We start from the raw sequence: 57,513 nt of genomic DNA, 5'->3' as shown, positions 1-57,513 counted from the left end.
GAAGCTGCGCATCCAGGACCTCCCGGCGCTGCCGAGGCGCACCATCTCGACCAAGACCGGGCCGCTGCCGATCATCGAACGCAATCGACTCGAGGGCATTGACTGACGCTGTGACTTCTCTTCACCACACGACGGAACCCATGCGCGGACGCAAGACGTGGATGGACCTCCTGCGGGGGTCTGCGATCCTGCTCGTGATCCTGTTCCACGCCTCGGCGCTGCCGGTGATCCTGATCTTCGTGCCGCCCACTGAGTTCGTCGCCGACCTCAACACGTTCTTCGGCCCGTACCGCATGAGCATGCTGCTCGTGCTCTCCGGCATGCTGCTCGGGCGGTCGCTCTCGAAGCCGGCAGGCGTCTACTACGTCAGCAAGGTGCGGACCATCGTGTGGCCGTACCTCGTGTGGGCCGTGATCTACTGGCTTGTCTCCGGGCAGGAAGAGTGGATGGATCCGAGCGCCTGGATCGCGACGAGCTGGCTCTGGTTCCTGTTCTTCCTTGCGATCTACTACGCGGCAGCTCCCCTCCTCGCACGCGTCCGCGGACCCCTGTTCGCGATCGTCCCGGTCGTGCTGTGGAGCTTGAGCGTGCTGCTCCCCGACGGGGACCTGACGAACCTCGCCTACTACGGCGGGTTCTTCTTCGCGGGGCACTTCGTCGCGACGTGGCGGGCGACCTTCACGCGATTCGAGACGATTCCGTGGATGCTCGGCCTCCTCGCCATCGCCGTGACCTTCAGCCTGCTGCTCGTGGCTCAGGACCACGCCTACTACTTCGGCCTCGGCGGCCACCTCGGCGTCTCCCCTGGGGGCCCTGGCGAGCTCGTCGATGCGCTCGACGGCCCCACCATAGACAACCCGACCGGCGAGGTCGCAGGTGCCGACAACGGCACCGTGATCGATCGGCTGTCCGTGCTGTGGATCCCGGTCGTCCTTGCGGGCATCGCTGGCATCATCATGTGGGTTCGCCGCGTCACGGGTGCTCTCGAGGGGCGCGGCGCTGACGCCGCCAAGTGGCTGCAGTACATCGGCCGCAACTCCGTGGTGTTCTACGTCGTCCACTACCCGACGCAGATCTGGATCACCTTCCGAATGGGTGAGGCCGGCGTCGTCGACTCGAACACGACCTTCTGGGCGTGCACGCTCGGCGCGCTCGGGATGAGCTACCTCGCCTGCTGGCTGCGCCGCTTCCGACTCTTCGATGCGTTCTTCGTCTTCCCGAAGCTTCGCAGCACCACACCTGCTCAGCAGGCCAGGGTGACCAGCAGCCCCTAGGTGCCTGGCTGCTGCAGAACGTCGGAGCAGCGGATATCGAATTTGCGGAACTCGGGCGCCGTCTCGAACTGGTAGATCGCGGCCGGGTTCGCCTCGCAGACGGTGAGCGCCTGGCGCCATTGCGGGGTCCACGCCGCGCCTTCGTCGCGAGCGTTGTCGACCTCCGGCCACTGCATGGCGATGTAGGCGAAGAACAGCAGGGTGACCCCGAGGGTTGCGACGCGACTGAAGACGGGCAGCTTCGGACTCACTCTCGAGACGAACGCCGAGGCTGCGAAGGGAAGGCACGCAAGCGCGAACATGCCGGCTGACGCGCCGTAGCGGAGGTTGAGCAGCACCAGGAGCCAGACCTCCCCTTCGATGTCCGCGAACCTGAAGAACCAGAACGGGTTGACGATCAGGGACCCGCCGAACGTCGCGCCGGAGACCAGCAGGAGCGTGACCAGCGCGAAGCGCTCCGGATTCTTGCCGCACACCAGGGCGATGACAGCTGCGAGCGCGAAGGGGATGAGCCCGAGCCACAGGAACCAGGTGCCGTTCTCTGCGAGGTACACCGCGTTGGCCTCGACGTCCCCGTTCCAGATGGGGAGAATCGCGTTGGCGAGCCAGCCGATGATGACGTCCGCGATCTCCACGACCTCGTCGGACTCTGTCCCTCTCGGGTAGTTCAGCCAAGTGAAGACCTGCGCGCCGGCGCCCACGAGGGCGCCCACGGAGACGATGACGTGGGAGAACGTCCTGTTCCAGATGAGCCTCAGCAGCATGAAGGGCACCACGACGACCGCCTGGAACTCCGACAGCGCGCACGCCAGCGCGATGACGGCCCAGAAGATGCCCTCGCGCCTCGAGTTGATCTGGGCTACCGCGATCCACGCGACGAGCCAGAGGCAGTAGGTGTGGATGTTCGCGAGATCGCCGATGATCTCGCGGCTCAGGAGCGGGACCATCACCGGGACGATCGCCATGAGGAATCTCGCCGGCAGCCAGCGCAGGATCCCCCGCGTGAGCCGGAAGGTGGCGGCGCCCACGAAGCCGGCGAACAGCACGCAGAGGATGAAGACGCCCCTGTCGAAGTGCTCGATCGGCACGAATTCGACGAGGCCCGCCGCGAAGAGGCGCGGCAGGAAGTGCTGGTAGCCGGCGTAGGGCTGCAGGAGGGACGCGAACGTGCCGTTCTCGAGCTGCTGCCGCAGGAAGACCGGTCCGTCCTCGGCCCACAGCGCCTGCTGCTCGGCCGGGGCGATGCGAAGCCAGGTCGTGATGGTGACGACGACGAAGACCACGGCGGTCCAGAGCAGCTCGTTCCTGGTCCAGCTCGGTAGGCGACTCAGCCCCTGCTCGACCCTGCTCAGCTTCACAGCCTCTACTGCCTCTACAGCCAACGGACCCCCCAATTATCGCGCGCACCCGTCCGACGGCAGGCCCGTTCGAGCACCGAGCCTACTGGTGCGCGTGGCCGCACTCACGAGGACGTGCCGGGGCACGTGCGCACTCCGCTCTGGACGAATGGAGCGCGTGCGCACGCAGCGCATGCGTCCCCGCCGCGCGCGGCAGGATCACGTCAGTGCGGGCAGCGGGTTCGAGCCCCGTCAGCCCGGAGAGCCCGTCAGGGCCCGGAGAGCCCGTCAGCGCTGATCTGTGCCCTGGACTCCGGCAGCGTCCTTGGCCATGAGCTCCCGAATCACCGTGGCGTCACCGTAGATCTCGCGAGAGTCGTACGGTCGGTCGGGGAAAGCGCCGTACTGCAGTGCGATGCCGAGATCATTGTCTCGGATGAACTGCTCGACCTGCTCGCCAAGCGACACGGACGTTCCAGAGCCCACGTTGATGATCCCCGTGACCTCTTCCTGCGAGGCGACGGCTGCGATCTGGCGCCCGAGTTCGGCGACATGGATGAAGTCGAAGCGCGCTGCCCCCGAGGTGAAGGGGAACTCTCTCTTGCCATCTGCGGCGGCTTCGAGAAGCTTCGTGAAGATCGACTTGTTGTTGCGGTCGTCTCCGAAGATGTAGTACGCACGCAGCCACTGCAGGGCCACCCGGTCGCCGAAAGCGAGGGTCGAGGACTTCCGGAGCGCGTCCTTCGCGATGCCGTACAGCGAGAGCGGGTTCGTGGGCGTCTCAGCCGAGACCATGCCCTCGTAGAAGCCGATCTCGTGCATGGACCCGAGGACCGCAAGCCGCTGCACGCCAGCCTCGGTCGCCGCCTCCAGGAACCTGAAGTGGTCGGAGAGCTTCTGCATGTGGACCGGGGCGTTGTGCGCGAATCCCGCTTCCCAGGCAAGGTGCACGACGGCCGTCGGAGCTGGCTCGAGCAGGACGGAGAAATCTGCGGATGGTGCCAGCAGATCGAACTCGACGACTCGAGCCTCGCTGTTGATCGTGGCGGCGCTCCCTGGACGGACAACGGCGGTCACCTCTTGGCCCCGTGCAACCAGTGCGTCGACCACGTGCCTGCCGATGTAACCACCGGCCCCGGTCACGAGAACCCGTTCGCTTTGCGTCATCTTCGTCCCTTCACAAGAACGGCCAGTCTAGCCGAGGCCTCAGCTCGTCCTCGTCTGACTCGGCGCTCGGGGGAAAGGCGAAGAGCCCGCCCCCTCACCCGGTTGGGGTGGAGGAGCGGGCTCTCGGACGCGCGCGCCCTGGGCTACTCGGCGACTGGTGCTCCGAGGCCCATGATCGAGAACAACTCGACCGAGAGGCGGAACGTCGTCGGCGGTGTGGCCTCCGGCATGCCCTCCGTGGTCGGCGCCTCGTCGACGGTCGGAGCGGGCGACTCAGCGGCCGGCCCCTCCGAAGCCGTCTCGGTCGGCGCTGCAGACTCGGTCGGGGCAGCCGTCGCCGTCTCCGTCGGTGTTGCGTCCGGGTCCGTGGTCGCGGTCTCGGTTGCCTCGGCCGGGGTGGTCTCGGCTGGCGCCGTCTCGGACGGCGTAGCCGTCGGCTCCGCGAGACTCGGGTCGATGAGCGAGAGCTTGCCGTCGATCACGCGGTAGAAGCTGTCGTCAGGACCCTGCACCACCGAGCCGATGGGCTCAGCGTCGGTTGCCACGCTCAGCTTCACCCCGACTTCCGGCGCGAGGGGTGTGAACACGAGGCCGAAGGCCTCCGCATCGGCAGGGCTCGCGAACGGCACGAGCTGTCCGTCGACGCCGATGTAGGGAACGTCTCCGAGCAGAACCGCAGACGTGTACAGCGGAGCTGTGGCGCCGGTGAACGCATCGAAGTTCGCGGCCGGGACGACCTGTGCGTTCTCGATGTCGAGGCCGATCTGAGCTGCGACATCGCGTGAGCCGAGCTGCAGCAGCTTCTCGCCGTTGACGATCCACACGCCGGTACCCGCCTTGTTGGTGATGACATCACCGGACTCGAGTGGAACCGCAGGCTCTGCGGTCTCCGTGGGCGTCGGAGTCGCGGTCTCGCTCGGCGTCGCCGTGGCCGTCGCTGACGGCGTCTCGGTCGGCGCGGAGGTCGATGTCGCGGTCGGCTCAGGTGTGGCGGTCCCGCTCGGCTGAGGCGTGACCGTCGCCGTGGGCTCCGGCGTCGCCGACTCGGTCGGCTCGGGCGTTGCGGTCGGCTCGGGTGTCGCCGTGGGCTCGGGCGTCGCGGTGTCGTCGGGCAGAGGCCAGCCGGCCGGAGCCCCGAGCAGGGTCGATCCCGTCGGGAACGAGTCCGCGACGCTGTCGACGACCTGAAGCGAGCCGCGCTCGGGCATGCCCATGGCCACGCCGATCTCAGGCCAGCCGATGAGGCGCTTCTCGCCGTTGATGATGGCGTACCAGGCACCCTTGGCCGTCGTGATGAACTCGGTTGCAGGCTGCTGCGAGACCGGGATGACACCGCACAGCTGCGGGCTCAAGGTCTCGCTCTCGAGACCATAGGCGGCCTGGAGCTCAGCGCTGCGGTAGGGGTGCGCCTGTCCCTCGGCGGCGAGCAGCGTCTGATCGTTGCAGACGAACTGGGCGCTGTCGATGGTGTAGTCGCGCTTGGGGATGCCGTCGAACGACGCCTGCGTCATGACCTGCGCGGTGCCACCGAAGCCATAGGCCTCAGCGAGCTGCGCATTCGCGATCTTGACCAGGTGAGCGCCGTCGAGCACGTAGAGGTCGTCACTGCTCGGCGTCTTGAGCAGTGCGCCGTTGGTGATGCCGTTCCCGGTCGGGATGTCCGAGAGGGTCCCGTTCGCGACGGTGTAGACGACCTCGTCGCTTCCACGCCTCGCGGCTTCCTTCTTCGCGTCGTCCTCGCTGCCGAACTCGACACGCTCGCCGCCGACGACCAGGTTGACCTTGGATCCGTCGACTTCCTTGACCAGGTGCGCCCCCGGCGTCGAGCCGAGCTTGCTGAGACCGGAGAGGGCATCCGCTGGGACCGGCGTGAATCGACCGACGCCGTAGGCCGACGTCGCGACCTGCAAGAGGCCAGCGTCCGTGATCAGGTAGGACTTGCTGCCGTCCGAGACGAGCGACGAGTCGAGGGAACCCGAGTTCGTCACCTGCGCGAAGGCGTCGCCGAGCTTGCCCGTCACGTTGAATTCGCTGAGCTTGCGGAGCTCAGACGACACCGCGTAGCCGCGGCCCTCGTCGCCGAGGAGCATGGTCTGCGACCCGTCAAGCGGCGTCACGACGGCGCCACGGGAGAGGACCGGCTCACCGGTGGGGAGGAAGTCGAGCGCGCCGTCCTTGAGGTTGGTCACGGCGGTGTACAGACCGAAGTCGCGCAGCGCTGTGAGGCTCGAGACCTCGCGCTTGGTCTGGTTCTGCACGAGGAACACCTGGCCGTTGTCGGTCTTCACGAACGACTCGAGCGTCCAGCCGCCCTCGAACTTCTCGAGCTGCTCCTTGGTGATCTTGGCAACCTGGCCCTGCTGGAAGCCGTAGCTGGCAGCGGTCGCCCAGCCGCGGAGCTTCCACCACTTGCCGTCACTGATGTAGACCGGGCCGTCTGGGCCCTCGAGGATCTCGCCGACCCAGGTTCCCCACGGGATCCAGGACATCTCCTGGGCAGGAATCGTCTCGACTGCGCCGAGCGCCTCGGTGAAGCCCGCCACACGATCGGCCGTCAGGTGGTACCGGGTTCCGTCGGAGAGGAAGTAGACGTCGCTCGTCCCCTCAGCCTGGATCAGCGATGGCCGCTCTGCGGTGCCCTGGGCGTCTCCGAACCAGTCGGTGTACATGCGCCAGAAGTTGCGGTTGCCGTACGCGGAGCATCCATCGCCCTCGCCGTACATGTTCGAGAGCGCTGCCTGGTTCGGCTGGTACGGCGTGTAGTTGTAGAGGCCGGCCGTCGCGTAGTTGGAGATGTAGACGGCGGACGAGCCACACGCGAAGTTGGGGTTGTAGAGCACATTGTTCGTTGCGAACGGGATGTGGTTGAAGCTGTACGGGTTCGCCTTGTAGTACTGGAACTGTCGTGCCGCGTTGTAGACCTGGTAGAAGAATCCGCCGTAGCTCGCGTCACACGGCGCCGTGTCCGGGCAGCCGAAGCCGGTGGCCGCCGCGAGGCGCCCCAGCGTCGGGCTCGACATCGAGACCAGGCTCTGCTCCTTCTCCAGGAGGACGAGCATGGCCTTGGCGCTGAAGTTGCACGCCTGGCCGACCTTGGCGATGATGTTCGCCGCCGACTCTCCCCCGGGGGCACCCGGGTACGCGCTGCAGTAGGAGGTGGCTGGCATCGACGGCGTCGACTGCGTGTAGTTGCGCAGGGCGGTCGAGGAACTCGAGCCGTTCTTCGAGACGAGGAACTGCTGCACCTCGGCTGCGGTCATCGCGGAACCGTCGTAGAAGTTCTCATCGCTGATGATGTTGCCGGGGTCGAACGACGACCCAGCGGCGGACGCCGTCTCAGCGCCGAACTCCTGAGGTGCTACCGCTTGGAAGGCAAGCAGGCCCGCAGCGGCTGCTGCCGCCGTGGCCACAATGGCAATTGTTCTGCGAAACATGAGTTCCCTACGCGTCGAAAACCGAGGAGCCGGTCGGGTCGTAGTGAGACGACACGCTCAGCAGTTTCCAAGTATGCACACATGGGCCACAAAAGACCACAGCCGTCGCTCCTTTCACATGAGTCACATATGTCACACCTGACCCAGGAAAACAGGACGCGAAGCCCGGCAATCCGCGGAACTCGCCGCGCACGAGGTCGCCACGCCCGCGGCGACACGCCGAGCAAGAAATCCGGGCAATTTCTGCAACATGCACTATGGCGGCCTTCCGCGAAGGCCGACAGGACCGAACAGCGAGACGCGGCCCCGCTCCCCCGGATGAATCCGAGCAAGCGGGGCCGCGTCCGAGCACCCGGGCTTCGACCTACGTCCGGTCGTCCGTCACACGATGCGCGGCGAGCGTTTCGGGGGGTCCGGAGACCTCGCCGGAGTCGACCACATGCGCGCCGAACTTCGAGTCGAGCGTCATCAGCCCACCGGATTCGAACGGAGTCCCGGGCCCGACGTTGAACGTGACCGCACGCTGCCACGCGTCGAAGGTCTGCACGCAGTCGTAGTCCTGAATGGATGCACTCAGCTGAAAGGCGCCAGGCCTCATCGTGATGCGTGGGATTTCGATATCGATCGACCCGGTGCCAGGCCCGATCGAGTCAGGCACGAAGCCGCCGTCGAGACCGTGGTTGCCCCAGACGAAGACGCCCTCGACGTGGTCGATGGAAGCTCCGAACACTGGCCGGGGGATGCGCTCCTCGGCCTTGTAGTGGAGGCGGATCACCGCCCGGTCACCCGTGCGGAAGCTCCGAGTGTCACCCCGATCGTCCGACAGCATCTCCATCTTCGTGATCTGCGCCTCACCCGTCCCGAAGCGAGTGCCGCCCTGCTCGACGTCGACGGCCCCGTGCTCGCGGTTCGAGTACTCGTCGATGATGTCGCGCGCGACCCCGACCGCCTGCAACTCGCCATGGCTCAGCCAGGCGGCCTCGTCACAGAACGTGCGCATCTGCTCGAGCCCGTGCGAGACGACGACAACCGTGCGTCCCTCGCGCTTGAGCTCCGCGAACTTCTCCATGCACTTCTCCTGGAACTGCATGTCGCCGACGGCGAGCACCTCGTCCACGAGCAGCACATCCGGCTCGACGTGGATCGAGACGGCGAAGCCGAGACGCACGTACATGCCGGAGGAGTAGTTCTTCACCGGCTGATCGATGAACTGCTCGACCCCGGAGAAGTCGACGATGGAATCGAACTTCCGATCGATCTCCTGCTTGTTCATGCCGAGGATCGATCCGTTGAGATACACGTTCTCGCGTCCGGAGAGCTCCGGGTGGAATCCAGACCCCACCTCGAGCATCGCAGCGAGACGCCCGCGCGTCTCGATCTTGCCCTGGTTCGGCGCGAGGATCTTGGCGATGCACTTCAGCAGCGTCGACTTGCCTGAGCCGTTGTTCCCGAGCAGCCCGAAGGTCTTGCCTTCGGGAATCTCGAGTGAGACATCGCGCAGAGCCCAGAAGTCCTCGTACTTGGAACGGTAGCCCTGCAGCACGGTGGCCTTGAGCGACTGGTTGCGGTCGTGATGCACGCGGAACGTCTTCGAGACGTTGTCGACGCGCACTGCCGGAAGTCCGGTCATCAGAGCTCCTCCACGATTCGGTTCTGCTTCGCTCGGAAGACGAAGATGCCCGCGAGCAGCATGATCGCCGCCCATGCGGTGATGGTCAGCCATGTGCCGACAGACGGCACCGCGAAGTCGTACAGCACGGAGCGATACGCCTCGAGGAACTGGTGGGCCGGGTTGAGCTCGAAGACCGCCATGAGCGGGACCGGCTGCCCGAAGATGTTCCAGCCATCTGTCGTGAGCTTGTCCTGCGCCTGCTGGACCAGCGACGCCGGGAAGACGACACCGCTTGCGTAGAACCACACCTGGTTGAAGATCGTCCAGAGGTACTGCACGTCGCGGAAGTAGACGACCGCGACGGACAGCATCAGGCCGATGCCCAGCACGAACATGGCCGTGAGCGCCACGATGGGGATGAGCAGGAGCACGACGATGAGCAGCTTCGGGCCACCCGCGATGCCCATCAGCAGTGCAAGCACCAGGAGTTCGATCGCGAACGTCGTCGTGAGCGAGAGCACGCTCGAGGTGACGAGCACGTGCCGCGGGAAGTAGACCTTGGTGAGCAGCCCGATGTTGGCCATGAGCGCGCTCATCGCGCCCATGATGCCGCCCGAGATGAAGGTCCACGGGATGATGCCGCAGGCCACCCAGAGCGCGTAGTTCTGCAGGCCGGAGTTGGTCCCGACGTGCGGCTCGGCGACGAAGAGCAACCCGAACACGACAGAGAAGATCGCGATCTGCGCGAGCGGGTTCACCAGCGACCAGATGCGCCCGAGCGCCGTCCGGTTGTACTGCGAGCGGATCTCGCGCAGGGTGAGGTTCAGCAGCAGCCCCATAGTGGGGTACCTTGCGCCGAAGCGAGCGACCAGGTTCGGTCGCTCTCTGAGCTGGGTCTCTGCTATTTCTGCACCTCTTGATCGATCCACTGACATAACTCGACAACTCCAGCATCCACCATGGTCGACGGCGCCCAGTCGAGGGCGGCCTTCGCCGAGTCGATCTCGCACGACGCGTGCCGCACGTCCCCGTTCCGGTACCTGCCGTTGATGACAGGAGAGGGGGCTCCGTAGTGCGCTGCGATGAGCTCGGCGAGGCGCAGGATCGACGTGCCCTCCCCCGACCCGATGTCGTACGGCGCCGAAGCCGAGGCGCTCGCCTGCTCGGCGGGCACGAGGACGCCACGCACGAGCGCGCTCGCCACGTCGTCGATGAACACGAAGTCCCTGACGATCTCACCGTCCTCATACACGGGGATCACCTCGTGCGCCTTCGCGCGCTGCGCGAAGAACGAGACGATACCGGTGTACGGGTTGATGAGCGACTGCCCCGGACCGTAGACGTTCTGCAGGCGGAAGAGCACCGGAGCGACCCCCATGGCAAGGCACCACGAGGTCAGGATGTGCTCCTGCGCCAGCTTTGTCGCCCCATAGACGCTGGTCGGGTTCGGCGTCACCCGAGACGAGACGAACGGAAGCGGCGTGAGCCCCGGGAAGTCCCACTGACCGGCGGCGAGCATCGCGTCGCTGCGCTGCCCGGGGTAGGAGATCTCACCTGCCGCGTCGCTCCACGCGCCTTCTCCGTATACGGCGCGACTGGAGGTGAGGACGATTCGCTCGGGGAGCTTGTCGGCGCGAACGAACGCGTCGAGCATCTCCGTGGTGCCGACGACGTTGGTCGCCGCGTGCCTTGTCGCCTCGGTGAGGGACTGGCCCGTGCCGGTCTCGGCGGCGAGGTGGATGACCACGTCGGGTGCCGCGTCTGCGAGGAGCGCATCCCACATCGCGGCGTCCGTGACATCCCCGTGCACGAACTCGACCCGTTCGTCGAGTGCGGCGGGACGAGTCGGGTGCGGATGCACCTGCGGGTGGAGGCTGTCGACCGCGATCACGCGCTCGAAGTGCGCCGGCAGGAGCGCCGAGAGCGCCGTGCCGATGAAGCCTGCACCTCCCGTGACCAGGCAAGTGCCCATTTTCACGTCTCTTTCTGTCGCTGAAGCGCCAGCCTAGCTGGCCGCAGTCCGGGACCAAGGATAACGACAGGGCCGCGCCCCGCCCTGAGCGGACCGCCTACTCGGGAAGCACGGGAACGAAGTTCAGGTGCCGCTCCGTGATCTCGTAGATGACCACGTCGGGTTGGAACTCAGCCGCCTCGCCGAGCACGTCGACTCTCGCGTTCGGGTCGTCGAAGGAATGGCGGATCTGCTTCGTGCTCGCGAACCCCGCCTGCCAGCCGGCAGCGATGTTGCTCCCCTGACTGTCCCTGAGCACGAGGGCCTTCAGATCGCTCTGCGGACTCTCCGTCACCGTGGTGGCCGGAAGCAGGAGCATGTCGAGCCCCACATTCGTCGTCATCTCCTCGGTCGAGCCATCGGCGAACGACACGCTCATGGGAGAGGCAGAGGCCTCGAGCGACGGGATCATCGTCGGCACGTCGAGCGAGGGAAGACCGAACGCCTCGAATTCGCTCGAGACGACCACTGGCTCGACCTCGGAGAAGTCGAGAGGCGCAAGCGGCTCGTACTTGGCGTCCACGGAGCCGAGGCAGTCGGCGAGCGTCGCCCACCCGACGGCGCCGCCGAACGGGGTCCAGTGGCTGTTGCGCTTCGCGTAGACGTCTCCATCGACGGCCGCGTCTCGCAGCGGCTGACGCGTGTCCATGATCGGCAGATCGGGATAGGCGTCATGCAGGTGGTCGAGGTTCGTCGGGCCGCGCAGCTCCTGCGCCCAGCCCGGCAGCTCCTCCGGCAGGACGGCCCAGTCAGCTGGCACGACCTGGATGATGAGGTCCGTTCCCTGCTGGGCCAGCTGAGCCTGCACGGTCCGGAAGTAGCTCGCCCACTCCTCGGCCTCCTCCTGACCCAGGTAGCTGCGCCCGAGAGCCTGGGAGAAGTTGTTGGCCTGCTCGTCTCCCCAGAACACCCAATCGTCGTTGCCCTCGACATAGGAGTGACCGCCGGCCGGCAGGGCGCCCATGTTCTCTTCGAATGCCGCCTCGCTCGCATCCGCGTTCTCCGCAGACCATGGATCCCCCGTGACGGGGTTCGCCAGGGTGGGCGCGCAGGTCTCCTGGGGCAGCGCGAACGCGGCCGACGCCGGCCCCTGCTCGGGCGGCAGGGCATCCGCCGCAGCAAGCGTCTGCTGGGTGATGCGTCCGCTGATGACGGCGATCAACGCGCAGACGAGGAGGAGGATGAAGGGGATCAGCCGAACCCTGTGCCACCGCTGGGCCCAGGTGACGCGCCCCTGCTTCGACGGCGGCTCCTCGAAGCCGCTCTCCGGCCTCAGACTCCCAGGCCCCGTGCTCGTCATGCTTCGCTCCTGATCTGCTCTGCGCGCTCAGCGCGCACGCGCTTGGCGAAGTTGCTCGACGAGTAGTCGACGTTCACGAGTCGCGCCTTGACCCGGTCGAGCGGGGGCCTGCAACGATCCATGACCCACGTGAGCCAGCGAGGAGTCCAGTTCTTGAGGCTCATCGCCGGGCTCTCGATGACGTGCCAGGAGATGTAGGCGCAGACGTGGGCGCCGATCGCGATGACGAGGTGATAGACGAGCCAGCCCGCATTCTGCAGGCCGAAGTAGGCGCCGAACTGCATGAGCGGCCAGGCGAAGATGTAGATCCCGTACGAGAAGTCGCCGTGCTTCTCCCAGTTGTTGAGCTTCGGGGTGCGGATCGCGAACCACATGAGGAAGTACATGAGGAAGTACTGCCCCCACATGTTCCACCCGCCGTAGTTGTAGGCGAAGAACGCGACTCCGATCGCGAAGACCGCGAGCCGATCGTCGATCACGATCTTGTCGCCGAAGAAGGCGAACAGCATCCCGAAGGCGAACGGCGCGAAGAACATCGCGTTGAAGGGGTTCGTCATGAACGGGCTGATCGACAGCATGTCGACCCACCCGCTCCAGGTCAGCGCGTTCACGAGGATGAGGGCCAGGGCGATCAGCCCGCCGACGATGCGGTTCGACAGGACCCCGAACAGGCCGAGGAAGCCGATCATGATGTACGCCCGGAATTCGTACATGAGGGTCCACGCCGACCCGTTCCAGTCGTAGCCCCCGAGCGTCGCGAACGGCAGGCTTCCACCCATTTCCGCGATGTTGCGCTGACCGAGGTTCAACCACATGTTGTTGATGAAGTACGTGAACGGCGACTCCGTCGATGCGTCCCAGAAGCCGGCCATGCTCCCGGTCTCCCGGTGCCACGCGATCGGGGCGAGAATGAACGCCGTCGTCAGCAGTGCGAGCCAGAAGGCGGGGAAGATGCGCAGGACGCGGCGCCAGAAGAAGCGGAAGATCGTCGACTTGCCCTGACGGCTCTTCGTGATCAGGAACCCGGAGAAGAAGAAGAAACCCGCGACAGCCACGCCACCCAGCGACTGCTCTGTGGAGAGCTGGGACCCGAGGTCGTGACCACCGTAGAAGCCCCCCAGGGGACCAGCGTGAGCGAAGATGACGGCGAAGGCCAGGAACCAACGGAGGAAGCCGATGCTGTTCGCGCGCGGGTCGAACGCCTGTTGAAGCGTGAGCGGCATAAGTGCTTTCGAGGTCAGATCCCAGGACGGGTGCTACGGATGATGACATTGATAGTAGCTGGCCCGCATTCTGGACGGCACCAACCAGCACCGCATCAGGAGGGGCGTCCACCGCCCGCCGAGCGCACCTGCGCGTACACCTTCCGGGCCACAGCGTACGCAGGGCGCAGCGCTCGCGCCGAAGCCGGGTTCTGCTCAGCCACGTATCGCTTCAACGCGCCGAGCGGAGAAGGCGCGACACCTGGACCGCCACCGAGCACGTCGGAAAGATACGGGACCTGCTCGATCGCGTGACCGTACGGCACGAACGACGCGAGCTCCTGCAGCTTGTACTCGAGGAACGTGTGGCTGATGGCCGCCATCCTGGTGTTCATGACGGTCCGGGTGTGGAAGCCCTCACCGTGCGCGGCGTAGCTCACGATGCGCTCGAGCACATGCGCGAGGGTGCCGTCCTGGTACCCGCTCTCACCGGGGAAGTCATCCCAGGTGAAGCCCGCGTCCACGATGGGCCGCAGTGCTTCTCGGCGAGCGATGAACATCGAGCCGTACGGCGAGACGGGGGTGGAGTCGTCGAGCGGCGTCGAGACGCCCAACTGCCTGAGCAGCTTCCCGGCGGGGCCCTTGTTGAGGAACCAGGCATGTCCGAGCGTCGGATAGCCCATGTGGATGACCGGGGGGAAGACCATTCCGAGCGTGCCGTGCTTCTGGAACAGCGCGAAGAGGTTCGCAGCGTACCCCTCGCTCGGAAGGAGGTTCTCCAGCAGGTGGCGCTTGAACCACTGCCCGGCATTCCATCCGTCCTGGACGCTCTTCTTGCCGTGGATCTTGACGATGAACTCGTACCGCTCGTCGCGCAGCACATCCGCGCAGCCGACGAAGAACGCCGAGATGTCGCGGCCCCGGTTCGACTCGACGAGGCGGACGTCGCTCCGGTCCCCCCAGCCGCGACGCGCGACGGCCTCGCGGATGGCGGCCCGCTTCGTCTCGTCCGTGGTCGTCACGTACAGATCGACCTCCCCGGGCACACGAGCGGCGTGATCGACGATCTCGTCGATGAGCTCGTCGTAGTAGAGGTGCGCGACCACGGCGGTCCGCCCGAGCTGCGTGCGCTCGAGGAGCTCCCGCCCCGTGGCGTCGCGCTCCTCCAGATCGGGGAGGATCTCAAGCAGGGAGAAGTTCGTGTGCAGCACGCGCGGCTTCGCGCTGCGCACCACGTTCGACCAGATGAGGTCCATCGGGAAGCCCGCGCGCTCCAGACGATCCGTGACGTCGCGACCGATGATCGCCTGCCTGTCCAGGTAGTCCGGGTCGTGGAAGAAGATGCGTCGCTTCAGGATCGGCAGACGGTCGTCGAGCATGAGCGAGATGTTGTCGAAGATCGGGTGCTGAGACGGGTAGTCCTCCGAGGGGAAGGCCAGCTCGTAGACGAAGCCCAGGCTCGCGAAATAGCTCGTGAACCGGCCCTCGTGACGGTCGATGGAGTCGAAGTACGACGTGATCATCGGCATGTCCGCCCAGTACTCGCGGTACTCGTCCGACAGGAACATGTCTCGTCGCACGGCGATCCAGTGCGACTGGATGTGCCCGGCCATGCTGCCGACGCCGTGGTGCGGGTGGGGGGTCACGGCCTCGTGGCTCGTGATACCCCAGAAGTCGACGTCCTGGGCATCCATTCGGTCGAACATCTCACCGAACGGGAAGATGGGCCCGAAGAACGTGTAGTTGAGGAGGATGAGCTCGTCGTACTCCGCGAGTCGATCCCATCCGAAGTGCTCCTGCGCCTCCTTGTACCCCCACACGTCGAAGCCCTTGTTCTCACGCTCGAGAACCGTGTCCGCGACCGTGGCGAGCCGCGCCTTGCCCTCATCCGAGATGGGCGAGTTCGAGACGACGAAGATGTGCTCGACGTGCTCACGAAGCGCCGTCAGCTTGTGGAGGACGTAGTCATCGACCTGCCCCTCCGGGTCGAAGAAGAGGTAGAACGCCACGCGCCTCGGCGTCTTGCCCTTCAGCCGCGCATCTTCGCGAGGCCGACCGGCGGCGACGAGCGGCATGGGCGTGTTCACGATCTCCGGACGAATGCTGACAACCCCAGCCTCGTGCACGGCTGCCCCGTCCCCGGCGCCTGCGCCTGCGCCCCGACGGCTCTTGAGCGCGACCCTTGCGCCGGCCCTCACGAGGGAGCCGATGCTCGAGGCGACCTTCTTCCCGGCGCGGACGGTCTTGGCGACTGGGCGCGCTGCTCGCCGCGCACCATTGACGACGGGCAGCGCGACCTCGGCGACCGTGTGCAGCACGTCGAGCGACTGGAGCACGTCCCGCTGCTGCTGCTCGAGCTTCGCGATCTCGAGGAGGAGAGCGACCTTCGTCACCTCCAGTGCCTCGGCCTGCTTGAGTTGAGAGACCTGCGAGAACTCGCTCGCCTGTCGCCTCGACTCCGCAGACGAGCGCTCCATGTCCTCGAAGAGGCTCGTCACGAGCAGCGAAGGGCCGATCCCCCCGCCCCCGTCGAGCGCCTTGCGCAGGTAGCGGTCTCGGATGATCGTGCCGTAGTCGGAGTGCTCGTCGGCAGCGATGACGACGCTGTTCCCGTCAGGGCCGAGCGACGCGAGCCGCTGATGCCAGAACGCGAGCGGCTCGCCGCTGATGAAGCCGACGGTGTGCCTGGTCAGAAGCCTGAGCAGGAAATCCCAGTCCGCGAGCACGGGCAGCGAACCGTCGAACTCGCCGACCTCGAGGTAGGCGCTCCTCCGGAACAGGAACGAGATCGGCGGCACCGTGCTGCGTCGCATGGTGCCGATGAGCGTGACCGCGTGAGCGTCGTCGGCGAGCACCTCGCGCGACTCCTCGATGACCGTGTCGCCCTCGACGCGCTCGAAGACGACCTCAGTGCGCGTCGCGACTCCGGCGTCCTCGGCGTGCGCGTCGAGGTAGTCCACCGTCTTCTGCAGGAAGTCGGGAGCCCAGCTGTCGTCGTCGTCGTGCAGCACCAGGTAGTCGGCATCCGAGTCCCGGAATCCGTCGTTCATGGCCGCCTCGCGACCGTTCGAGACGACGTTGGTGACCACGCGAAGACGTCCCGCCGCGCGCTCCAGGAACGGCTCGAGCAGCGCATCGAGCGCCTCGGCATCGCCAGCATCGTTGACGATGACGAGCTCGAAGTCAGCGAACGTCTGCGAGAGCACGCTGTCGAGGGCCCGACGCAGCAGGAGCGGACGGTTCTTCGTGCGGGTGGCGACGGTGACGCGAGCTGTCATGAGCATTCCCCTTTGGTAGCGGCCACCGATCAGATTAGCTGCAGCTCGCCGATCCGATGGCCGACCGGGAGCCCGCCGCACCACGAGCTCGGGGTCAGGTGACGGTGACCGTCATCGGAGCGCTCACGCCACTCCCAGCTGGACCCTCGTACTGCATGACCGCTTCCCAATCACCGGGGGTGATCGACTCGTCGCGGAGGTTCACGATGCAGCTCGAGGCATCGGTGCCGGCCGAGGTCGGAGCGGCCGCCGACGCCGTCGCGACGAACGTCACCGGCCCGTTCTTCAAGACGAGCGTGCAGGTCCCGCCCGGTTCCGTGGCGGACACGAGCGCTGCAGCTGAGATCACGCGCTGGTCCGGGACCCAGTAGGCACGACTCAGCGACACCTGAACCGCGGACGCCTCGGCGTCCGGGTCTGGGGCCGCGGTCTCGGTCACCGTGACCGTCGGGCCAGGGGTGGCCGTGACGATGAGCGTCTCCGGGACCGCCACCTCGGTCGCCTGGGGCAACGTCGTGACGGGGGCCGTGTTGTCTGGTGGGGCCTGCTGCCCGAGCGGGTTCATGAGCACGAACACGATCGCGGCGATCGCCACGGCCGCCGCGATGAGGAGGCCGATGATCAGCCCTCGCCCGGTGCCACGGCGCTCGGCCTGGCTCTCCAGCTCTTCGAGCTCGTCAGGGTCGTACTGCCCGCCGAGCGGCGTCTCGCCGTTGCTCATCTGCCACCTCCAGTCGCAGACACGGTACCCCGCCGGAGGCCGGGGCCTCCTGATGCCGCGCCGCGGGGCGCGGTCAGCGCAGGCGCGCCAGCAGACCCTTGGCGTCAGCGGCGAGGCGCCGGAGCGGCTCCTCGAGCGCGGGCAAACGACGGAACACGGCTGCGGCGACCCGCGTGAGGCCGCTGCCGCCGGGCCGGCGAGCGCGCGCAAGACGGTGCGGTGCTCGCACGTCCGAGCCGAATTCGGCCACGAGATCCTCGTACTTCGCGGCGAGCAGCGCGTAGTCGCTCGCGAGGCCATCGGCGGTCTCCGCCTCGGAGACCGCGAACCCGGCGTCGAGCACGAGGCGGCTCGCGACCAGGTCGAGGAGCGTCGCGAGCTCCCCCTCCGGGAAGCGCGCCTCGAGCGGCGCGTAGCCGAGCGAGCCGAGGGCTCCCGCGAGCGGTCGGAGCGCATCCACCCGATACGCCGCGAACCCCGCGTACGGAGCGATCGGAGCGTTCGGATCGAGCGGTGCATCCGCACCGAGCGTCGCGGCGAGCAGAGCGGCCCTCGTGCGGGTGCCGCGCCAGCCGTCACCGAGCAGTCCGGTCCCGATGGGCGGCGCCACCGGCACCACCATCCCCAGGCTGGCATGGTCGGCGAACTCCCACGCGAGCGGTTCCGCTCGCTCTAAGATGACCCTCCTGCCCCGCTGGCGGGCCAGCATCGAGGCGCTCGCCGGAGCGGAGCGCACCGAGTCCGCTGCCGCCGACTCCACCAGCAGCAGGTCGGCGTCCAGCAGCCGCTCGTCGCCGCCGGCGAGCCTGCGCCAGAAGTCGCCGCGGACGATGCGCACGTGCAGACCCGAGATCGTCGCCGACTCGTCGCCGCTCGCCGCGTCTCGAAGCCACTCGTGCGTGAGCGCGGTCGATGCGCGCCGCAGCACCCGAGGGCCAGCCCCGACGCCGCCGGCGAGCACCCGACTCGGCGCGAACCGCGCCGTCCCCTCGACGAGCACGTCGACGGGGAAGCCCCGTCGCTCGAGATCGAGGGCGACGTCCCGAGCCGAGACCCCGCGGTGGTCGAGCTCGACGGGGTCGTGGAAGAACACGCGGCGCTTCACGAGGGGCGCCCCCGCCTCGAGCAGCAGCAGCGGGGTCTCGAGGCTGGCGTTGGCGACGGGTGTCCCGTCCACCCGGAAGTTGCCTGCCGGGAACTGCGCGCCGACCGAGAAGCCGCGCTCCGCGAAGAACGGGGAGAAGCGCGCCTCGTGGTGCCGCACCGAGTCGTCGTACGACCGGATCTCGGGCATCGACGCCCAGTACTCGGCCCACGCGTCGCTCACCACGACATCCCTCCGCACGGCGATCCAATGGGACTGCAGGTGCGATGGCAGGGTGCCGCGTCGCGTGTACGGGTCCGGGGTGAGCTCCCCATGCTCCGTCACACCCCACACGTCGTGCCCCGCGGCATCCGCCCACGCGAACGTCTCGGCGAAGTCGACGACGGGCCCGAAGAAGGTGTAGTTCGCGAGCACGACCTCGTCGAACGCCGCGAGCCGCTCCGGACCGATCTCCTCGAGCGCAGCGCGATAGCCGCCGACATCGAAGCCCTCGTTCGGCCGCTCGAAGACCCTGTCGGCGACGGAGGCCAGCGACTCGCGCGAAGCGTCGGTCACCGAGCCGTTCACGACGACGAAGAGCTCGCTGGCGTGCCCGCGCAGGCCCTGCAGCGCCCGGAGCACACCGGCGTCGGCGAGACCAGCCCGGTCGAAGAGCAGGTAGATGACAAGTCGATTCATAGTCTCGGGCGGCCGCTGCGGCCGACTCCTCCCCTGAGCGCGTGCAGACTCGTGCCAAGCTAGCACCACAGCGCACCGAGACAGAGGAGAGCAGATGCCAGCTTCGCGACTCGTCGCCGAACGCCGCCAGGAGGATGCCCGCGAGCAGCGACTCGGAGACGCCCCTGTCACCGCGGTCGTGTGCACCCACAACGGCGAGCAGTTCCTCGAGCAGCAGCTGCAGAGCATCCTCTCGCAGAGCCACCCCGTCGTCGAGGTCATCGTCTCCGACGACGCCTCGAGCGACGGAACGCTCGAGCTCGCGCGCCGCGTGCTGGAAGCCTCCGACCGCGCATTCCGCATCTACACCCGCGACGAGCCGCTGCGGGTGAGTGCGAACTTCGCATTCGCGCTCGGCGAGGCCCGCACCGAGTACCTCGCCACCAGCGACCAGGACGACGTGTGGCACCCCAAGAAGGTCGAGCACCTCCTCGCCGCCCTCGTCGGCGACGACCAGGCCCTGCTCGCGCACTCCGACGCACTCCTCGTCGACGAGGACGGCGAGCCCATCGGCGGCACTCTCCTCGAATCGCTGGAGATCACCGACGCCGAATGGCGCGACTACGAGAACGGGCGGCAGCTCGAGGCGGTCACCGCCCGCAACTTCGTGACCGGCGCGACCATGATGCTGCGCGCATCCCTCGTCTTCCGAGCCGGCAACGCGCCAGAGCCGTGGATCCACGACGAGTGGCTCGCGACGACGGCGGCCCTCGTGAACGGACTCCGCGTCGTGCGAGAGCCCCTCATCGACTACCGGCAGCACACCGGCAACCAGATCGGGCAGACCGCACCCACCCTGCGGGTGAAGATCTCGCAGGCCACCAAGGACGGCTCCGCCGACCAGCTGCGCCGCTACCGCCGCGCCGTGGCGCTCCTGCGTCGCGTCAGCGAGCTCGGCGGCACCCCGGAGCAGGAGGCGCACGTGCGGCGCAAGGTCGCGCACGAACGACAGCGGCTCGAGCTGCCGGCTTCGCGCATCCGTCGACTCCCCCGCGTCCTCAGGTGGACTCTGCGGGGTCGCTACGCGAACTACTCGCGCGGGAGCTACGACATCGCCCGCGACCTCTTCCAGTCGCTGCGGGAGCGCGACGAGCGCTGACCGCGAGCGTCGCGCGAATGCCGAGCGTGGCGCCAACGACGAAGGCCGTGACCCCGAGGGGCCACGGCCTTCACCGCCAAGCGGGGCTCGCTACGCGAGGAGCCCCTGCATGTAGCGTCCGTATCCGCTCTTCTGCAGCGGCTTCGCGAGCTCCGCGAACTCCGCGTCGTCGATCCACCCGGCGCGCCACGCGATCTCCTCGATGCAGCCGATCTTGAAGCCCTGACGGTCCTCGATCACGCGAACGTACTCGCTCGCCTGCATCATCGACTCGAACGTGCCGGTGTCCAGCCACGCCGTGCCACGGTCGAGCACCTGCACCTGCAGCTTGCCCGCATCCAGGTACGCCGAGTTGACGCTCGAGATCTCGAGCTCGCCCCGCGCGGAAGGCTCCACGTTCTTCGCGATCTCGACCACGTCGTTGTCGTAGAAGTAGAGGCCGGGCACCGCGTAGTTCGACTTCGGTACCTCCGGCTTCTCCTCGATCGACACGGCCTTGTTGTGCTCATCGAACTCGACGACGCCATACGCGACCGGGTTCGACACGTGATAGGCGAAGATCAGGCCGCCGTCGAGCACGTTGTTGCCGCGCAGCGACGAGCCGAGTCCAGAGCCGTGGAAGATGTTGTCGCCGAGCACCAGCGCGACCGAGTCGTCGCCGATGAACTCCTCGCCGATGATGAACGCCTGCGCGAGCCCATCCGGCGACGGCTGCACGGCGTACTCGATGCGCATCCCGAGCTGGGAGCCGTCACCCAGCAGGGCGCGGAACTGCTCGTTGTACTCGGGCGTCGTGATGATCAGCACCTCGCGGATGTCCGCCATCATGAGCGTCGACAGCGGGTAGTAGATCATCGGCTTGTCGTAGATGGGCATGAGCTGCTTCGAGATGCCCTTGGTGATCGGCCACAGACGCGTGCCGGAGCCGCCGGCCAGGATGATTCCCTTCATGGCTACGCACCCGCCTTCGCGCTGAGCTCCGCGTAGTAGGCGCGGGCCTCTTCCCAGCTGGGGAGGAGACCGGACGCGGCCGCCTCGGCAAGCGAAGGGGCATCCGTGTCCTTCGGGGAGAGCAGCAGCTCGCCGGCCTCCTCCGGGAAGCGGAGGTCGACGTCCTTGTCGAGCGGGTTGATGCCGTGCTCGCGCTCCGCGTGGTAGGTGTCGGTGACGAGGTAGCTGACCGTCGCGTCATCCGTGAGTGCCACGAACGCGTGGCCGAGACCCTCGGACAGGTAGATGGCCTTGCGGTCGACGTCGTCGAGACGCACCGAGTCCCACTCGCCGAACTTCGGCGAGCCCGTGCGGATGTCGATGACGAAGTCGAGCACGGCTCCGCGCGTGCACGTCACGTACTTGGACTGGCTCGGCGGAATGTCCGCGAAGTGGATGCCACGGACCACACCCCGCGTCGACACCGAGGTGTTCGCCTGCTTGAGGTCGATCGAGTGCCCGACAGCTTCTGCGAGCTTGTCGAAGCGGTACCACTCCAGGAACACGCCGCGGTCGTCGCCGAACTGCTTCGGCGTGATCTCGTAGCTGTCTGGGATGCTGAGTTCGCGAATCTCCATGCCGAGGAGTCTAGTGCGGCACGGAATGCGAATGCTCGCCGACCCACTCGGCCATACTTGAACGCTGGAGAACCGCCGCGGTAGAACGCGTATAGAGAAGAGGAATACGGGATGCACACCAACGCCGAGCCGCGCACGCCGCCGCGCGTCGCCGTCCTCCTCGCGACGCACATGGGAAAGCCCTACCTCGACGAGCAGCTCGACTCGATCCTCGACCAGGCCGGCGCCGACCTCCACGTGTACGTGTCCGACGACGGATCGACCGACGGCACCCTCGAGCTCCTCGCCGAGCGCGCCGCCGCCGACCCCCGCATCACGATCCTCTCCCCCGAGACCTTCGGCGCCCCCGCACCCAACTTCTTCCGCCTGCTCACCACGATCCCCATCGAGGAGTACGACTACGTCGGCTTCGCGGACCAGGACGACGTGTGGATGCCCGCAAAGCTCGAGCGGCACATCCGGCTCCTCGGCGAGGGCCGCGCGGACGGCATCTCCTCCAACGTCACCGCGTTCACCGAAGACGGCACGCGCATCCTCATCAAGAAGGACTACCCGCAGCGCCTCGCGGACCACCTCTTCGAGACGCCCGGCCCCGGATCGACGTTCCTCCTCACCGAGCGATTCGCGCGGCTCGTCGCAGACCAGCTCGACAACGCGGACTCCCCAGCACGCACGGCCTTCGCCCACGACTGGCTCATCTACGCGCTCGCCCGATCGGCCGGGCTCCGCTGGATCATCGACGGCGAGTCGACCGTCGACTACCGCCAGCACGTCGCCAACGCGGTCGGCGCCAACACCGGCCTCTCGCAGGCGTGGAAGCGCCTCAGACTCACCTCGAACCGCTGGCACCGCGGGCAGGTGCAGCTGACCGTCGAGGCGTGCATCCACGTCGCCTCCCCCGAGGAGCTGCCGAGACTGCAGTGGCTGCACGAGATCCTCGCCGAGTTCACGTATCGGGACGCGCTGCGGCTCGTGCGACGCTGGCGGCAGCTGCGACGCCGGCCACGGGACCGCGCGGCACTCGCCACCCTCATCACGACGGGACTGTGGTAGCTCGACGAAGGGCCGCGCTAGAGTAGCTCCGACTGCGCGCGGGTCGCACTGCGCCAGTCGAACCGCACAACCATCGGCAAATTTCCATCGGCACAGCCCGGCCGACGATTGAACAGGACAGGTATGAAACTTCTCGTGACCGGCGGGGCCGGCTTCATCGGCTCGAACTTCGTGCGCCGCGCGCTGCAGGACCAGTACGAGGGTCTGGAGGGTGTCGAGGTCGTCGTGCTGGACAAGCTGACCTACTCCGGCAACCTCGAGAATCTCGCACCCGTCTCCGACTCCGAGCGGTTCACGTTCGTCGAGGGCGACATCACCGACGACGTCGTGCTCGACGAGTGGATCCCGAAGGTGGATGCGGTTGTCCACTTCGCCGCAGAGTCGCACGTCGACCGCTCCGTGCGCGACGCCTCCGTGTTCATCGAGACCAACGTCGTCGGCACGCAGAAGCTGCTCGACGCGGCCCTGCGCCACGAGCTGCCCCGCTTCGTGCACGTCTCCACCGACGAGGTCTACGGCTCCATCGAAGAGGGAAGCTGGAGCGAGACGTTCCCGCTCGAACCCAACTCGCCCTACTCGGCATCGAAGGCGTCCTCCGACCTCATCGCGCGCTCGTACCACCGCACGCACGGCCTGAACGTGTCGATCACGCGGTGCTCGAACAACTACGGCCCGTACCACTTCCCCGAGAAGGTCATCCCGCTCTTCGTCACGAACCTCATCGACGACAAGCATGTTCCCCTCTACGGCGAGGGCAACAACATCCGCGACTGGCTGCACGTGGACGACCACTGCCGCGGTATCGCGATGGTGCTCGTCGGCGGAAAGGCCGGCGAGATCTACAACATCGGCGGCGGCACCGAGCTCACCAACAAGGAGCTCACGCAGCTCCTCCTCGACGCGACCGGCAAGGACTGGTCCTACGTGGACCGCGTGCAGGACCGCCTCGGCCACGACCTGCGCTACTCGGTCGACATCTCCAAGATCCAGCGCGAGCTGGGTTACGAGCCCAAGGTTCCGTTCGAGCAGGGCCTGGCTGACGTGGTGCAGTGGTACCGCGACAACCGCACCTGGTGGGAGCCGCTGAAGGAGCGCGCTGCCCTGTGACCGATTCGACGTCTGTCCCCGCCACGGCATCCGCACCTGCGGTTGCCGCACGGTTCCTGATCACGGGTGCATCCGGGATGCTCGGCCGTGACCTCCAGCGCGCCCTCGCGGGCCGCGAGGTCACGGCTCTGGATCGCGCCGCGCTCGACATCACCGACCCCGCAGCGGTCGAGGCCGCTGTGGCGGGGCATGACGTCGTCATCAACGCCGCCGCCTACACGAACGTGGACGGAGCGGAGACCGACGAGGCGACCGCCTTCGCGGTCAACGCGACGGGCCCCGGTGTGCTCGCGGCTGCCGCCGCGAAGCACGGCGCGCGGCTCGTGCACGTCTCCACCGACTACGTCTTCCGCGGCGACGCCGCGTCCCCGTATGCGGAAGGCGCCGAACACGACCCGATCTCCGCCTACGGTCGCACCAAGGCCGCCGGCGAGAAGGCCGTCCGCGACGCACTGCCGGACGCCTCCTACATCGTGCGCACGGCCTGGCTCTACGGGGCAGACGGCCCGAACTTCGCGAAGACGATGGCCCGCCTCGCGGCGACCAAGCCCGAGGTCTCCGTCGTCTCCGACCAGCTCGGACAGCCCACCTACTCGGCGGACCTCGCGGCGCAGATCGTCGCGCTCGTCGACTCGAGCGCTCCTGCCGGCACCTACCACGGGACAAACGCCGGCATCGCCTCCTGGTACGACTTCGCGAAGGAGATCTTCCGCCTCGCGGGCTTCGACCCCGAGAACGTCAAGGAGACGGACAGCAGCGCGTTCGTCCGTCCCGCCCCTCGCCCCGCGTACTCCGTCCTCGGCCATGACGCCTGGGCGAACGCGGGAGTTCCACCCATGCGGCCCTGGCTCGACGCGCTCGAGGACGCTGCCGCGCAAGGAGTCCTCAGAGCCTGATGGTTACCCTTCGTGTTCTCCTCGACCGCGCCGCCGATGAGCGTCCAGGCGGCACCCGCCGCTACAGCGAAGAGCTCGGACGCCAGCTCATCACGCGTGCGCCCCGCGGCTGCGACGTCGAGGCGATCATTCCCCGGCGCACCCGCGACGAGGTCGCGCTCCTCGAGGAGCGGGTCCCCGGCCTGACGAGCGTCGTCCAGGCCCCTCTGCGCCCGGAACGCCTCGAGTCCTCCTGGTCACGCGGGCTCCTGACGAACACCGTCGGCGGCGGCTTCATCCACAGCTTCACTCCCCTCGCGCCCATGCGCGACATCTCGCTCAGCCAGGGCATCGACCAGACGGTCGTCACCTGGCACGACATGACCGCGTTCACCCATCCGGAGCTCATCAGCTCGCACACCGTGAAGCACCACAAGGCGCTCCTGCGTCGTGCGTTCCGCTACGCCAGCGGCATCGTCGTGCCGACGAACGCCGTCGCCGACCAGGTCATCGAGCACTTCGACTTCGGTGACCGCGTGCGCGTCATGAGCCCGGCCGCAGCTGCGAGCATCCGCCTCCCCGAGTCCGAGGGAGCTGGGGACGCGATCGCCGACACGCTCGGATTGCCGGACGAGTACGTGCTGACCCTGGCATCGCTGCACAAGCGCCACGGCCTCGCCCAGCTCATCAAGGCCCTGGACGACAAGGAACTCGCCGGCGTCACGCTTGTCGTCGTCGGTCCGACAGAGCGCGGAGAGGTCACGCTCGACGGCCTCATCAGCGCCTCCGGCGTCGCCCCCGAGCGCGTCGTCTCCGTCGGCGTCATCAGCGACGAGCAGCTCGCCGTCGCCCTCCAGCGCGCCAGCGCCCTGGTCGTGCCCAGTCTCAGCGCAGGGTTCGGACTGCCCATCATCGAGGCCTTCAAGTTCGGCACCCCCGTCATCACCTCCGACGACCCAGCGCTCGTCGAGGTCGGCCTCGACGCCACCCTCGTCGTGGAACGCGGCGACGGACTCGCTGACAGCGGCTACCCCGAGCGCCTCGCCGGTGCCATCGCGGGAGTGCTCGGCGACAGCGACCTCGAACGACGACTCCGCCTCGCCGGCAAGGACCGCGGCGGGATGTTCTCGTGGGAGATCGCCGCCGACCAGGTCTGGAACTTCCACGCAGACCTCTAGGCGCGACGCCGCCCCCTCGGCACGGTAGGTCTCTCGCGCCAGCAACCTCGCGGCACAGCAACGTCTCCGGATGACAACGTCTCGGGATGGGTTTCACGCCCGCGGATGGCTTGCAAGCCATCGGGAGGCGTCAAACACATCCCGAGCCTGCAACGGCGACGACCGGCGATCGCGCGCGCCAGCATCTCGGCACAGCAACGTCTCGGGATGGGTTTCACGCCCGCGGATGGCTTGCAAACCATCGGGAGGCGTCAAACACATCCTGAGTCTGCAGCGGCGACGACCGGCGATCGCGCGCGCGACGCGATCGCCGCCGGCAGGAAGCGGTCGGGCGACATCGCCCCGAGGTCCCGGCCTGTGGAGAGACGGAAAGCGAAACGCGACGGGACCCTACTCTCGCGAACATGGAATCGCAGTTCTTCGAAAGCCCCGCCCGTGCCTTCTCCACACGCCAAGCTCAGCTCGAGGGCATCAGTGCTCGCGAACTGTACGGCGGCGATTATGGCCGGCCACACCGAGGCGTGTTCACGACGCATCCGGTCGAAACCCCAGTCGACTACGCTCGTGCCTTCGCGCCGAGGATGCGCGACTGGCACGCCCTGGGAGACCTCACCGCGGCCCACTTCTGGGGCCTTCCGGTTCCCCGGCGATTCGATTCCGAGAAGACCGTGCACATCGTCGTCCCGTCTGGCAGAAACAAGCCACGGGGATCGGGTATCCGGGCGAGGAGCATCCAGCCGTCGAACTGGACGCGAACGCTGGAGTTCGGCGTCTCCCTCGCGACACCCACCCTCACCTGGGCACTCGCCGCACGCGTCCTGACGTCCAGAGAGCTGATCACTCTTGGCGATGCTCTCGTCACGACCTCCCGGAGCTACCCTGGGATCAACCGCCCATCCGATCCATCGGTCTCCGAGGATCCCCGTGCTCCTGTTCCCGCACTCGCGGAGCTGTCAGAGCTCCAAGCCCTCACGGATTCCTGGGGGCGCACAGTAGGCGCAACGCGGATGCGCGCCGCCCTCGCCGTGATCCGCCCCGGCGTCGAATCCCCTATGGAGTCCCTCACCCGGCTCTTGCTGCTCGACGCAGGGTTCGACGAACCGCTCGTGGGGCACCGAGTGCTCAGCCGGGGAACCTTCGTGGGGCGCGTCGATCTTGCCTATCCAGACTCGAAGGTCGCCGTCGAGTACGACGGCGAGTACCACTGGGAGAAGAAGCAGGCGATGAACGACCTGCGCAGGATCAACCGCCTCCAGGAAGCCGGGTGGGTCGTGATCCGGGTCACGAATCGGGATCTCGCGGCGCCGACGGCCTTCTTGTCGCAGCTGCGCGCGGCGCTCCGTCGCGGCACACGCTCGAGGGGCACCACGATCGATCTCGCTGCATCCCGTTGAGTCGTTCCCAGCGTCGACTCCAGATGGCCTTCGCGCTTCCGGATGGGATGCACACCATCCGCAAGCGCGAAAGCCATCCCGAAGCATCCGGAAGCGCGAAAGCCATCCCGAAACAACCACACGGCGCCCGCAGAACACCCACGGACTCCAGATGGGACGCGCACTTCCGGATGGGATGCACACCATCCGCAAGCGCGAAAGCCATCCCGAGAGCGCGGAGAAGGCAAGCACGAGCACGAGAGCGCGGCGAAGGCAAGCACGAGCACGAGAGCGCGGCGAAGGCAAGCACGAGCACGAGAGCGCGGCGAAGGCAAGCGCGAGCACAAGGCCGAGAAGGCCGGCGCTACTCGGTGGGTGCGTTCTCCTCGGGTGGAGGCGTCGCCTCGGGCGGATCCGAGGCGATCGCGTCCTGGACGGCGGCGTGGATCGCGGGGATGTCGGGGTTGCCCTGGTCGAAGTTGGGCGGCACGATGTCGAGTCGCACGCTGTTGCCGCTGCGCGACTTCAGGAGAAGATCGCCCACGTAGCCGATCATGCCCTCCGGGATGTCGGTCTGCACGACCTTCTCGAGCGCATCCGTCACCGGCCCGATCTTGCCGAGCAGGTTGGTGGGTGTCATCGTCGCCACCATCGCCTCCTGGAGCTGCCGCTGGCGCTCCATGCGGGCGAAGTCGGTCGTCTCGTAGCGGGAGCGGGCGTACCAGAGGGCCGTCGAGCCGTCCATGTGCTGCTGCCCGACCTCGATGAACTCGGTGGCGGGCGCCCAGCCTGGTGACCCGTCGTCGTTGATGCCGATGCCCACGCGCTCGGTGACGTTGATGTCGACGCCGCCGAGGGCGTCGATGAGCTCCGTGAAGCCGGCCATGTCGACGAGCACGTAGTACTGGATGCTCAGCCCCGTGATGCCCTCGACCGCGTCCCGCATCGCCTCGATGCCGGGCTCCGAGCCATGCTCGGCGGCGTCGGCGTAGCCGCCGTCCTCGGCGATCGTCGCCTCGGTGTAGACGGAGTTGAGGTAGCAGACGTCGACCGCGCAGCCCTCGTAGAGGTCCGGGTACAGGTCGTGCATGTGCCCCTCGGAGAAGGGGAAGCTCTCCATCGCCCGCGGGAGGCCGATCGTGGTGAGCTTGCCGGTGAAGGCGTTGAAGCTCATGACGCTGATCGAGTCGGGGCGGAGGCCTTCGCGGTCGGCGCCGCGGTCGCCGCCGAGCATCATGATGTTGATCTGGCCGTCGGCCGGCAGCTGCAGGCCGTTCGACGCGCCGCCGAAGAGCCCCTCGATGGCGGACTTCCCCTGGTTCGCGACCTGCGACGTGACGGCGGCGAAGACGAGCGGCACGGTGACGAGGACGACGCCGACGATGGCGATGAGCGGCCGAGCGACCTGCTCGAGCTTGATGATGCGCACGAGGCGGAGCGCATCCAGTCCGCTCACGACCCACATGGCCACGTAGAGCATGAGCACGAGGTGCACCGCGGTGATGCCGAGCGTGGTGGAGAACACGAACAGCAGTGGCCCGCGCAGCACGAGCGCCATGAGCAGGACCACGAGCACGGCCGCGATGCCGCCGAGCCAGATCGAGAGCATGAAGCGCCCGAACTTCCGATTCCCGGCAAGGATCTGCGCGGTTCCCGGGAGGAAGAAGTTCGCGAGGAGCAGCCACCAGGCGCGCCTGGTCATGAGCTGCGGCGAGCTGGCGTCCGGGTACCGGAGCGGGAGGGTGAGTGTCATGTGGTCCTGCGGTCGAGGAGCAAGGGGTGGCGACGGCGGCCGAGGGGGTGGGCTAGAGCGACTGCTTGAGGGCGTCGTTCTTGGCTTCTACGGCGTCGCGCAGTCCGTCACTGTAGTCGGCGAGTCTGGCTGCCAGCGCTTCGTCAGCTGTGCCGAGGATGCGGGCGGCGAGGATTCCGGCGTTCTTGGCTCCGCCGATGGAGACCGTCGCGACGGGGATGCCTGCAGGCATCTGCACGATCGAGAGCAGGGAGTCCATGCCGTCGAGGTACTTGAGCGGGACCGGCACGCCGACGACGGGGAGCGTCGTGAGCGAGGCGACCATGCCGGGGAGGTGGGCCGCGCCTCCCGCTCCGGCGATGATGACGCGGATGCCGCGTTCGCTCGCTCCGCGGCTGTAGCTGACGAGCTTCTCGGGGGTGCGGTGGGCGGAGACGACCTCGACCTCGGCGGGGATGCCGAACTCGGCGAGCACGTCGCGAGCTTCGTGCATGACACGCCAGTCGCTGTCGCTTCCCATGATGATGCCGACGAGGGGAGCCTGCTGCGGGGTGTCGTCTGCGGGCGCGGACGATGCGGTGGGGTGGTCGCTCATGCGTGCAAGCGTAGACGCGGGTGCGCGCGGCTCCGCTGAGGCTGGCCGGTGACGGCTCGCCTCAGGCCTAGCGCAGCCTCACGGCCTCGCGTCAGGATGCGGCGTCGTCGTCGAACGCGGCTGCCGCAGCCCTGGCCCGGTAGGCGACCTCGTCGAGCTCTGGACCGGCGACGGTCACGTGCCCCACCTTCCGCCCGGGGCGCGCGGACTTGCCGTAGCTGTGGATCTTCGCGTCGGGATGCGCGTGCATGGCCTTCTCGTACCGGTCGCCGTAGCTGCCCTCCTGCGGGCCGCCGAGCACATTGACCATGACGGCGTGGGGTGCCGTCATGCCGGTGTCGCCGAGGGGGAGGTCGAGGACGGCGCGGAGGTGCTGCTCGAACTGGCTCGTGGTGGAGCCGTCGATGGTCCAGTGCCCGGAGTTGTGCGGGCGCATCGCGAGCTCGTTGACGAGGATGCGCTGATCGGTGGTCTCGAAGAGCTCGACGGCCAGCACGCCGGTGACGTCGAGCCCGAGGGCGACCGACTGGGCGATGGTGGCGGCGACGTAGCCGAGGCGGTCGTCCGCTCCTTCGGCACCGGGGGCGGGGGCGAGCACCTCGGCGCAGACGCCGTCGCGCTGCACGGTCTCGACGATCGGCCAGAGGGCGATCTCACCGGAGGGGCGACGAGCGACGAGCTGCGCGAGCTCGCGGCGGAAGTGGACGCGTTCCTCGACGAGCAGAGGCTCCCCCGCAGCGAACCAGTCGGCGCCGTCGGCGCCGGCGCGGACGATGCGGACGCCCTTGCCGTCGTAGCCGCCTCGTGGCGTCTTGAGCACGGCGATGCCGCCGTTCGCGTCGATGAACGCCTGCAGCTCCGCCTCGTCGCGCACTTCGGCCCAGTTGGGAATCGGGATGCCGAGCTCCGCGAGGCGGCGGCGCATGAGGAGCTTGTCCTGGGCGTACTGCAGCGCGTGCGGCCCTGGGCGCACGGCGACGCCAGCGTCGACGAGGCCCCTGAGCACATCCTGCGGAACGTGCTCGTGGTCGAAGGTGACCACATCCACTCCGCGCGCGAAGTCGAGCACCTCAGCGAGGACGTGCATGTCGCCGACGGCGGTGACGGCGCGGTCTGCGCTCTCGCCGCGACCTGCCGCGAAGACCCGCAGGTCGACGTCGAGCTCGATGGCGGGTGGGAGCATCATTCGTGCGAGCTGCCCGGCTCCGATGACGCCGACGACCTGACCCATGGTTCGCTCCGTTCGAGAGTGCTGCTGGCAGTCCTGCCGTGAGGGAGTCTGTGCGCTCGCATCGAATTCGACGGCCGGGGAGTTCTCCCCGCCTGCGTTGCAGTGGCAGTGACGTGCCTTTTGCTCTGACGTGTCTATACTCCGACGAGGGTCACAACTCCCCAACAGTTTATCCTGCTTGCGGCGGCATCATCCACGCAAGTGCCCCACGATGGAGGTCGAGCGCTTGACCAATCGCTCCCGCAAGCACGCAGAGCCGCATCACTCTGAGCCTGAGGATTTCGTCGGCTTCGTCGCCGCGGAGACTGCCGAGTTCGATCTGCCTGCGCAGCGGACCTCGCGGAGCCTCTGGGGCCGCATCGTCAACGTGTTCCGACGCATCGCGGCGTCGAAGGGCATGATGGCGCAGCTCATCAACTTCGGCCTCGTCGGCGGGGTCGGCTTCGTCGTCGACACCGGCCTGTTCAACGTCCTCATGCTGACGGTGCTCAACCCCACCGAGGTCGCGCATGGCGCGCTGTGGGCGAAGGTCATCTCGACGTGCGCGGCGATCGTGACGAATTGGATCGGCAACCGCATCTGGACGTTCCGCCAGCACAAGCGCCAGGACAACTTCCGGGAGGCGATCGAGTTCTTCGGCGTGAGCCTCGTGGGGCTCGGCATCGGCCTGCTCCCGATCTGGTTCACGAATGCCGTGCTCGACAACCACTCGTGGATCGCCTACAACATCGCGAACCTCGTCGGAATCGGCCTCGGCGCGATCTTCCGCTTCATCCTGTACCGCTTCTGGGTGTTCTCCCCCAAGCGCGTCGCGGAGATGCAGCAGAAGGACGGCACCGCAGTAGAGGCCAGCTGACCTCGTCTGCCGAGCGATCGGCGGGCTGCCAAGAGCCGCGGGCACTCCTGCCCGCGGCTCTTCGCGTCTGCGGCCCTCTGCGAGCCCGTGTCGGGGAGGAGCGACGGGTCCCGGCGCTCGGGCGGCTACGGCCCGCTGAGCTCCCGGATGCACGCGGCAACGGTGTTGGCGCTCGGCACGTCGATGAGTCTGAGGCGGTGGCCGGAGACCGAGGTGATGACGATCGTCCCCGAGCGGAACATCGCCTGCCAGAGGTTGCGCCGGACCGTGACGTCGACGATCGCGTTCATGTAGATCTCGCGGGTCTCGCTCGTCAGGGTGCCCTGCGAGAGCACGATGCGGTGCGTGGTGATCCTGTTGCGTGCCTGGAGCCAGACCACGATGGGCACGATGCCGAGGAGGACGATCGCGGCGAGCGAGATGAGCAGCCACGCGTGGCGGGCCCCGATCGTCGTCTCCTGCAGGGCACCGAGGTTGTAGCCGGCGGCCGCGAAGCCGATGATGAGGACGATCGACGGCAGCAGCAGACGGCGTCCGTGCCTGCGCACTCGCATGATCGTCCGCTCCGGCAGCCGCATGCCGAGCGGCTCGTAGTACCGCTGCTGGGGGCTCTCCGGCTGAGCGGGGAACTGCTGACCGTACTGCTGTCCGGAGTGGTAGCGGTGCCGGTCTGGCGCGGCTCGCTGCTGGACCTGCGCGTACTCGTGGTGCGGCGGTGCCGCCTGCTGTCGAGGCGCGTGGTTGACGGGATGCTGCGCACCCTGGGGCGGTGCGCCGTACTGCTGCGCACCGGACTGCTGCGCGTCGGGAGCGCCGAAGATCTGGTCCCAGGACTGCTCGCTCGGATGCGGTGGGCGGCCGCGCATCAGGCCCCGTTCTCTGGGCGGACCCGCTCGACGTCCCCGGCCGCGACGGACCTGGTCTCGCCGTCATCGCCTCTGATCACGAGGTGCCCTTCCGGCGTGAGCTCGGTCGCGAAGCCGTGCAGGATCTCGCCGGACGGCAGCGTGGCTGCGACGCGGGCGCGGAGGGTCGAGCAGACGTCGCTCAGCTCGCCGTGGGCTCCGCTCGCGATGGCATCGCCGCGAGTCTCGCGCAGCGCTTCGAGCCTCGCCACGAACTCGGAGAGGTACGCGGGGAGGAGCTCCGCCGGGTGCGGCGGGAGCATTCCCGCCAGCGCGAGCGAGGTGGCGTGAGGTGTGGGCAGCTCTTCGGCCTGCAGGGTGATGTTGACGCCGGTGCCGACGACGCAGGACAGCTCACCGTCGCGCGTTCCGAGGACACGCCCCAGGATGCCGGCGACCTTGCGTCCGTCGATCTGGACATCGTTCGGCCACTTGATCTCGACGCGACCGGAGTGCTCGTCCGGTCGGAAGCCGGGGGCCGGTGGCGACAGCTCGAGGATGGCACTGCGGAGTGCGAGTCCCGCGATGAGGGGCAGCCAGCCCAGGATGCGGGGGGCTGCCTCGTCGTCGGCGAGGCGCACGAGGGTCGACGCTGCGAGGCATTTTCCGCGCGGGGAGATCCATTCACGGCCGTGGCGGCCGACGCCGGCGGTCTGGGCATAGGTGACGAGGGTGCTGAGGGCCGGGTTCTGGCTGGCCTCTCCCCCGGTGCGCTCCCAGATGTCGGCGAGCACGTCGTTGGTCGAGGTCGCCTCCGGGACGGAGATGAGGCGCAGCTCGGTGCCAGCGGCTCGCCCTCCGAGGAGGAGCTGGGTGATGGCAGGGGTGCTCACTGGGCGCCCGCGATCGCCGAGCCGATGAACGACAGGTACACGAAGGTCATCACGACCGAGGCGAGGACGGCGACGAAGAGGGTGACGAGGGCGATGATCGCGAGCACCTTCGAGCGACGCTTCTGCCAGAGCGCGACGATCGCGAGCACGAAGGCGACGGCCGCGATGGAGAGCGCGAGCGCGATGTTGAGCACGGGAACCGGGATGAACGCGAGGACGAGGGAGAGCGCGGCGACGCCGAGCGCCCACCTGCCCCAGAGGCTCCGTCGCGAGAGCTCGGGCGGGGTGCCCGCCTCGCCTCGGATGCTCGCGTCGTACGGCGCCATGGGCGCGCTCGACGGCAGCAGGCACTGCTGCGCCTGGGCATCCGGTGCCAGCGGTACGACCTCGGCGCCTGCCCTGGGCGCGGCTCCGTTCGGTGCGCCAGTCCCCTGAGTCATGCCGCCAACCTCTCAAATGTCGTGCGTCGTGCGTCTCTCTTGCACTTCACCGGGGAATCAGGCTAACCCGTGCGGCCGAATATGAGCCGCCGCCCGGTAAAGTGACGCGGGTGAACTCCGCACCACTTGACTCCTCAGCGTCCGGTCCGACCCCTACGAGCACGGCTGACAAGATCGCCGACCTCAGGGCCCGCCATGCGGAAGCAGTGACGCAGGCGGAGGAGGTGTCTGCGAAGAAGCAGCACGCGAAGGGCAAGAAGACCGCACGGGAGCGCATCCTCGAGCTGCTCGACCCGGGCTCCTTCGTGGAGCTCGACGAGTACGTCCGGCACCGGACGACGGCGTTCGGCATGGATGCCCGCCGCCCGTACGGCGACGCGGTCATCACGGGAACGGGCACGATCCACGGCCGCGGTGTCGCCGTCTACTCGCAGGACTTCACGACGTTCGGCGGCTCGCTCGGCGAGGTCGCGGGCGAGAAGATCATCAAGATCATGGACCACGCCATGAAGGTTGGGGTGCCGATCATCGGCATGCTCGACTCGGGCGGCGCGCGCATCCAGGAGGGTGTCGTCGCGCTCGGGAAGTACGGCGAGATCTTCCGGCGCAACACGCAGGCCTCCGGTGTGATCCCGCAGATCTCCATCGTCATGGGCCCCGCAGCCGGCGGCGCCGTGTACTCCCCTGCGCTCACCGACTTCGTCATCATGGTCGACAAGACGAGCCACATGTTCGTGACGGGACCTGACGTCATCAAGACGGTCACCGGCGAGGAGGTGGGCTTCGAGGAGCTCGGCGGCGCGCTCGCGCACAACCGCACCTCTGGCGTCTCCCACTACCTGGCCGCGGATGAGGACGACGCCCTCGACTACGCGCGCCAGCTCCTCTCGTTCCTGCCGGACAACAACCAGGCCGAGCTGCCGAGCTACGACATCGAGACGGAGCTCGAGATCACGGATCTCGACAAGAAGCTCAACACGGTCATCCCCGACTCCCCGAACCAGCCGTACGACGTGAAGCAGGTCATCGAGCTCATCGTCGACGACGGCGACTTCCTCGAGGTCCAGCCGCTCTTCGCCCCCAACATCATCATCGGCTTCGCGCGCGTCGACGGCACCTCCGTCGGCATCGTCGCGAACCAGCCGAGCGCGATGGCGGGCACGTTGAACATCGAGGCCGGCGAGAAGGCGTCCCGCTTCGTGCGCTTCTGCGACGCGTTCTCGATCCCGATCCTCACGCTCGTGGACGTGCCTGGCTACCTGCCCGGCACCGACCAGGAGTGGTCCGGGGTCATCCGCCGCGGCGCAAAGCTGCTGTACGCGTACGCGGAGGCGACGGTGCCGCTCGTGACCGTCATCCTGCGCAAGGCGTACGGCGGCGCGTACATCGTCATGGGCTCGAAGCAGCTCGGCGCCGACCTGAACTTCGCGTGGCCGACCGCCGAGATCGCCGTCATGGGCGGCCAGGGTGCCGTGAACATCCTGTACCGGGGTGAGATCAAGCGCGCCGAGGAGGCGGGCGAGGACGTCGCCGCCGTGCGCACGCGCCTCGCGAACGAGTACACCTACAACGTCGCGTCTCCCTTCCTGGCCGCCGAGCGCGGCGAGCTCGACTCGGTCATCGAGCCCGCGTCGACCCGAGTCATCGTCGCGAAGGCGCTGCGCACGCTGCGCACGAAGCGCGCATCGCTGCCCCCCAAGAAGCACGGGAACATCCCACTGTGAGCCAGGAGCAGATCCCCTCGCACGTCGGCCTCGAGCACATCGTGCGCACCGTCAGCGGCAACCCCACCGAGGACGAGCTCGCGGCGGCCACGCTTGTGCTCGCCTCGATAATCGAGTCAGCACAGGACCTCGACCGGCCCCGCGACATCGTCAAGCGCCGCACGGCGTGGCAGCTCTCGCAGCGCAGCATGCGCGGCGGCGGCTCCGCGAGCGATCCGTTCGGCGGCTCCTACCGGAGCTGATCGCAGCCGCATGCGAACCGAGCGATCCTCTGGCGGGTTCATGTTCGCCCTCGTCGCCCTGCTTGCAGTGGCGCTGGTGTTCGCGACCCCCGCTGGTGTGCCCTCGAACGACGAGGGTGGCGCGCCTGCGGCAGAGCCGTGGAGCGCTGACGGCGTCCGCGAGTGGTTCGAGGTCAACGTCTTCGGCACGCAGAGCCGTTTCGAGCCGGTCGTCGTCCCGCCGGAGGATGCGCAGAGCGCCTCGCTGAGCTACCCGCCACTCGTCACGGCCCCCATCGGCCCGTGGCCAGAGGGAGAGGCTGGCATCGACGCCTTCATCGCGGCATCCGGTGTTCCTGCGACCTGGGCTGCCGACGGCCAGACGGCCTGCCCTGAGGACGCGCAGGCCTGCACGAAGCAGTCCTGGTGCGAGGGCGGCGGTTGCCCGGTCGAGCCGCCGACCGCCAGCATCCATCTGCGGGCGGACGATGCGACGCTGTTCCCGACGATCACCGATGCGGGCGCGTCGGTCCTGATCCACGAGCTGGGCCACGCGCAGCAGGCCTACGTCTTCCCGAACCCGGACGAGATGGTCCGCGTGCTGGAAGAGGAGGGCTACGGGCAGTTCTCCGGCTGGGACGGCAACGCGGTCCCCGCGGTCGAGGGGCATGCTGAGTGCTACACGCAGGCGCTCATCGCCAGCTCAGCGTATTTCGCAGACTGCCCGGTCGATCGCAAGGAGCGCGCCGTCGCGCTGCTGCTCGAGAAGCGGTCCTGAATCGCCCACTTTGTCGCTACAGTGAGCGAAAACCACCGAACTTCCAGGAGAGATCATGGCGAAGACCACCGTCACATCAGCGTTCGCGATCGGAGCCCTCGTACTCCTCGGGTTCGGCCTCACCGGCTGCTCCGCGGCCCAGGAGATCGCGGACTCGGTCGAGGGCGAGATGTCCGGCGGCGAGAGCGAGGTCCGCGACGGCGAGACACAGGAGGTCACCGAGTCGGGTGACCTCGACGTCTTCAAGCTCGCCGTGGGTGACTGCTTCAACGACGCCGGCAGCACCACGGTCAGCGAGATCCCGGTCGTGCCGTGCTCCGACCCACACGACTACGAGGTGTACTTCGAGGTCGAGATGCCCGCGGGCGAGTACCCCGGAGACGAAGCCATCAGCGCGCAGGCGGACACCGACTGCACGGCGCAGTTCGCGACCTTCGTCGGGCTTTCCTACGAGGAGAGCTCGCTGAACTTCAGCTACCTCACTCCCACACAGCAGAGCTGGGATGGCGCCGATGACCGTCTCATCCAGTGCATCATCATCGACGATGCTGCGCAGACGACGGGCAGCCTCGCCGGCGCCGCTCGCTAGGACGCCCTGGTCTCTCTGCTCGACGGAGACCGTGCGACGAACGCCGGGCCCCTCGCTCCTGCGAGTGCCCGGCGTTCGTCGCGTCCGAGGCGGTCGTTCCGGTCAGGCGCGCACGAAGCGGGCGACCGTCTCGAAGTGGTGCGTGTTCGGGAAGAGGTCGTAGGCGCGCATCCAGTCGAGCGTGTAGCCGTGGCCGAGGAGGAGACCGGTGTCGCGGGCGAGCGCGACCGGGTCGCAGGCGACGTAGACGAGCTGAGCCGGCCCGAAGCCCGCGAGACGGTCGATGACGTCCTTGCCGGCGCCGGAGCGTGGCGGGTCGAGGATGACGCTTCCGCGGCGGATCCCGTCGCGGTCGAGGTGCGTCGCGTCGCGCTCGAGGTTCGCGAGGTACTGGTCGACGCGTGCCGTGACGGCGCTCGCGCCGCGCCACTCCGCGAGGTTCGCGGTGGCGTGGCCGGTTGCAGCCGCGTTCGACTCGACGGTCTCGATGAAGGCCCCTGGTCCGGCTTCCTGCGCGAACGCCGCCGCGAGCAGGCCGACTCCGCCGTACAGGTCGAGGTTGACGGCCTCGGCGTCGACGAGGGTGGGATCGAGGGCGTCGGCGACGGCGTTCGAGAGCGTCTCGGCGGCGAGCCTGTGCACCTGCCAGAACCCGTCCTCGTCGACCCGGTACTCGCGCCCGTTGACGACCTCGGTGACCACGGCCGGCTTGCGTCCGTGGGCGCCGTCGAGGATGGTCCGCATGCGGGTGTCGAGCTCCGCGGGTGCCACGAGCTCGATGCGCCCGGAACCGGCGAGGCGTTGACCGAGCGGAGCGAGCTCCTCGATGTCGCCGTGCGCGAGCGGCAGGGTCTCGGTCTCGATGACGCGGTGCGAGCGTGCCGCGTACGGGCCGACGCGCCCTTCCTTGTCGACGTGGAGCGTGACGCGGGTGCGCCAGCGCGTTCCGCCGTTCTCGTCGTCGCCGAGAAGGGGCTCGACGACACCCTGCCAGTCGTGACCAGCGAAGCGCGCCATGGATTCTCGCAGGACCTGTGCCTTCAGCTCACGCTGTCGGGCCAGGCGGATGTGTCCGAGCTCGGCTCCCCCGGCGCGTTCCTCCGGCGTCCGCTCGATTCCGGCTTCCTGCCAGACGTGCGCCTGGCGGTCGTCGGATGAGCGGAGCACGTCGGTGGCGACGGCCCGCGCGAAGGACTTCCGCACCTCGGTCGCCCGAGCCCGTACGAGCTCGCCGGGCACGGCATCCGCGACGAACACGACTCTGCCCTGGTGACGGGCGACGAAGATGCCGCCGTGCGCGATGTCGCCGACCTCGAGCTCGATCACGTCTCCTGGAGTGATCTCCGCTGAAAGGTCTGGGGTCGTGCCGTCGTGGGTCATGCGCTCGAGCCTAGCCGTGCGCGCCCACCGAGCCTGGCGGCCTCGGCTCAGAGCCGCGTGAAGAGGCCGGGGTAGCTGAGCACGAAGCTCTGCTCGTCGGTCGCGATCTCGCGTTCGAACGAGCCGTCGGCCGCCTGGAAGAGGTAGCGGGTGCGGCTCAGGCGGCGGTACCGCTGACGGTCGAGGAACACGGCGAACGTCTCCGTGTCGATGTAGGCGACCTCGATCTCGCGTTCTTCGCCGACCTCGAGTCCCAGCCTGCGCATGGGAAGCGTGTTGGTGAGGGGAGTCGCCCGGATGTCCACGTCGAGCGCACCGCTGAGCTCGGGGGCTGGGCGGTCGCCGACGCGCCAGTCGCCGCGGCCGTTGGAGGTGACGGTGAGGTGCTCACCGGTCTTCGGGCGGCGCAGCGAGACGAGCCGCGTCCGCAGGACCGGGTCGGTCTCGAGCAGGTACTCGAGGTGTGGGCCCCCGGCCTCGCCCTGCTCGGCCGAGACCGGCGCGGAGATGCGCGAGTTCGCGGTGATCGCGCCGACCGCGTCCTCGACGACGCTCGCCGCCTCGACGTCACCGCTCGCCTCGGCGACCCACGCGAGTGCGGAGGGGGCCGAGACGGCTTCGACGCCCGGCGCATCCCACACCACAGACGAGCGGGAGAACCTGGTCTGCTTCGGCGCGCGGTACCTCGACTCGATGCGGGTCACCCGACGCCCTCCCCTTCGGAATCTGGGCGCTGGGCCGAACTGTGGAGCCTGATGAGCATGCGAGAGATCGTATGCAAACGGCCTTGGCGCACTCTGGCAGGAGGTCGCGCGTTGGCTGACCGCGCCCTGACCGTAGCGGCCCCACCGCCCCGGAAGGCCTGCTCCGCGCAGCGAGGGCACCGTCCCGGTACCCTCGCCTCATGCGCCTGTACCTCGCCTCGACGTCGCCCGCCCGCCTCATGCTGCTGCGCCAGGCGGGCATCGAGCCCGTCGTCATCCCGTCGAGCGTCGACGAGGACGCCGTGATCGAGGCGCGTCTCGCCGAGGGTCCTCTCGAACCGAGCGAGTACGTGCAGCTGCTCGCTCGGGCCAAGGCACTCGCGGTCGCGGATGCGCCTGACCCGCGAACCGGGGAGCCGCTCGACGGCCTCGTCCTCGGGGGCGACTCGATGTTCGAGATCGGCGGCCGGATGCTCGGCAAGCCCCACGAGCCGCACGTCGCGCGCGAGCGCTGGCTCGCGCAGCGGGGCCAGACGGGCACGCTGTGGTCTGGGCACTGGCTCGTCGACCGCCGTGATGGCTCGGATGCTTCCGGGGACGGCGTCGGCAGCACCGCGAGCGCCAGCGTGACCTTCGCCGACGATCTCGACGACGTCGAGATCGACGCCTACGTCGCCTCGGGTGAGCCCCTGCACGTCGCCGGCGCGTTCACGATCGACTCGCTCGGGGCTCCCTTCATCGACCGCATCGAAGGCGACCCGTCGACGGTCGTGGGACTCTCGCTTCCCGCCATGCGCCGACTCGTGCGCGGCTTCGGAGTGGGGTGGCCCGAGCTGTGGAACCGCGCCTGATGCGCCCCTCGGCGGCCTCAGCAGCAGGCCAGAAGCGGCGCCCGGCTACGAATTGAACACGGTGCCAGCTCGCACCTGGTGAATGCCGACGGTCGGGCGTAACGTCGCGATCCAGGCGTCAACGAGGACGCCTCGCGAGGGAGGTCCGACCATGCCCGCACATTCGTCAGGAGACTCGGGGCCAGCAGCCCAGATCGTCAGCCAGCTCGGCGGCGCGGGGAACATCGAGAACCTCACCCACTGCGCGACACGGCTGCGCTTCCAGCTGCACGACGCATCCGGTATCGACCAGGCGGCGGTCGAGGCGATCCCAGGCGTCATGGGGGTCGTGCCGCAATCGGGTGACCGCTACCAGGTCGTCATCGGCGGCGGAGTGCAGAACGTCTACAACGACATCCAGGCGCTCCCCTCGATGTCGGGCGGTGGCGCCCCCGCCGACCCGGAAGACGCGGCCTCGATCAAGGCCGCGGCCCGCGCGAAGGGGCCGCGCGGGAAGTTCGCATGGCTCGACAGCGTCTTCGAGTTCCTGTCCGACTCGTTCCGGCCGATCCTCGGCGCCTTGCTGGGCGCGTCCCTCTTCATCACGTTCATGGCGCTCATGAGCACGCTCGGCGTCATCCCCAACTGGGCCGACCCGCGCACCGACCTCCCGCCGTCGTGGCGCTTCCTCAACCTCTGCTGGCAGGCGGTCTTCGTCTTCCTGCCCCTGTACATCGCCTACAACGCGTCGAAGCGCGTGGGGGCCGACCCGTGGATCGGCTTCGCCATCATGGGCGTCGTCATGCTGCCCGGCTTCACGAAGCTCGCCGACGGCATCGACCCCATCGAGGTCTTCGGCTCCGAGGTCTCCGTCGTGCCGATCTTCGGCCTCCCGCTCACGGTCTTCGACTACAGCTCGCAGGTGTTCCCGCCGCTGCTGATGGCCGCGCTGCTCGGCCCCCTGTACAAGGGCCTCAAGAAGCTCATCCCCGAAGACCTGCACCTCATCTTCGTGCCCTTCCTGAGCATGCTGATCATGATCCCGCTCACGGCGTTCCTCATCGGCCCCATCGGCGTCTACACGGGCGCCGGCCTCGCCAACCTGCTCCGCGGCATCAACGACTTCTCGCCGCTCATCTTCGCCATCGTGATCCCGCTCGCCTACCCCTTCATGGTGCCGCTCGGCCTGCACTGGCCGATCAACGCGATCATGCTGCTCAACATCCAGACGCTCGGCTACGACTACATCCAGGGGCCGATGGGCGCATGGAACTTCGCGTGCTTCGGTGCGACCGCCGGCGTGCTGTACCTCTCCATCCGCGAGAAGGACACGCAGATGCGCCAGACCTCGACGGGCGCCCTCGCGGCCGGCCTGCTCGGCGGCATCTCAGAGCCGTCGCTGTACGGCATCCACCTGCGCTTCAAGCGCATCTACGGGCGGATGCTCGTGGGCTGTCTCGTCGGCGGGGTCATCATCGGCATCGGCGGCGGCGTGAAGACGAGCGCGTTCGTCTTCACGTCACTGCTCACCATCCCGGCGTTCGACAACATCCCGCTCTACGCAGGCGCGGTCGGTGCCGCGTTCCTCGTCTCGATGTTCCTCGTCATCTTCTCCGGCTACCGCAGCCCCGAGCAGCAGGCGGCGTTCGAGGCGGCCCGGGTTCCGGTCGCCGACCTGGAGACGGCGAAGAAGGGAGAGAGCACGGAGGACGTGATCGCCGCCTCCGCCGCTCGAGAGCGCGAGTCGGCCCCGCGCACCGTCGAGGTCCTGTCACCGCTCGAGGGCGAGATCGTCCCGCTGTCGGAGGTCCCCGACGCCGTCTTCAGCCAGGGCATCATGGGCCCGGGCGCCGCCATCAGGCCGAGCGGCACCGTCGTCTACGCTCCGGGAACGGGCACGGTCGCCGTCGCCCAGGCGACCGGGCACGCGTTCGGCCTGCAGCTCGACAACGGGCTCGAGGTGCTCATCCACGTCGGCATCGACACGGTCGAGCTCGATGGCAAGGGCTTCGACGTCAAGGTGAAGGCAGGCGACAAGGTCACGCCGGACACGGTGCTCGTCGAGTTCGACCGCGACATCGTGGAGGCCGCGGGCTTCTCGCTCATCACGCCCGTCATCGTGCTGAACGCGGGGTCGTTCGCGTCGGTCGAGGCGGTCGGGCTCGGCAGCGGCAAGGTCGGCACGCCGATCCTCGAGGCGGTGACGAAGGCGCCCGCGCCCAGCGAGGTGTAGCTGGCTTCTGCGGGGCGACCGGTTTCGGCGGCTGAGCGCGACCAGGCGTCCCCGCGTCGCGTCAGCGGACCGCGTCAGCGGATGCGTCGTGGAGGAGATCGTCGAGCTCGCGAACCCGCACGGTGGGCATGGGCCGCGCCGACTGCGCTCCAGCGAGCCGGATGCGCGCCTCGATGTCGGAGTTCTGAGCGCCCCGATCCTCGATCGAGACCTGATTCGAGCTGCCGACCGCGCCGCGGACGAGCACCAGCTGCGCCCCGACTGGCCAGCGGTCTGCAGGCTCGCCGTCGCCGCGACCGGCCCGGTTGCGCGCCGCCGCGCCGTCGAGCTTGTGGAGGAGGCGACCCGCGACCTGTTCGGCACTCCCCTCGCCGATCTCGCCGAGCAGCACCCCGAAGTGCGTGACCTCGCCGAGGTTCAGCTCGATGCTCTCGCGCACCTCGGCCAGCGCCTCGGAGGTCGTCGCCGTGAGCTCGACGGGCATGACCGCGTCGGCGTAGTCGTCGACGAGCAGCGCGAACGGCGCGACGTCGCGGCCCACGATCGCGACCGTGCTGCCGCCACGGAGCAGGGCGTCGGCAAGCCGCCGGTCTGCTCCATCCTCGCCACCTGCGATGCACCAGATCTGATCGGTCATGGTCGACTCCGTCCCTGTCCCGGCATCCGCTCTGGTGCCCACCTCGAACTATACTTAGACACATCCTCACTATTAGTGAGAAGCTCGACGATCTCAGGGGGTTCACATGGAGCAGGGCGAATCGCGCGAAGCACTCCTCACCCAGCTGAATGACGTCAGGAACGAACTCACCAGGGGCCTCGCCGCGAGGCACATGGCCCCGTTCCTCGAGCTCGACATCACCGCCCAGCAGCTGAAGACCGTCTTCCTCGTGACCACCGGCACGGTCACGACCGTCTCGCAGGCCGCCGAACACCTCGGCGTCGCGGTGCCGACCGCATCCGCCAGCATCGACAAGCTCGTCGAGCACGGGCTCGTGACCCGCACGGAGGGGAAGCCCGACCGCCGCATCCGCCACCTCACGGCGACCCGCAAGGCCATCCGGCTCCACGAGCGCTTCCTCGGACTCCGGACCGACACCGACGAGTTCGCCGCACACCTGAGCGACGAGGAGCTGCAGGGGCTCGTCATCGGATTCCAGGGCATCCGCCGAGTGCTCCGTCAGCTCACCGAGGGCAGCTGAGCCCTCAGGAGGCGAACGACCGCCAGAACAGCTCGAGCGCGCGCCGCACGACGGCCTCGCGCTCGACGAAGGGCGTGCGCGGCAGAACGCCGGCGAGCATCGACAGCAGCAGGAGCAGGTCGCCCGCGCTGATCTCCCGGTCGACCCGACCGCTCGCCCATTCGCGCTCGAGAACGTCGCCGAGCACCGCGAGCATCCGGTCTCGAACACTCGCCCCCTGCGCGTCGGCGGTGTCGGTCAGGGTGAGCTGGATGAGTCCGACCGACACGAGCATCTGCCGGGCGATGAGCTCGAGCAGCCCTGCCAGATCAGCCTCGGGCGAGGCTGCGAGGTCTTCGAGCTCGACGATGGCGTCGCCGAACACCGCGAGCGCAAGCGACGCCCGATCCGGGAAATGCCGGTAGAGACTGCCCTGGCCGACGCCAGCGCGCTTGGCGACGGCGCTGAGCGGGGCATCCACTCCCCCCTCGCCGAAGACCTCCCGCGCGGCCGCGATGAGGGCACGTCGGTTCTCGGGGCCAGCACTTGGCCCTCGGTTGGCTTTCGCTGGAGTCGACACCGGGATAGCATAATCCGGACAGTGTTGTCCGGTTCGTTCGATCCGACACTGTCGCCACCCCAGCCCACGCTCGCCGCGAGCGCGGGCTCGGCGGACCGAGCAGAAAGCTGGCACCACCATGACCTCGAGCGCACACCCCCTCACCGGCGACACCACGATCGGCGAATGGCTCACCGACCCGACGGGAGGCGTCGTCATCCGCGAGATCCTCGCCCAGGGCGGCCAGGACGCCTCCTCCCTCACCCCCGTCGCGGGCCTCCCCCTGTCGCAGCTCGTCGAGCTGAGCCAGGGAAAGTTCCCCCAGGAGATGGTGGATGCGATGATCGCGCGAGCGAACAGCGGCGAGGTCACCCCAGCACAGCCCGGTGAGTTCGGCCCCGCCGTCGACCACGACGCCCCTCGCGCGCCGCGGGCGGCGGCCTGGGTCGAAGCCACCACGGGCGGCCGCTTCGACGGCAAGACCGTCATCGTCACGGGTGCCGGCTCCGGTATCGGCAAGGCGACCGCGTCACGCATCGCGCGCGAAGGCGGGCGCGTCATCGCCGTCGACGTCTCCGCAGAGCGCCTCGGCGCGCTCGTCAGCGAGCACGACGGCGCCGACATCGTCACCCTCACCGCCGACATCACCGACGACGCCGGTGTCGCTCGGATCCTCGAGGCGGCCGGCGCCCGCATCGACGGCCTCGCGAACATCGCCGGCATCATGGACAACATGACGCCGGTCGGCGAGGTCAGCGATGAGGTCTGGAACCGCGTCTTCGCCGTCAACGTGACCGGCACGATGAAGCTCATGCGCGCCGTCGTGCCCGCGATGCTCGCCGTCGGCACGGGCGCGATCGTCAACGTCGCCTCCGAGGCCGCACTCCGCGGGTCCGCCGCAGGCGCCGCCTACACCGCGTCGAAGCACGCCGTCGCCGGGCTCACCAAGTCGAGTGCGTTCATGTACGGCCCGAGTGGACTCCGCATCAACGCCGTCGCCCCGGGACCCGTCGCCACCAACATCGAGGCCCGCTTCGACTCCGAGCTCGGCGGGCAGCGCGTCCGTCAGGCGATGGCGCTGCTGCCGACGCCGACCACGGGAACCGCGCTCGCCGCCTCCATCACGTTCCTGCTCAGCGACGACGGCGTCAACATCAACGGCGTCATCCTCCCCTCCGACGGAGGCTGGTCCGCCGCGTAGGCTTCCCCCATGAGCAAACCCGTCACGCGCACACGCAAGTTCTTCTGGATCGGCCTCGTCGTGATCGCGTTCATCTTCATCGGCTCCGGCGTCTACGAGATGCTCGCGTAGGGTCGACGCCGGCTCCGGCCCTCACCCCGGCCCCGGCCACCCTCGTCGGCGCCACCACCCTGCCGACCCCTCTGTGTTCTCCGGATGGCTTCCTCGCTTCGGGATGGGAAAGAACCCATCCGGAAGCGAGGAAGCCACCTCGAGACCGCGCGCGGCCGGCGCGCGATTGCTCGGGACACAACGGAAACGGCCGGGTGCCTCCGCACAGCAGCGGATGCACCCGGCCGAGCCGGATCACGAGATGCGCCCGATCAGGGGCCCGGACCTAGGACGTGAGCTGACTCTGCTCGGCATCCAGGTCGCTGACGGCCTGCTCGAACTGCGAGTTGTACAGCCTCGCGTACGCGCCGCCCTGCTTCACGAGCTCATCGTGCGTCCCCTGCTCGACGATGGAGCCGTGCTCCATGACGAGGATCAGGTCGGCGTCGCGGATCGTCGAGAGACGGTGCGCGATGACGAAGCTCGTGCGGCCCTGGCGAAGTGCCGCCATCGCCTGCTGCAGGAGCAGCTCCGTGCGCGTGTCGACCGAGCTCGTGGCCTCATCCAGGATGAGCACCTGCGGGTCGGAGACGAAGGCGCGCGCGATCGTGATGAGCTGACGCTCGCCGGCGGAGACGTTCGACGCGTCCTCGTCGAGCACCGTGTCGTACCCCTCAGGCAGTGAGTGCACGAAGCGGTCGACGTAGCAGGCGGTCGCAGCGGCGAGCACCTCCTCGTCGGTCGCGTCCTGACGCCCGTAGCGGATGTTCTCGCGGATGGACCCCGCGAACAGCCACGGATCCTGCAGCACCATGCCGGTTCGACTGCGGACGTCCTCGCGCCTGAGCTCGGCGATGTCCTGCCCGTCGAGCAGGATGCGCCCGCCGTCGAGCTCGTAGAAGCGCATGATGAGGTTCACGAGGGTCGACTTGCCGGCACCGGTCGGCCCGACGATCGCGACCGTCTGGCCAGGCTCGACCGAGAAGTTGAGGTTCTCGATGAGCTTCTGCTCCGGCGTGTACGAGAAGGTGACGTCGTCGAAGACGATCTCGCCCGCACCGTTCGCCGGCTTGGGCGCGTCGCTCGCGTCGGGCTCCTGCTCGTCCTCGTCGAGCAGCTCGAACACGCGCTCGGCCGAGGCCGTACCCGACTGCAGCACGGCAGCCATCCCGCCGAGCTCGGCGAGCGGCTGCGTGAACTGCTGCGAGTACTGGATGAACGCCTGCACGTCGCCGAGGCGCAGGTTGCCGCCCGCGACCATGAGGCCGCCGAGCACCGCGATGCCCACGTAGGACAGGTTTCCGATGAACATCATCGCCGGCATCATGACGCCCGCCCAGAACTGGGCCTTGAAGGCCGCCTGGAAGAGCTGCTCGTTGTCGACCTGGAACTGCTCGCGTGCATCCTTCTCGCGGCCGAACACGCGAACGAGGGCGTGACCGGAGAACGACTCCTCGACGCGCGCGTTGAGGCGTCCCGTCTTCTTCCACTGCTCGGCGAAGTTCCGCTGCGACTTCGGTCCGATGACGCCGAAGATGACGCCCATGAGCGGGAGAGTGACGAGCGCGACGAGCGCGAGCTGCCAGGAGATGGAGAACATCATGACGAGCACTCCGACGACCGTCAGAACGCTCGTGACGACCTGCGACAGCGACTGCTGCATCGTCTGCGTGATGTTGTCGATGTCGTTCGTGACGCGGCTCAGCAGCTCGCCGCGCTGCACGCGGTCGAAGTAGCTCAACGGCAGCGCGTTGATCTTGCGCTCGACGTCCTCGCGCAGCTTGTACATCGCCTTCATCATGATGATGTTGATGACGTACCCCTGCAGCCACATGAGCAGCGCCGAGAACACGTAGAGCGCGAGCACCGACAGGAGCACCATGCCGAGGCGCTCGAAGTCGACCCCCTCGCCAGGCGTGATGTCCATGGCGGCGACCATGTCGGCGAACTGCGTCTGGCCGGAGTCGCGGAGCCCCGCGACGACCTGGTCCTTGGAGGCGCCCGCCGGCAGCTGGCTGGAGACGACGCCCTCGAAGATGAGGTTGGTCGCCTGCCCGAGCACTCGTGGCGCGATGACGGAGAGCACGACGCCGACGGCGCCGAGGAACGACACGATGATGAGCGCGGCGCGGTAGGGCCGGAGCCTGCCGAGCAGCCTGCCGAAGCTCTGCCCGAAGTTCTTCGCCTTGCCGGGAGCGACGCTGTCCCAGTCGCCGGACGACTGCCTCGCCTGCTCGGCGAGCTCCAGCTCGAGCTGCTCCTCCTCGGTCAGGACCTTCTCGACGACCTCCTTCGGCCTGCGCTTGCCCCGACGGGCGCCCTTGGCGTCCTGGTTCTGGTTGTCTGCGTCACGGCTCATGACTGCGCCTCCACTGCGAGCTGGGAATCCACGATCTCCTTGTACGTCGTGCAGCTCTCGAGCAGCTCGTCGTGCGTTCCGAGACCGACCATGCGGCCGTCGTCGAGGACGACGATGCGGTCGGCGTCGACGATCGTCGAGATGCGCTGCGCGACCACGATCTTGGTCACGCCGGGCAGCTGCTCCCACAGCGCGCGCCGCAACCTGGCGTCGGTCGTGAGGTCGAGCGCGGAGAAGGAGTCGTCGAAGACGAACACCTGCGGTTCGTGCACGATCGCGCGCGCGATCGCGAGCCGCTGGCGCTGCCCGCCTGAGACGTTCGTGCCGCCCTGCGCGATGCGCGCTTCGAGCTGCTTGTCCTTCTCCTGCACGAAGGCCGTGGCCTGCGCGATCTCGAGGGCCTTCCAGAGGTCGTCGTCGGTCGCGGCCTCACGGCCGTAGCGCAGGTTCGAGGCGATCGTTCCGGTGAAGAGGAACGGACGCTGCGGGACCAGGCCGATGCCGTCCCACAGCAGCTCGGCGTCGGCCTCGCGGACGTCGACGCCGTTGACGCGCACGGAACCGCCCGTCGCGTCGAAGAGACGAGGGATGAGCGAGACGAGCGTCGTCTTGCCCGCTCCCGTGGAGCCGACGACGGCGACCGTCTCACCGGGGGCGGCGCGGAAGGAGATGCCCGTGAGCACCGGCTCCTCTGCACCCGGGTACGTGAACTCGACGTCGTCGAACTCGATGACGCCCGGCTCCGGGAAGTCGGAGACGGGGTCGGCCGGCATGATGAGCGTCGACTCGGTGTCGAGCACCTCGGAGATGCGGTCGGCGCTGACGGCCGCGCGCGGGATCATGATCGTCATGAAGCTCGCCATGAGCACGCCCATCAGGATCTGCATGACGTAGGCCATGAACGCGAAGAGCGTCCCGATCTCGACCGTGCCCTGGTCGACCTGGATTCCGCCGAACCAGATGACGCCGACGACGGTGATGTTCAGCACGAGCATCGCGAGCGGGAAGAGCGTGACGAAGAGATCGCCGACTCGCTTGCCGAGGAGGAAGAGGTCGTTGTTCGCGACCTCGAACCGCTGCTCCTCGATCGGCTCGCGCACGAACGCGCGCACGACGCGCACACCGGTGAGCTGCTCGCGCAGGATCCGGTTGATGTTGTCGAGCTTCACCTGGAACTGGCGGAACAGCGGCACCATCCGGCTGATGATGATGCCGACCAGCAGGAGCAGCACGGGGGCCGCGACGCCGATGATCCAGGAGAGGCCCACATCCTGCTGCAGGGCCATGATGATGCCGCCGATCGCGAGCATGGGAGCCGAGACGAGCATGGTGGAGCCCATCATGGCGAGCATCTGCACCTGCTGCACGTCGTTCGTGTTGCGCGTGATGAGCGAGCCCGCCCCGAAGCGCGAGACCTCGCGCTCGGAGAAGCCGCTCACTCGCGCGAAGACGTCGGCGCGGATGTCACGGCCGAGCGCCATGGCGGCGCGCGCGGCGAAGACGGTCGCGATGATCGAGCACGTGATCTGCCCGAGCGAGATCGCGAGCATGACGGCGCCCGTCGACCAGATGTAGTCGGTGTCGGCGTTGGCGACGCCCTTGTCGATGATGTCGGCGTTGAGTCGCGGCAGGTACAGCGACGCGAGCGCTTGAAGGAATTGGAAGACCAGCACGCCCGCGAGGAGCGGCCAGTACTTCCTGAGATAGCGGGCGAGGAGCTTACCGAGCATCGATTCTCCGGAACGACGAGGCGTCTCGCATTGCGCATCCGCTAGCGTGGTGGATGCGCGTCGCTGGGGACGCGGAGTGGACGGCAATTCGGCGGGCCCGGACTGGACCTGGCACACCGGACCATTGCTGGTCGTGCAGTCATTGCTGACCGACTGGCAGGACGAACTGAGCGAAAGCTCAGCCCTGTAGCTAAACACGACGTAATACATGACGCAACACCCTTCCCACTCCCTGGGAATGTGCAACGCGGCCAATGTCGCCCAACTGCCACACGCTCGGCGTGGTGAGAACCTCCAACCGAGCGCATCTGACAACCTTCTCCCGATAAGTTTGTCGAATCGAGCCAAATCCGGCCGCACCGACCTCAATAGGCTTAGGAACCATGTCGCGAATCTCGAAGCTCCTCATCGCCAACCGTGGCGAAATCGCCGTACGCATTGCACGAGCGGCTCGAGACGCGGGTATCACCTCCGTCGCCGTGTACGCAGACCAGGACCGTGACGCACCCCACGTCCGCCTCGCCGATGAGGCGTACGCGCTGCGAGGCGCCACGAGCGCCGAGACGTACCTCGTGATCGACAAGCTGCTCTCCATCGCCCGCCGCTCCGGCGCCGACGCCGTGCACCCGGGATACGGCTTCCTCGCCGAGAACGCCGAGTTCGCACGCGCCGTCATCCGCCAGGGACTCACCTGGATCGGCCCGTCCCCCGAGGCCATCGAGGCGCTCGGCGACAAGGTCACGGCGCGCCACGTCGCCGAGAAGGTCGGCGCACCGCTGGCCCCCGGCACGCTCAACCCCGTCGAAGGCCCGAGCGAGGTCCTCGACTTCATCGACATCCACGGACTGCCGGTCGCCATCAAGGCCGCGTTCGGCGGCGGCGGGCGCGGGCTCAAGGTCGCACGCGAGCGCGAAGAGGTCGCCGAGCTGTTCGAGTCCGCGACCCGCGAGGCCATCACCGCGTTCGGACGCGGCGAGTGCTTCGTCGAGAAGTACCTCGACAAGCCCCGCCACGTCGAGACGCAGTGCCTCGCCGACTCCCACGGCAACGTCGTCGTCGTCTCCACGCGCGACTGCTCGCTGCAGCGACGCCACCAGAAGCTCGTCGAGGAGGCGCCAGCGCCCTTCATCACCGCCGAGCAGGAAGCCGAGATGCGTCGCGCATCCAAGGCGATCCTCAAGGAGGTCGGCTACGTCGGCGCTGGAACCTGCGAGTTCCTGCTCGCCGCCGACGGCACGGTCGCGTTCCTCGAGGTCAACACGCGCCTCCAGGTCGAGCACCCGGTCTCCGAGGAGGTCACCGGCATCGACCTCGTCCGCGAGCAGTTCCGCATCGCCCAGGGTGAAGCGCTCGGCTACGACGACCCGACGGTCACCGGCCACTCGTTCGAGTTCCGCATCAACGGCGAGGACCCGGGCCGCGGATTCTTCCCAGCCCCTGGCACCGTCACGACCTTCCGCGTTCCTGGAGGCCCCGGCGTGCGCGTCGACTCCGGCGTCCGCGAGGGCGACGTCGTCTCCGGCGCCTTCGACTCCCTGCTCGCGAAGCTCATCGTCACGGGCGCCACGCGCGAGGAGGCACTCGAGCGCTCCCGCCGCGCCCTCGAGGACTTCGAGCTGAACGGCATGCCGACCGTCCTGCCCTTCCATCGCTCCGTCGTCCGCGACCCCGCCTTCACTGCCGAGAACGGCGAGTTCGGGGTCTACACGAGCTGGATCGAGACCGAATACAGCAACACGATCGAGCCGTGGGGTGGCGAAGCCGGCGACGTCAACGAGCCGATCGCGCGCCGCAACGTGGTCGTCGAGGTCAACGACAAGCGCCTCGAGGTGTCGCTCCCCGAGCGCCTGCTCGCCGCCACCGGTGTCGGCCACGGCGGTGCGGGTCGGACCATGGCGGGGCACGCCCCGAAGCGCCGCTCGCACACCAACGTCGAGACCCACTCGAGCGGTGACGTCGTCGCCCCCATGCAGGCGACGATCGTGAAGTTCGCCGTCGAGGAGGGGCAGAAGGTCGTCAAGGGCGACCTCCTCGTCGTCCTCGAGGCCATGAAGATGGAGCAGCCCATCCAGGCTCCCCGCGACGGCATCGTCGCATCCATCTCCGGTGCCGCCGGCGAGACCGTCTCGAGCGGCACGAAGCTGCTCGAGCTCGCCGACGCCGAGTAGCCTCGGTAGGTGATCGACGCCTCCCTCCTGACCTCCACGCTGCTCTCGTCGCCCCTCGACGCCGCGCTCACGACGAACGACGCGAGCTGGCTCGAGTCGTTCACGGGGCTCGAGGGGTTCAACGGGTGGCTGCTCGCGCTCGTCATCGTGGGCGGCTTCGCAGCCGGCTGGGTGGATGCGGTCGTCGGCGGCGGCGGGCTGATCCAGCTCACGATGCTGCTCACGCTGCCGGGCGTCTCGCCCGTGCAGGCACTCGCGACCAACAAGTTCGGCAGCATCGCCGGCACCGCGACCAGCTCCATCACCTACTTCCGACGCGTCAAACCCGACCTGCGAACCGCGCTGCCCATGGCCGCCATCGCGCTCTTCGGCGCCTACGGCGGCGCGATCCTCGCCTCCAGCATCCCCGCCGCAGCCTTCAAGCCCATCATCGCCATCGCGATCCTCGGCATCGGGATCTTCACCGCCTTCAAACCGAGCGTCGGGCAGCTCGACAAGCTCAAGTACGAGGGACGCAAGCACCACGTCATCGCGGGCCTCATCGGCTTCGCGATCGGCGTCTACGACGGCCTGCTCGGCCCGGGGACCGGGTCCTTCCTCGTCATCGCCCTCGTGTCCCTGCTCGGCTACTCGTTCCTGCAGGCCAGCGCGAAAGCCAAGATCGTGAACCTCGGCACCAACCTCGGAGCGCTCCTCTTCTTCGCCCCACAGGGCTACGTGCTCTGGGGGCTCGGCGCCGTTCTCGCCGTCTCCAACGTCGCCGGCGGCTACCTCGGCGCCCGCACCGCCATCCGCGGCGGGAGCAAGCTCATCCGCTGGGTCTTCCTCATCGTCGTCAGCGTGCTCTTCATCAAGCTCGCCATCGACATCTGGAACGAGTACGTCGCGAGCTGACCGCTCTCACGGCGCGGAACGCCGCCAGGCGCCGTTCCAGCACCGAGAAAGCCGAGCTAGGGAGTGTCTGACAGTGGATCGCCGCAGCGAGCACAGCCTGGTCGTGTGAGCTGCAAGGCGGAGAACGAAGCCCAATGCGGAGCATTGCGCGAGTTCTCCAACGCAGCAGATCGCGCGCCCAGGACGAGCGGAGTCGGCGAGGCGTTGTCAGACACGAGCTAGGCCTTCGTCTGCTCCTCGTACGGCATGTGCATGGCACGGGCGGCATCCGAGATGCTGCTCGCGAGCGACGGGTAGACCGCCCAGGCACGCGCGACCTGGTCGACCGTGAGGCGCTGCTCGATGGCGATCGACAGCGGCAGCACGAGCTCCGAGGCACGAGGTGCGACGATCACGCCGCCGATGACGGTGCCCAGGTCGTTGCCGGCGATGAGCTTCACGAAGCCGTCGCGCACGCCCTGCATCTTGGCACGCGGGTTCTCGCCGAGCGGCAGCTTGTAGACGCGACCCTCGCGGGTGCCGTCCTCGATGGAACGCTGCTGCCAGCCGACCGTCGCGATCTCCGGGTACGTGAAGATGTTCGAGGCGACATTGCGCAGGTTGATGGGCCGCACCTCGTCGCCGAGCGCGTGGAACACCGCCGTGCGCCCCTGCGTGGAGGCGACGGATGCGAGCGGGAAGAACTCCGTGCAGTCGCCGGCCGCGTAGATGTTCGGCACCGAGGTGCGCGCGACGCGGTTGACGCGGATGTGCCCGGACGGCGAGACCTCGACACCGGCCTCCTCGAGCCCGATGCCGGAGGTGTTCGGGATCGAGCCGACCGCGATGAGGCAGTGCGAGCCACGCACCTCGCGCCCGTCGTCGAGGGTCGCCACGACCTCGTTGCCGTCGCGGACCACGGTCGCCGCACGGGACTTCGACAGCACGGTCATGCCGCCGCGCTTGAAGACGTCCTCGATGACATCCGCGGCATCAGCGTCCTCGTTCGGGAGCACGCGGTCGCGGCTCGAGACGAGCGTGACCTTCGAGCCGAGCGCCGAGTAGGCCGACGCGAACTCGGCCCCGGTCACGCCAGAGCCGACGACGATGAGGTGGCTCGGCATCTCCTTGAGGTTGTAGAGCTGGGTCCAGGTGAGGATGCGCTCCCCGTCGGGCTTGCACGAGTCGAGCGTGCGAGGACGAGCACCGACCGAGATCACAGCCGAGTCGAACTCGATGCGGTCGAAGTCCTGCCCACCCGAGCCGGTGCCGACCGTGACGGCCGAGTTGCCGTCGAGCTTGCCCTCGCCCTGGATGACGTTGACCCCGGCAGCCTCGAGCGTGCGCTGCATGTCGTCCGACTGGTTCTGCGCGAGGCGCAGCAGCCGCTTGTTCAGCTTCGAGAGATTCACCGCGACCTCGGGCTTCAGCGGCTTCCCCGTGTCGCCCTTCGCGAAGAACTGCACGCCGAGTTCGCCGGACTCGCGGATCGCCGTCGCCGCCTCTGCGCTGGCGATGAGGGTCTTGGAGGGAACCACGTCGGTGAGGACGGCGGAGCCGCCGACGCCGACGCGTTCGATGAGGGTGACTTCTGCGCCGAGGCGGGCGGCCGAGAGCGCGGCTTCGTACCCGCCTGGCCCCCCGCCGACGACGACGATGCGGTGCTTGCGATCAAAGGGCGTGGCCATACCCGCTATTGTCCTCCTCCCGCATGAACCCGCCAAACCGGAGAGGTTTCCGCGCCGTTCCGAGACGGGGCGGGACATCATCCGCTTGTGCTCCACGCAGGTCCCGCCCCGGTCGCTACGCTGGGGTGCATGTCAACGCACGAGTCAGAGTCGATCGACGATCCAGCCACCTCACCCTTCGAGTTCGCGCAGGCAGCTGCCGCGGTCATCGCCGAGAAGACGGGTGTCGAACGCCACGACATCGCGCTCACGCTCGGCAGCGGATGGGGGCAGACGGCCGAGCTGCTCGGCGAGACGATCGCGACCATCCCAGCCGACGAGGTGCCCGGATTCGCGAAGTCCGACATCCCAGGCCACTCCGGGACGCTGCGCTCGATTCGCCTCGCGAACGGCAAGCACGCGCTGGTCATCGCAGCGCGCACGCACTACTACGAGGGCAAGGGTGTGCGCCGCGTCGTGCACTCCGTGCGCACCGCCGCGGCGGCCGGCGCCTCGGTCATGATCCTCACCAACGGCGCTGGCGGCGTGCGCCCCGAGTGGGGCCCTGGCACGCCCGTGCTGATCTCGGATCACATCAACCTCACGGCCGACTCGCCCCTCGAGGGAGCGACCTTCATCGACCTCACCGACCTGTACTCGGCGCGCCTGCGCGAGCTCGCGCTGACAGTGCGCGACCTCGACGAAGGCGTGTACGTGCAGTTCCGCGGCCCGCACTACGAGACCCCCGCCGAGGTCAGGATGGCGCGCACGATCGGCGGCGACATCGTCGGCATGTCGACGGCGCTCGAAGCCATCGCGGCTCGCGAGGCCGGCATGGAGGTGCTCGGCATGTCACTCATCACGAACCCGGCGGCCGGCGTCTCGCCCAACCCGCTGAGCCACGCGGAGGTCCTCGAGGCAGGCAAGGCGGCGGAAGCCGATCTCGCCGAGCTGCTCTCCCAGATCGTGGTCAAGCTCTGATGAGCGGCATCGCACGGTCGCTGCAGGTCGCGCTCCGGCACAACGCGGTGTCCTGGCTCGAGCAGGACCCCGACGAGGTGACGCGCGCCGAGCTGCAGCAGCTGCTCGACGCCGCCGGCGACGTGTCGCCCGAGCTCGCCATCATCGAAGACGCTGACACCAGCGAACGCGCCGCGGCCTGGCGCGAGCTGCAGGACCGCTTCTGCGCCCGCCTCGCGTTCGGAACCGCCGGCCTCCGCGGCCGCCTCGGCGCTGGCCCGAACCGCATGAACCGGGTCCTCGTCGCCCAAGCCGCTCAAGGCTTCGCCGACTTCCTGCTCGCGCGAGAGGAGTCCCCGTCGATCGTCATCGGCTACGATGCCCGCAACAACTCGCAGCGCTTCGCGCAGGACACTGCGGAGATCATGCAGGCCGCGGGCGTCGCCGCCACGATCCTGCCGAGGCAGCTCCCGACGCCCGTGCTCGCATTCGCCGTCCGCCGACTCGGCGCATCCGCTGGCGTCATGGTCACCGCCTCGCACAACCCGAAGTGGGACAACGGCTACAAGGTGTACCTCGGCGGGGCCGACGACGGCTCGCAGATCGTCGCGCCCGTCGATGCCGAGATCGCCGAGGCGATCGGCAAGGTCGCGGCCGGCCGGAAGGTGCCGGAGCTCCCACGATCCGCGGAGTACGCGACGGCCGACGAGTCCATCGTCACCGACTACGTGTCCGCGACCGCGGCCCTCCTGCGCGGAACGCCGAGCGACGTGCGCTTCGTCTACACGCCCCTGCACGGTGTCGGCTGGGAGACGTTCCGCGCTGTCGTCGCAGAGCTCGGCATCGCCGAGCCGGTCGTCGTCGCGCAGCAGGTCGAGCCGGACGGCGCGTTCCCGACGCTCGACTTCCCGAACCCCGAGGAGCCGGGCGCACTCGACCTCGCCTACGAGACGGCGGATGCTGCGGGAATCGACCTCGTCATCGCGCACGATCCCGACGCCGACCGACTCGCCGTCGCCGTCAAGGGCGTGTCCGGCTGGCGGCGCTTCGGCGGCAACGACATCGGGAAGATCCTCGGCTGGCGCGCCGCAGAGCAGGCGAAGGCCGACGGCGTGCACGGCACGCTCGCGACCTCCGTCGTCTCCGCCCCAGCCCTCGGGCGCATCGCCCACGAGTACGGGCTCGACTACGCCGAGACGCCCACGGGATTCAAGTGGATCTCCCGCGCCCCGAACATCCTCTACGGCTACGAGGAGGCTCTCGGCTACCTCGTCAACCCGGAGACGGTGCACGACAAGGACGGCATCTCCGCGTCGGTCGCGATCCTCGAGCTCATCATGGGGCTCCAGGCCGAGGGGCGCACGCTCATCGACCACGACGACGCCTTCGCCGAGCGCTTCGGCACGTTCGTGTCGACGCAGGTCTCGGTGCGCTTCGACGACATCGCCCAGATCCCCCGCGTAATGGCGGTCCTGCGCGGCCACACGCCCACCGAGGTCGGCGGCGTCGCAGTGCTCGAGACCGGCGACCTGTCCGGCGACGAGGTGCCTATCGACCTGCTGCGCTACCAGCTCGCCGACGGCACACGCGTCATGGTTCGGCCCTCGGGCACGGAGCCGAAGATCAAGGTGTACGTCGACGCATCCAGCGAGGACGGCACACCAGCCGAGCGCGCGGCAGACGCCGAGGCGAAGGCAGCCAGGGCCGGCGAGGCCCTGCGGGTCACCCTCACCACCGCGTAGGCGAAGGACTCCACACGAGAGCCTCTCCTGACGGACCAGCGTCCGCTCAGGGGAGGCTCTCGTCGCAGCACCACGTTCCGCGCTGGCTTCGCGCTGCACCCTGGCTTCACGATCTGCCAAGGTGTCGGGATGGCTTTCACGCCTCGCGATGGCTTGCAACCCATCCGCAAGCGCCAAACCCACCCCGAAACAGACCAGCGGCAGACGTTCCTGTCGCGGGATGGCTTCCTCGCCCGCTTCAGGATCCACCCCCGCCGCGGGATCCACGCCCGCTTCAGGATCCACCCCCGACTTCGGGATGGCATGCACGCCTGCGGATGGCTTGCAACCCATCCGCAAGCGCCAAACCCACCCCAAAACAGACGAGCGGCAGACGTTCCTGTCTCGGGATGGCTTCCTCGCCCGCTTCGCGATCCACCCCCGCCGCGCGATCCACGCCCGCTTCAGGATCCACCCCGACTTCGGGATGGCTTGCACGCCTCGCGCTGGCTTGCAACCCATCC

The 57,513-nt window shown here is 68.2% G+C and carries 47 protein-coding genes and 2 pseudogenes (2 of these 49 only partly in view); 21 read left to right on the top strand and 28 right to left on the bottom strand.

Annotation, left to right across the window (positions count from 1 at the left end):
- Positions 1 to 106, top strand: partial view of an O-antigen ligase family protein gene (locus tag ITJ61_RS20445; protein ID WP_104242959.1) — the 3' end only. It extends 1,370 nt beyond the left edge of the window; the window shows 106 of its 1,476 coding nt (coding positions 1,371-1,476); its start codon lies off the left edge, out of view; the stop codon is at positions 104 to 106.
- A gap of 4 nt (positions 107 to 110) precedes the next feature.
- Positions 111 to 1,274, top strand: a complete 1,164-nt coding sequence (locus ITJ61_RS19045; RefSeq protein WP_194687139.1) for an acyltransferase family protein — start codon at positions 111 to 113, stop codon at positions 1,272 to 1,274.
- Here ITJ61_RS19045 and ITJ61_RS19040 read toward each other — a convergent pair.
- From ITJ61_RS19040 to ITJ61_RS18990, 11 genes are all read right to left on the bottom strand, one after another.
- Positions 1,271 to 2,632: a hypothetical protein gene (locus ITJ61_RS19040; protein ID WP_194687138.1), complete on the bottom strand. Its 1,362-nt coding sequence runs from the start codon at positions 2,630 to 2,632 to the stop codon at positions 1,271 to 1,273. The two genes, ITJ61_RS19045 and ITJ61_RS19040, sit on opposite strands and share 4 nt — an antisense overlap.
- Before the next feature lie 267 nt (positions 2,633 to 2,899).
- Positions 2,900 to 3,778 (bottom strand): NAD-dependent epimerase/dehydratase family protein, encoded by an 879-nt coding sequence (locus tag ITJ61_RS19035; protein WP_104242966.1) that lies wholly within the window; start codon positions 3,776 to 3,778, stop codon positions 2,900 to 2,902.
- A gap of 143 nt (positions 3,779 to 3,921) precedes the next feature.
- Complete coding sequence (locus ITJ61_RS19030) at positions 3,922 to 7,188, bottom strand: hypothetical protein (RefSeq protein WP_194687137.1); 3,267 nt, start codon at positions 7,186 to 7,188, stop codon at positions 3,922 to 3,924.
- 388 nt (positions 7,189 to 7,576) lie between these two features.
- Complete coding sequence (locus tag ITJ61_RS19025; protein ID WP_194687136.1) at positions 7,577 to 8,842, bottom strand: ABC transporter ATP-binding protein; 1,266 nt, start codon at positions 8,840 to 8,842, stop codon at positions 7,577 to 7,579.
- Positions 8,842 to 9,663 (bottom strand): ABC transporter permease, encoded by an 822-nt coding sequence (locus tag ITJ61_RS19020; RefSeq protein WP_104242971.1) that lies wholly within the window; start codon positions 9,661 to 9,663, stop codon positions 8,842 to 8,844. Before ITJ61_RS19020 ends, ITJ61_RS19025 begins: the two co-directional genes overlap by 1 nt.
- A 62-nt stretch (positions 9,664 to 9,725) precedes the next feature.
- Positions 9,726 to 10,796, bottom strand: a complete 1,071-nt coding sequence (locus tag ITJ61_RS19015; protein ID WP_104242973.1) for an NAD-dependent epimerase/dehydratase family protein — start codon at positions 10,794 to 10,796, stop codon at positions 9,726 to 9,728.
- 97 nt (positions 10,797 to 10,893) lie between these two features.
- The gene (locus ITJ61_RS19010) at positions 10,894 to 12,135 is read right to left on the bottom strand and encodes an alginate O-acetyltransferase AlgX-related protein (RefSeq protein ID WP_194687135.1); all 1,242 of its coding nucleotides are present in this window, start codon (positions 12,133 to 12,135) and stop codon (positions 10,894 to 10,896) included.
- Positions 12,132 to 13,358 carry an acyltransferase family protein gene (locus ITJ61_RS19005; RefSeq protein ID WP_104242977.1) on the bottom strand — a complete coding sequence of 409 codons (1,227 nt, stop codon included), beginning with the start codon at positions 13,356 to 13,358 and terminating at the stop codon, positions 12,132 to 12,134. Before ITJ61_RS19005 ends, ITJ61_RS19010 begins: the two co-directional genes overlap by 4 nt.
- Positions 13,359 to 13,453: 95 nt before the next feature.
- Entirely contained in the window at positions 13,454 to 16,615 is a 3,162-nt protein-coding gene (locus ITJ61_RS19000; RefSeq protein ID WP_194687134.1) for a rhamnan synthesis F family protein, read from the bottom strand.
- A 94-nt stretch (positions 16,616 to 16,709) separates the two neighbouring features.
- Positions 16,710 to 17,336, bottom strand: a complete 627-nt coding sequence (locus ITJ61_RS18995) for a hypothetical protein (RefSeq protein ID WP_104242981.1) — start codon at positions 17,334 to 17,336, stop codon at positions 16,710 to 16,712.
- Between the two features lie 73 nt (positions 17,337 to 17,409).
- Positions 17,410 to 19,119: a rhamnan synthesis F family protein gene (locus ITJ61_RS18990; protein ID WP_194687133.1), complete on the bottom strand. Its 1,710-nt coding sequence runs from the start codon at positions 19,117 to 19,119 to the stop codon at positions 17,410 to 17,412.
- Between the two features lie 94 nt (positions 19,120 to 19,213).
- On the opposite strand from ITJ61_RS18990, the gene ITJ61_RS18985 reads away from it, so the two are divergent.
- Complete coding sequence (locus ITJ61_RS18985) at positions 19,214 to 20,257, top strand: glycosyltransferase (protein ID WP_194687132.1); 1,044 nt, start codon at positions 19,214 to 19,216, stop codon at positions 20,255 to 20,257.
- 90 nt (positions 20,258 to 20,347) lie between these two features.
- Here the strand turns inward: ITJ61_RS18985 and rfbA are convergent, their stop codons facing one another.
- Positions 20,348 to 21,208, bottom strand: a complete 861-nt coding sequence (gene rfbA / locus ITJ61_RS18980) for a glucose-1-phosphate thymidylyltransferase RfbA (RefSeq protein ID WP_104242985.1) — start codon at positions 21,206 to 21,208, stop codon at positions 20,348 to 20,350.
- A gap of 2 nt (positions 21,209 to 21,210) precedes the next feature.
- Positions 21,211 to 21,825, bottom strand: a complete 615-nt coding sequence (locus ITJ61_RS18975; RefSeq protein WP_068479667.1) for a dTDP-4-dehydrorhamnose 3,5-epimerase family protein — start codon at positions 21,823 to 21,825, stop codon at positions 21,211 to 21,213.
- A 111-nt stretch (positions 21,826 to 21,936) separates the two neighbouring features.
- Here ITJ61_RS18975 and ITJ61_RS18970 point away from each other — a divergent pair, with 111 nt between their 5' ends.
- The 5 genes from ITJ61_RS18970 (at position 21,937) to ITJ61_RS18950 (ending at position 27,432) form a co-directional block, all read left to right on the top strand.
- The gene (locus tag ITJ61_RS18970) at positions 21,937 to 22,878 is read left to right on the top strand and encodes a glycosyltransferase (protein ID WP_104299654.1); all 942 of its coding nucleotides are present in this window, start codon (positions 21,937 to 21,939) and stop codon (positions 22,876 to 22,878) included.
- 123 nt (positions 22,879 to 23,001) lie between these two features.
- On the top strand, positions 23,002 to 23,985 hold the full coding sequence (gene rfbB, locus ITJ61_RS18965; protein ID WP_068484209.1) for a dTDP-glucose 4,6-dehydratase: 984 nt from the start codon (positions 23,002 to 23,004) through the stop codon (positions 23,983 to 23,985).
- Positions 23,982 to 24,881 carry a dTDP-4-dehydrorhamnose reductase gene (rfbD, locus tag ITJ61_RS18960; RefSeq protein WP_258064830.1) on the top strand — a complete coding sequence of 300 codons (900 nt, stop codon included), beginning with the start codon at positions 23,982 to 23,984 and terminating at the stop codon, positions 24,879 to 24,881. The genes rfbB and rfbD overlap by 4 nt, the downstream gene beginning before the upstream one ends.
- Positions 24,881 to 26,038 (top strand): glycosyltransferase family 4 protein, encoded by a 1,158-nt coding sequence (locus tag ITJ61_RS18955; protein ID WP_194687131.1) that lies wholly within the window; start codon positions 24,881 to 24,883, stop codon positions 26,036 to 26,038. Before rfbD ends, ITJ61_RS18955 begins: the two co-directional genes overlap by 1 nt.
- Positions 26,039 to 26,442: 404 nt before the next feature.
- The gene (locus ITJ61_RS18950; protein ID WP_194687130.1) at positions 26,443 to 27,432 is read left to right on the top strand and encodes a DUF559 domain-containing protein; all 990 of its coding nucleotides are present in this window, start codon (positions 26,443 to 26,445) and stop codon (positions 27,430 to 27,432) included.
- Positions 27,433 to 27,775: 343 nt separating this feature from the next.
- On the opposite strand, the gene ITJ61_RS18945 is transcribed toward ITJ61_RS18950, so the two are convergent.
- The 3 genes and pseudogenes from ITJ61_RS18945 to ITJ61_RS18935 all read right to left on the bottom strand — a co-directional run.
- Entirely contained in the window at positions 27,776 to 29,164 is a 1,389-nt protein-coding gene (locus tag ITJ61_RS18945; RefSeq protein WP_104299658.1) for an LCP family protein, read from the bottom strand.
- A gap of 52 nt (positions 29,165 to 29,216) precedes the next feature.
- Positions 29,217 to 29,759 carry a 5-(carboxyamino)imidazole ribonucleotide mutase gene (gene purE / locus ITJ61_RS18940; protein ID WP_194687129.1) on the bottom strand — a complete coding sequence of 181 codons (543 nt, stop codon included), beginning with the start codon at positions 29,757 to 29,759 and terminating at the stop codon, positions 29,217 to 29,219.
- Positions 29,760 to 29,850: 91 nt separating this feature from the next.
- Positions 29,851 to 31,044: pseudogene (locus ITJ61_RS18935) on the bottom strand (5-(carboxyamino)imidazole ribonucleotide synthase); the annotation flags it as partial.
- Between the two features lie 172 nt (positions 31,045 to 31,216).
- Here ITJ61_RS18935 and ITJ61_RS18930 point away from each other — a divergent pair.
- Entirely contained in the window at positions 31,217 to 31,846 is a 630-nt protein-coding gene (locus ITJ61_RS18930; RefSeq protein WP_181065023.1) for a GtrA family protein, read from the top strand.
- 125 nt (positions 31,847 to 31,971) lie between these two features.
- Here the strand turns inward: ITJ61_RS18930 and ITJ61_RS18925 are convergent, their stop codons facing one another.
- Genes ITJ61_RS18925 through ITJ61_RS18915 form a run of 3 tightly spaced genes read right to left on the bottom strand, consistent with a single transcriptional unit; the run spans position 31,972 to position 34,024 of the window.
- Positions 31,972 to 32,712 carry a PH domain-containing protein gene (locus ITJ61_RS18925; protein WP_194687127.1) on the bottom strand — a complete coding sequence of 247 codons (741 nt, stop codon included), beginning with the start codon at positions 32,710 to 32,712 and terminating at the stop codon, positions 31,972 to 31,974.
- Positions 32,712 to 33,584, bottom strand: a complete 873-nt coding sequence (locus ITJ61_RS18920) for a biotin--[acetyl-CoA-carboxylase] ligase (RefSeq protein WP_181062881.1) — start codon at positions 33,582 to 33,584, stop codon at positions 32,712 to 32,714. Before ITJ61_RS18920 ends, ITJ61_RS18925 begins: the two co-directional genes overlap by 1 nt.
- Positions 33,581 to 34,024: a hypothetical protein gene (locus tag ITJ61_RS18915; RefSeq protein ID WP_194687126.1), complete on the bottom strand. Its 444-nt coding sequence runs from the start codon at positions 34,022 to 34,024 to the stop codon at positions 33,581 to 33,583. The genes ITJ61_RS18920 and ITJ61_RS18915 overlap by 4 nt, the downstream gene beginning before the upstream one ends.
- Positions 34,025 to 34,134: 110 nt before the next feature.
- Here ITJ61_RS18915 and ITJ61_RS18910 point away from each other — a divergent pair, with 110 nt between their 5' ends.
- Genes ITJ61_RS18910 through ITJ61_RS18895 form a run of 4 tightly spaced genes read left to right on the top strand, consistent with a single transcriptional unit; the run spans position 34,135 to position 37,336 of the window.
- Positions 34,135 to 35,748, top strand: coding sequence for an acyl-CoA carboxylase subunit beta (locus tag ITJ61_RS18910; protein ID WP_104243005.1), 1,614 nt, complete (start codon positions 34,135 to 34,137; stop codon positions 35,746 to 35,748).
- Positions 35,745 to 35,990 (top strand): acyl-CoA carboxylase subunit epsilon, encoded by a 246-nt coding sequence (locus tag ITJ61_RS18905; RefSeq protein ID WP_323744410.1) that lies wholly within the window; start codon positions 35,745 to 35,747, stop codon positions 35,988 to 35,990. Before ITJ61_RS18910 ends, ITJ61_RS18905 begins: the two co-directional genes overlap by 4 nt.
- 10 nt (positions 35,991 to 36,000) lie before the next feature.
- Complete coding sequence (locus ITJ61_RS18900) at positions 36,001 to 36,747, top strand: hypothetical protein (RefSeq protein WP_104306037.1); 747 nt, start codon at positions 36,001 to 36,003, stop codon at positions 36,745 to 36,747.
- Positions 36,748 to 36,802: 55 nt separating this feature from the next.
- Positions 36,803 to 37,336: a septum formation family protein gene (locus ITJ61_RS18895; RefSeq protein WP_194687125.1), complete on the top strand. Its 534-nt coding sequence runs from the start codon at positions 36,803 to 36,805 to the stop codon at positions 37,334 to 37,336.
- Between the two features lie 102 nt (positions 37,337 to 37,438).
- Here ITJ61_RS18895 and ITJ61_RS20440 read toward each other — a convergent pair whose 3' ends face one another.
- The 3 genes and pseudogenes from ITJ61_RS20440 to ITJ61_RS18885 form a co-directional block, all read right to left on the bottom strand.
- On the bottom strand, positions 37,439 to 38,353 hold the full coding sequence (locus ITJ61_RS20440) for a class I SAM-dependent RNA methyltransferase (protein ID WP_374953221.1): 915 nt from the start codon (positions 38,351 to 38,353) through the stop codon (positions 37,439 to 37,441).
- Between the two features lie 168 nt (positions 38,354 to 38,521).
- Positions 38,522 to 38,776, bottom strand: a pseudogene (locus ITJ61_RS20435) (TRAM domain-containing protein); the annotation flags it as partial.
- Entirely contained in the window at positions 38,764 to 39,357 is a 594-nt protein-coding gene (locus tag ITJ61_RS18885) for a putative glycolipid-binding domain-containing protein (RefSeq protein ID WP_323744411.1), read from the bottom strand. The gene ITJ61_RS18885 and the pseudogene ITJ61_RS20435, both read right to left, overlap by 13 nt.
- A gap of 263 nt (positions 39,358 to 39,620) precedes the next feature.
- Here ITJ61_RS18885 and ITJ61_RS18880 point away from each other — a divergent pair, with 263 nt between their 5' ends.
- Together ITJ61_RS18880 and ITJ61_RS18875 are read left to right on the top strand one after the other, a co-directional pair.
- A complete protein-coding gene (locus ITJ61_RS18880) occupies positions 39,621 to 40,271 on the top strand; it encodes a Maf family protein (RefSeq protein ID WP_194687122.1) in 651 nt (216 codons plus the stop codon).
- A 151-nt stretch (positions 40,272 to 40,422) separates the two neighbouring features.
- Entirely contained in the window at positions 40,423 to 42,483 is a 2,061-nt protein-coding gene (locus ITJ61_RS18875) for a glucose PTS transporter subunit IIA (protein WP_194687121.1), read from the top strand.
- Between the two features lie 61 nt (positions 42,484 to 42,544).
- Here ITJ61_RS18875 and ITJ61_RS18870 read toward each other — a convergent pair whose 3' ends face one another.
- Complete coding sequence (locus tag ITJ61_RS18870; RefSeq protein WP_104243017.1) at positions 42,545 to 43,120, bottom strand: hypothetical protein; 576 nt, start codon at positions 43,118 to 43,120, stop codon at positions 42,545 to 42,547.
- A 106-nt stretch (positions 43,121 to 43,226) separates the two neighbouring features.
- Here ITJ61_RS18870 and ITJ61_RS18865 point away from each other — a divergent pair, with 106 nt between their 5' ends.
- On the top strand, positions 43,227 to 43,682 hold the full coding sequence (locus tag ITJ61_RS18865; protein ID WP_104243019.1) for a MarR family winged helix-turn-helix transcriptional regulator: 456 nt from the start codon (positions 43,227 to 43,229) through the stop codon (positions 43,680 to 43,682).
- A 4-nt stretch (positions 43,683 to 43,686) separates the two neighbouring features.
- Here the strand turns inward: ITJ61_RS18865 and ITJ61_RS18860 are convergent, their stop codons facing one another.
- Positions 43,687 to 44,241 (bottom strand): TetR/AcrR family transcriptional regulator, encoded by a 555-nt coding sequence (locus tag ITJ61_RS18860; protein ID WP_181059502.1) that lies wholly within the window; start codon positions 44,239 to 44,241, stop codon positions 43,687 to 43,689.
- Positions 44,242 to 44,359: 118 nt separating this feature from the next.
- Here ITJ61_RS18860 and ITJ61_RS18855 point away from each other — a divergent pair, with 118 nt between their 5' ends.
- A complete protein-coding gene (locus ITJ61_RS18855; RefSeq protein ID WP_194687120.1) occupies positions 44,360 to 45,421 on the top strand; it encodes an SDR family NAD(P)-dependent oxidoreductase in 1,062 nt (353 codons plus the stop codon).
- A 376-nt stretch (positions 45,422 to 45,797) separates the two neighbouring features.
- Here the strand turns inward: ITJ61_RS18855 and ITJ61_RS18850 are convergent, their stop codons facing one another.
- Together ITJ61_RS18850 and ITJ61_RS18845 are read right to left on the bottom strand one after the other, a co-directional pair.
- A complete protein-coding gene (locus tag ITJ61_RS18850; protein WP_104306031.1) occupies positions 45,798 to 47,870 on the bottom strand; it encodes an ABC transporter ATP-binding protein in 2,073 nt (690 codons plus the stop codon).
- Positions 47,867 to 49,600 carry an ABC transporter ATP-binding protein gene (locus tag ITJ61_RS18845; protein ID WP_104243025.1) on the bottom strand — a complete coding sequence of 578 codons (1,734 nt, stop codon included), beginning with the start codon at positions 49,598 to 49,600 and terminating at the stop codon, positions 47,867 to 47,869. The genes ITJ61_RS18850 and ITJ61_RS18845 overlap by 4 nt, the downstream gene beginning before the upstream one ends.
- A gap of 383 nt (positions 49,601 to 49,983) precedes the next feature.
- On the opposite strand from ITJ61_RS18845, the gene ITJ61_RS18840 reads away from it, so the two are divergent.
- Together ITJ61_RS18840 and ITJ61_RS18835 are read left to right on the top strand one after the other, a co-directional pair.
- On the top strand, positions 49,984 to 51,768 hold the full coding sequence (locus ITJ61_RS18840) for a biotin carboxylase N-terminal domain-containing protein (RefSeq protein WP_104299673.1): 1,785 nt from the start codon (positions 49,984 to 49,986) through the stop codon (positions 51,766 to 51,768).
- A gap of 129 nt (positions 51,769 to 51,897) precedes the next feature.
- On the top strand, positions 51,898 to 52,662 hold the full coding sequence (locus tag ITJ61_RS18835) for a sulfite exporter TauE/SafE family protein (protein WP_194687145.1): 765 nt from the start codon (positions 51,898 to 51,900) through the stop codon (positions 52,660 to 52,662).
- Between the two features lie 218 nt (positions 52,663 to 52,880).
- On the opposite strand, the gene ITJ61_RS18830 is transcribed toward ITJ61_RS18835, so the two are convergent.
- Positions 52,881 to 54,329, bottom strand: coding sequence for an NAD(P)H-quinone dehydrogenase (locus tag ITJ61_RS18830; RefSeq protein ID WP_104243028.1), 1,449 nt, complete (start codon positions 54,327 to 54,329; stop codon positions 52,881 to 52,883).
- Between the two features lie 129 nt (positions 54,330 to 54,458).
- Here ITJ61_RS18830 and ITJ61_RS18825 point away from each other — a divergent pair, with 129 nt between their 5' ends.
- Together ITJ61_RS18825 and ITJ61_RS18820 are read left to right on the top strand one after the other, a co-directional pair.
- Positions 54,459 to 55,289: a purine-nucleoside phosphorylase gene (locus tag ITJ61_RS18825; RefSeq protein ID WP_104243030.1), complete on the top strand. Its 831-nt coding sequence runs from the start codon at positions 54,459 to 54,461 to the stop codon at positions 55,287 to 55,289.
- A complete protein-coding gene (locus ITJ61_RS18820) occupies positions 55,289 to 57,010 on the top strand; it encodes a phospho-sugar mutase (RefSeq protein ID WP_194687119.1) in 1,722 nt (573 codons plus the stop codon). The genes ITJ61_RS18825 and ITJ61_RS18820 overlap by 1 nt, the downstream gene beginning before the upstream one ends.
- 274 nt (positions 57,011 to 57,284) lie before the next feature.
- On the opposite strand, the gene ITJ61_RS18815 is transcribed toward ITJ61_RS18820, so the two are convergent.
- Positions 57,285 to 57,513: the 3' portion of a hypothetical protein gene (locus ITJ61_RS18815; RefSeq protein WP_194687118.1), read on the bottom strand. 83 nt of this gene lie beyond the right edge of the window; the window shows 229 of its 312 coding nt (coding positions 84-312); the start codon falls outside the window, past its right edge; it ends in the stop codon at positions 57,285 to 57,287.

It is taken from the genome of Pseudoclavibacter sp. VKM Ac-2888, assembly GCF_015351285.1.
GTDB lineage: Bacteria > Actinomycetota > Actinomycetes > Actinomycetales > Microbacteriaceae > Pseudoclavibacter.
This window is presented reverse-complemented; position numbering and strand designations above follow the sequence as displayed.

Coding starts and splice junctions, on each gene's coding strand:
- ITJ61_RS18915 (WP_194687126.1), bottom strand. CDS start 34,024: ATGACTCAGGGGACTGGCGCACCGAACGGAGCCGCGCCCAGGGCAGGC.
- ITJ61_RS18990 (WP_194687133.1), bottom strand. CDS start 19,119: ATGAATCGACTTGTCATCTACCTGCTCTTCGACCGGGCTGGTCTCGCC.
- rfbA (WP_104242985.1), bottom strand. CDS start 21,208: ATGAAGGGAATCATCCTGGCCGGCGGCTCCGGCACGCGTCTGTGGCCG.
- ITJ61_RS19015 (WP_104242973.1), bottom strand. CDS start 10,796: ATGGGCACTTGCCTGGTCACGGGAGGTGCAGGCTTCATCGGCACGGCG.
- ITJ61_RS18925 (WP_194687127.1), bottom strand. CDS start 32,712: ATGCGCGGCCGCCCACCGCATCCGAGCGAGCAGTCCTGGGACCAGATC.
- ITJ61_RS19000 (WP_194687134.1), bottom strand. CDS start 16,615: ATGACAGCTCGCGTCACCGTCGCCACCCGCACGAAGAACCGTCCGCTC.
- ITJ61_RS18970 (WP_104299654.1), top strand. CDS start 21,937: ATGCACACCAACGCCGAGCCGCGCACGCCGCCGCGCGTCGCCGTCCTC.
- ITJ61_RS18875 (WP_194687121.1), top strand. CDS start 40,423: ATGCCCGCACATTCGTCAGGAGACTCGGGGCCAGCAGCCCAGATCGTC.
- ITJ61_RS18995 (WP_104242981.1), bottom strand. CDS start 17,336: ATGAGCAACGGCGAGACGCCGCTCGGCGGGCAGTACGACCCTGACGAG.
- ITJ61_RS18985 (WP_194687132.1), top strand. CDS start 19,214: ATGCCAGCTTCGCGACTCGTCGCCGAACGCCGCCAGGAGGATGCCCGC.
- ITJ61_RS18895 (WP_194687125.1), top strand. CDS start 36,803: ATGGCGAAGACCACCGTCACATCAGCGTTCGCGATCGGAGCCCTCGTA.
- ITJ61_RS18975 (WP_068479667.1), bottom strand. CDS start 21,825: ATGGAGATTCGCGAACTCAGCATCCCAGACAGCTACGAGATCACGCCG.
- ITJ61_RS19005 (WP_104242977.1), bottom strand. CDS start 13,358: ATGCCGCTCACGCTTCAACAGGCGTTCGACCCGCGCGCGAACAGCATC.
- ITJ61_RS18955 (WP_194687131.1), top strand. CDS start 24,881: ATGGTTACCCTTCGTGTTCTCCTCGACCGCGCCGCCGATGAGCGTCCA.
- ITJ61_RS20440 (WP_374953221.1), bottom strand. CDS start 38,353: ATGGCGCGCTTCGCTGGTCACGACTGGCAGGGTGTCGTCGAGCCCCTT.
- ITJ61_RS18945 (WP_104299658.1), bottom strand. CDS start 29,164: ATGACACTCACCCTCCCGCTCCGGTACCCGGACGCCAGCTCGCCGCAG.
- ITJ61_RS18950 (WP_194687130.1), top strand. CDS start 26,443: ATGGAATCGCAGTTCTTCGAAAGCCCCGCCCGTGCCTTCTCCACACGC.
- ITJ61_RS18840 (WP_104299673.1), top strand. CDS start 49,984: ATGTCGCGAATCTCGAAGCTCCTCATCGCCAACCGTGGCGAAATCGCC.
- ITJ61_RS18850 (WP_104306031.1), bottom strand. CDS start 47,870: ATGAGCCGTGACGCAGACAACCAGAACCAGGACGCCAAGGGCGCCCGT.
- ITJ61_RS18830 (WP_104243028.1), bottom strand. CDS start 54,329: ATGGCCACGCCCTTTGATCGCAAGCACCGCATCGTCGTCGTCGGCGGG.
- purE (WP_194687129.1), bottom strand. CDS start 29,759: ATGAGCGACCACCCCACCGCATCGTCCGCGCCCGCAGACGACACCCCG.
- ITJ61_RS18870 (WP_104243017.1), bottom strand. CDS start 43,120: ATGACCGATCAGATCTGGTGCATCGCAGGTGGCGAGGATGGAGCAGAC.
- ITJ61_RS18900 (WP_104306037.1), top strand. CDS start 36,001: ATGCGAACCGAGCGATCCTCTGGCGGGTTCATGTTCGCCCTCGTCGCC.
- ITJ61_RS18820 (WP_194687119.1), top strand. CDS start 55,289: ATGAGCGGCATCGCACGGTCGCTGCAGGTCGCGCTCCGGCACAACGCG.
- ITJ61_RS18855 (WP_194687120.1), top strand. CDS start 44,360: ATGACCTCGAGCGCACACCCCCTCACCGGCGACACCACGATCGGCGAA.
- rfbB (WP_068484209.1), top strand. CDS start 23,002: ATGAAACTTCTCGTGACCGGCGGGGCCGGCTTCATCGGCTCGAACTTC.
- ITJ61_RS18825 (WP_104243030.1), top strand. CDS start 54,459: ATGTCAACGCACGAGTCAGAGTCGATCGACGATCCAGCCACCTCACCC.
- ITJ61_RS19025 (WP_194687136.1), bottom strand. CDS start 8,842: ATGACCGGACTTCCGGCAGTGCGCGTCGACAACGTCTCGAAGACGTTC.
- ITJ61_RS19020 (WP_104242971.1), bottom strand. CDS start 9,663: ATGGGGCTGCTGCTGAACCTCACCCTGCGCGAGATCCGCTCGCAGTAC.
- ITJ61_RS18865 (WP_104243019.1), top strand. CDS start 43,227: ATGGAGCAGGGCGAATCGCGCGAAGCACTCCTCACCCAGCTGAATGAC.
- ITJ61_RS18845 (WP_104243025.1), bottom strand. CDS start 49,600: ATGCTCGGTAAGCTCCTCGCCCGCTATCTCAGGAAGTACTGGCCGCTC.
- ITJ61_RS19035 (WP_104242966.1), bottom strand. CDS start 3,778: ATGACGCAAAGCGAACGGGTTCTCGTGACCGGGGCCGGTGGTTACATC.
- ITJ61_RS18880 (WP_194687122.1), top strand. CDS start 39,621: ATGCGCCTGTACCTCGCCTCGACGTCGCCCGCCCGCCTCATGCTGCTG.
- ITJ61_RS19010 (WP_194687135.1), bottom strand. CDS start 12,135: ATGACGAGCACGGGGCCTGGGAGTCTGAGGCCGGAGAGCGGCTTCGAG.